Source organism: Streptomyces sp. NPDC002640, from assembly GCF_053592575.1.
The window spans coordinates 111,070-166,076 of the sequence record NZ_JBSFVZ010000013.1; the positions used below are offsets into that span (position 1 = coordinate 111,070).

The window sequence follows — 55,007 nt, forward strand, 5'->3', positions numbered from 1 at the left end:
GAGGTCGTGCTGCGGCATCGGTCCCAGGCCCGGCCGTTCGTCGCCCACCCTGATCCCGACCCGGTCGCCGCCGAGCCGCACGGACACCTCGACATCGGTGCGCGCGTGCAGGACGGCGTTGGTGACCAGCTCGCCGGCCAGGAGTTCGGCGTCCTCCGCCGGCACCCGGGCGGCCGCGTCGTCCAGGGTGTGCCGCACGAATCTCCGGGCCTCGGCCACGCTCCCAGGGCGCGGGGCGAACCGTCTGACGATCGGCGCGTGCGGGGAGATCTCGGGCATGGGTCCCAGTGTGGCCCGCGTCCGGCGACCGGCACGGCAGACACCGCCGGGGCGCCGCGTCCGGGCGGCCCGGCGGGCGGGTCCGCCGGGCGACCGGGCGTCCGGCGGGCGGTCAGGCGGTCAGGCGGTGACCATCCGGAGGAAGGCGTCGAGGTTGTCCCGCATCCGGGCGATCTTCCCGTCGAGCCCGATGCTCTCGTCGAAGCCGCGTCCCGCGGAGCTCTCCTTCTTCCCCCGCAGGTAGAGCGAGCAGGCCAGGTCGGAGCAGAGGTACTGGCCGACGGTGTTGCCCTGCCGGCCGGCCTCGCCGGTACGGCGGGCGGACATCAGGACCACGCCGCCGCGGACGTGGGTGGTCAGGCAGAGCGAGCAGAGCGACCGCGCGGTGAATCCGCGCGCGGGACCCGCCGTCACCGCCCGGAGGGAGAGGCCGAGCAGCCGGCCGTCCTCGCGCTCGGTGACCAGGTACGCGCGGTCCGGCGCTCCGGGGTCGCGCCAGCCCAGGAAGTCGAGGTCGTCCCAGGGCGTCCCGTCCAGGTCGCGGGGCAGGCCGAGGCGCTTGGCCTCGCCCTTGGAACAGTTCACGAAGCTGGACCGGATGTCGGTGTCGGAGATCTGTCGCACGGCATCGAGGCTAGGTCGCCTAATACCTTTAGGCAAAATGATTATTTCTCTAGGGCGGGACGGGCCAGGTGCCGCAGGAGGGCGTCGCCCGGCAGCGGGTGCAGCACGTCGCCCCGGAGGCCCTCGGTCCTGTCGGCGGTGAGCAGGGAGTCGAGCACGGCCTCCTCCACCGCGTCGAGCACGGCCCGGAACAGCGGGTCCAGCGCCGCGTCCGCGACCGGCCGCTCCGGCGGGCGCGTCGTGAAGGCGAGTCCGTAGTCCCCGCTGCCGTGGCTGTACGAGGCGCCGGTCCGGCCCAGGGCGTACACCGCCCGCCGGGCGACCCGCCCCAGCTGCCGTGCGTCCAGGGGCGCGTCGGTGGCGGCCACCACCATGCAGGAGCCGGTGTCGGCCGCCGGGGGCCGGGCGGGGACGCCGACGTCGGCCGGGGTCACCTCGCGCCCGCGCACCCGCAGCGTCCCGCCGAAGTTGGCCTGCACCAGGACGCCCACCGTGGCGTCCCGGCCGTCCAGCGGCACCAGGCGTGAGGAGGTGCCGATGCCCGCCTTGAAGCCGAGCGCCGTGGTTCCGGTTCCGGCGCCGACGCATCCCTCGGCCACCGGCCCGGCCTCCGCGGCGTCCAGGGCGGCCCGTACGTGCTCCTCGCGGACGGGGCGGGACCGGATGTCCGACAACAGCCCGTCGTTGCACTCCCCCACCACCGGGTTGAGGCTCAGCACCCCTTCCCGGCCGGGCCGTTCCAGCACCCAGCCGACCAGCGCGTCGGCGACCCGGAAGGCGGAGAGCGTCGAGGTCAGCAGGATGGGCGTCTCGATCACGCCCAGCTCGGCGATCTGCGTGGCGCCGATCAGCTTTCCGTAGCCGTTGCCGCTGAACACCCCGGCGGGCAGCGGGCGTTCGGGTCCCACACCGTCCGGCACGATCGCCGTCACGCCGCTGTGGATCCGCGGCGGCCGGCGCACGGTGGTGTGCCCGACCCGCACGCCCGGGACGTCGGTGATCGCGTTGTGCGTCCCGGCGGGCAAGGACCCGACGCCGAGGCCGAGTTCACGGGCCCGGCGGGAGGCGGACGGCAGGGGGTCGGGGTGCGGGGCGTCGGTCATGCCCGAACGCTATCCCAGGTACGTACCGGTCGGTATGCTGCCGGTCGCCCGTCCGGGCGTCAGCCCTTCCCCCGAACTCCCCCGCCCCCCGAACTCCCCAGAACTCCCGAGAGGAGCCCCCATGGCCATCGATCCCACCGGAGCGGACCTCAAGCGCCTGCTGGCCGAGGATCCCGGCGGCCCCGTCGTCATGCTCAACCTGCTCCGGTTCGCCCCCGGCGGCCGGGAGGCGTACGAGGAGTACTCCCGGGCGGTCGGGAAGACCTTCCTGCCCCGTTACGGGGGCGAGGTGGTCTACTCCGGCACCGGCGACGGTCCGCTGGTGGCGGAGGACGGCCAGGCCTGGGACGCCGTCCTCCTGGTCCGCTACCCCAGCCGCGAGGCGTTCTGCCGCATGGTGGCCGATCCGGAGTACCAGGCCGTCACCGCCCTGCGGCGCGAGGCACTGGCCGAGGCCGTGCTGCAGCCGACGTCCCCCGGACCCGTCACCCGCTGAGGCCCTGTTCGGCCGGGACGGCCGGCCCGGAGGTCAGCTCCGTGAAGGAGTACGGGGGCCAGGGGCCGAGGAAGCGGACGCGGACGGCCGGGTGGCTGTCCTGGACGTCGGCCAGCACGGTGCCGACCGTCTCGATCTCCGCCGCCGGGACCAGCAGCGCGGCGGTCAGCACCTCCGCCTCGCGGGGGTCGCGGACGGTGCGGGTGCGGTCGCGGATGTCCTCGACCACCGCGGCCAGCCGACGGCGCACGTCGGCGTGGATGCCGTCCGCCAGCCGCTCGGAGGCCTCCTTGCGCAGGTGCTCGAGCTTCTTGGCGAGCAGCCGTTGCATGCCCGGCGAGCGGCTCGCCATCTCGGCCTCCAGGGCGCGGGCCCGCTCGTCGTCGCCGACGGCCTCCTCCCGGTCCACGGTCAGTTCCACCCGGAGTTCCGCGCGCCCCTCCAACTCCCGCAGACGGGCGCCGAGTTCCTCCGCGCGCTCGGCGAGCCAGGCGGTCAGCCGGTCCTCGGCCCCGGTGCCCTCGCCGGGCGCGACCAGCACGTTGAAGGTCATCGGCAGGACGGCGCCGGTGCGCTCCCAGACCGCGACCACCGCCCGGTCCTGCTCGACGACCCAGCGCCGGACCTGCTCGTCGCCGCCTTCGAAGGGCTCGGGCGGGCCGTCGTGCACCAGGGCGGCGAGGCCCGTGCCGGGGGCCCGCAGCAGCCTGAGGGGCCGCCCGTCGAGGCCGGTGACGCCTTCGGCGGGGTCGCCGGGGGCGTCGGGCAGCAGGGCGTACACGTAGAGGGCGGTGTCGCTCATCGGCCCGCCTCCTCCGCCCAGCGCTGCGGGTTGACCAGCTTGTCGACCACGTCGTCCACCACCTCGTCGAGGCCGCGGTGCAGGTCGGCCACGGACGTGGTGATGCCGTGGTCCGCCTTGATCTCCTCCAGCGCCTCGTCCAGTTCCAGCAGCGCGTCGCCGAGGCGTTCCAGCTCCTCCTCGGTGAGGTCGCCGCCCTCCATCCGGCGCAACGCCTGCCGCTCCAGGGCCTCCTGGATGACCTCGACCAGGGTGAGCACCAGCGCCAGGACGCCGTGCTTGAGACTCTTCTCGTCGACCGTGAGAGCCATGGTTCGTCCTCTCCTTGCCTTCCCGCGCTGCCCGCGGGCCGCGCCGTCACGCCAGGGTGCTCGGCGTGTCCGACGGGTCGGGTGTGTTCGGTGCGGCCGTCGCGGCCAGGGCGGAGGCCCAGCGTTCCAGGTCGTCCGCGGCGAGGACGATCCGCCCGTGGGAGGCGGTCTCGACCACGATCACCAGCCCGTCGCCGGCGGGGCTGCGGTCGGCCTCGACGCGGACGGCCAGCAGGTCCTCGCAGGGCACCACCAGGGCCGGGCGCGCGTCCACCGGGGACTTCCAGCTCAGTCCGGTCGGTCCCAGCCTGCCCTTGCCGCCCCGCCACAGGGGGCCGCTGCGCCGCGGTTCCTGGTACCAGAGGTGGCCCTCCAGTCCGCCGGGCGGGGCTCCCGCGGGCGCGGGCGGCAGGACGCCGAGGGCGGGGTTCAGCGACGTCAGCGCCTCGTGCAGGCCGTGCGGGTCGGACGCCGAGAGCAGCGCGGTGGCGCCGTCCAGGGTGGCCACCCGCAGCCGGGTGCGCTGCTCGCCGCCGACGGTGGTCTCCGTCTCCAGCTGCACGGTGCGCAGGTCGCGGATGCCGGCCTCGAACAGCACCTCGCGGGGGTCGCGGCGCAGCACGACCAGTCGCTGGTCGGTGAGGTGGACGCCGCCGGGGCGCCAGCCGGTGTACACGCCCTCCTCCAGCAGGTGGCCGCCGTGCATCCGGGTCACCAGGCTCTCGCCGGCCCGCAGTTCGAGGTCGCGCCGTCCGGCGGAACGTTCCGCCCAGGCGCGGGTCGACTCGTCCCACTGACGGAGCATGCCGTACTCCAGCATGGTCTCCATGCCGGCGATGGCGGCGCGCAGGCTGACGCCGATGAGGGGGATGTCCGCCACCGCGACGATCAGGTCGAGGTGCAGCACCGCACCCTTGTTCAGCAGCACCTCGACCAGGTCGTCCAGCGTGACCCGCGGGTCGCGGGTCGGCTTCATCGGAGGCCGCGGCTGCGTCACTCGGTCTCCTCCTCCTTCTTGCGCGCGGCACGGGTCCGGGTGGTCCTCCGGGTGGTTCCGGACCGGGGTGTCTTCTCCGCCTCCCCGCCGTCGTCGTCGGCGTTGGAGTCGGCGGCGGCCTTCTTGCGCGCCGTGCTGCGGGTGCGGGTGGCCCTCCTGGTGGACCTGGACTTTGACGTTGACGTTGACGCGGACGTGGACGCGGCGGACGTGGACGTAGGTGCCTGTTCCAGCTGGCGGGCGTCACCGCCGTCGCCGTCACCGCCGTCCGCGCCGCTGTCACCGCCGTCGCCGCCGGTCGCGTCCGTGTCGCCGGCCGAGAGCGCCTGGGCACTGCGCCAGCCGCACCACGGGCACCAGTCCTCCAGCAGCTGTTTGGTGGGGACCTTCTTGGAGCACTGCGGGCAGGTCTCCTTCTCCTCCCGGCTCTCGCGCCAGGCGGCGGTGTCGGTGTCCGTGCCGGCGGGGAACTCCAGGCCGTAGCGGGACGCCGTCTCGAACGACGCCAGCGCGGCCCGGAGCCGGATGCCGAGGAGTTCGACGCCGGCCACCGAGACCATGATGTCGGCGTTGAGGACCAGGCCCTTGTCGAGGAGGGTCTCCACAACATGGGCCAGGCTGCCCTCGCCGTCCCGGCGCGGTTCGAGCGCGCGGGCGTTCGCGGCGCTGCGCGGGGGTGACCCGAAGGAGCCAGGCCAGCGCTCCGCGGCACCCGGTGACCCGCCGGCCTGACGGGCGGGAAGTCTGGGCTGTTCCTCGTTCATTCCCTACGGCTTACCGGTCCGCCCGGCCACACACCTGGGCTCTGCCCGTCCCGGCGGGGAGACACGCGTCACGCTGCCGCCGGTGGGGCGTCCACCGTGCGACGGGGGTGGGGCGTCCACCGTGCGACACCCTCCCGATAGGGTCCTCCCCCATGAGCACCACGAGCCCAATACCGCCTCGGCCGCCCCGAGTTGGTCATGGATCCGCCTCCCGGGTCCGCCGCGTCGACCGCCCGGACGACACCGGGTCCGCTGTTCCGGCGCGGGCGCACACCCTTCGTGTTCCGCTTCCGCGCGGGAGGCGCGGGTGAACATTTCCGGCAGCCGGGTCACCCCGCGCCGCCTCGGTGTCGTCGCCGCCGTCTACGGCGTGTTCGCCGCCGGCTGGTACCTGGGCCAGCCCGTCACCCCGGCCTGCCAGGTCGGCCAGGCGGCGTACGGGCCCGACTTCTCCGCCTTCCCTCCCGCTCCGGCGCCGGACCCCTTCACCGGGGTGTCCGGGGCGTACAGCGCCGTGGTGGTGACCGACAGCGCCTCCTACTGCGACAACGACATGGACGCACGGCCCCGCCTGGAGGCGTGGTTCGAGGGCGACTGGCAGTAGGGAGGAACGTCTCGTGTCATGGAACACCCCACGGGTGCCCGCCCGGGGCGCGGTACGGCGCCTCGGTGCGGCCACGGCGCTCTATGGCGTCTTCCTGGCCGGGTGGTGGCTGGGGAAGCCGGTGCTCTCCGAGGACTGTTTCGAGGACCGGCCCGCGGCCGGTGCCGGCAGCCGTCCCGCCTCGATGGAACCTGCCTCCCCCGGCCGGTACTTCGCCGGCTTCGACATGGACCTCGGTCTCCTCGACGGGCTCGACGGCATGGACGGCTACGTCGACGGCGAGTACGGGCCGAGCGAGTGGGCGTACCAGTTGCGGGCCGACGGCGGCGCGCCCGACGACGCCGCCGTGTGCCCCCACCGGAAGCGCGCCCGCCTGGTCGCGTGGGTCAACGGCGACTGGGGCTGACCCGCGGTTCCTCAGAGGCGCACCGTGACGCGGTGGTCGGACACGCGGCCGTGCACAGGGCACGGCGTGCTGGACGCCAGCGGGCAGAGCATGGAGTGCGCGGTCACCGTGGCCCGGTACACGCGGTACCGGCCGGGGGGCCGGAAGGCCTCCGGTCCCCCGGTGAACGGCGCCGCGCCCAGGTAGACCTCCAGCCCCCGGTCCCGTTCGGCTCCGGTCGGTTCGCACGCCGTGGCGGACATGTACACCGCCTCGTCGGAGCCCGGCTCCTGCCGGGAGTCGAACACCACGATGCCGACCTGGGGCCGCACCGCGATGTTGCGGACCTGCGTCGCCTCGGGCGAGGAGATCCAGTAGAGGGTCGAGTAGCCGTCGGCCACGTAGAACACGGGCGACGCCCACGGCACGCCGTCCGCGTCCGCGGTCGCCAGGGTCATGAACCGGTTGCCGTCGAGGACGGCCCTGCCCCTGCGCTCGAGCTCCGCGGTGTCCATGGGGCGCACCGTACCGCCCGGCCACCGCCTGTGCCCGCGGATCCGTCGGCTCGTCGCGGGCCCGGCGGTTCAGCGCGGGAGGGAGTCGAGCCAGTCGGTCAGCAGGCGGTTGACCTCCTCGGGGCGTTCCTGCTGGATCCAGTGGCCGCAGCCGTCCACGAGATGGGCGGCGGTCAGACCGGGGAGGGTGGTGGGGAAGGCGTCGACGGCGTCGGACATCCAGGTGGTCGAGGCGTCCAGGGCGCCGCCGACGAACAGGGACGGCTGCGTGATCGGGGCGCCACGGTGGGGGGCGAGGTCCTCCCAGTCCCGGTCCACGGACCGGTAGCGGTTGAGGGCGCCGGTCAGGCCGGTGCGCTCGAACTCCCCGGCGTAGACGTCGAGATCGTCCTCGGTGAGCCAGGCCGGGAGGCGGTCCGCGGGGAAGCGGTCACGCAGCCGGCCCCCGTGCGCGACGAAGTGCGGGTCGGGCTCGCCCCGGGCGGGCATGGTGTCGGCGGACAGGGCGGCGTAGAAGCCGGCGAGCCAGCCGCGCACGTCGGGCTCGATCTCCGCCTCGGCGCGGCCGGGCTCCTGGAAGTAGGAGACGTAGAACTCCTGCCCGGGGCCGCCGATCCCGCCGAAGACGTCGCTGGGGCGGGGGCCGCCGGGCGGCGCGTACGGGACGCTCAGGAGGGCGACGGCCCGGAAAACGTCGGGGTGGAGCAGGGCGGAGGTGGCGGCGATGGTGGAGCCCCAGTCGTGGCCGACGACCACCGCGTTCTCCTCGCCGAGGGCGCGCACGAGGGCGACGTTGTCCTCCACCAGCTCCAGCATCCGGTAGGCGTCGGTCGCGGCGGGCCTGGAGGAACGGCCGTAGCCGCGCACGTCGATCGCCACCGCCCGGTACCCGGCGGCGGCGAGGGCCGGCAGCTGGCGGCGCCAGGAGTACCAGGACTCGGGGAAGCCGTGCACCAGCAGGACCAGCGGGCCGGTGCCCTGCTCGACCAGGTGGAGGCGCCCGGCGGGTGACGCGACGGTGCGGTGGCGGAGTGCGGCGGACGGCTCGCTCTGCATGGGGCTCTCCTCGGTGCGCGGGCGTACGGGTGTACACGGCTACGCGTCGATCATGCGGCGCGGCGACCGTCCGCCGCGATGTCCGTTGCCATCCTGGCAAACTTGCAGGACACCGCGGTGGAGCGGCACGTCCGGAAGGAGGCGGGGCGGGTGACGGGCGACAACCTGGCCGGTACGTCGGCGGCGATGGGGCCCAGGCTGCGGGCCGCGCGCGAGCGCCGCGGCGCCACGCTCACCGGCGTCGCCCGCGCGACCGGCATCTCGCCGAGCACGCTGTCGCGCATCGAGACCGGCCGTCGCGGGCCGACCCTGGAGGTGGTGCTGCGGTTGGCGCGGCAGTACGGCGTCTCCCTGGACGAACTGGCCGGGACCACCCCCACCGCGAGGCCCCGCACCTCCACGCTCCGCCGTGCCGGCGACGACAAGGCGGTGCTGCCGCTGACCCGGTACGTCGGTGGCCTGCACGCCCACAAACACGTCCTGCCCGCCGTCCAGGAGCCGCCCGCGCGGCCCCGGCAGGTCTCCCACGAGGGCTGGGAATGGCTGTGCGTCCTGTACGGGCGGCTGTGGCTCGCCCTCGGCGACCAGGACCTCGTGCTGAGCGCCGGCGACTTCGCCGAGTTCGACACCCGCGAACCCCACGGCGTCGCGAACGCCGGCCCCGCCGGCCCGGTCGAGTACCTCATCATGTTCGGCCCCCAGGGCGAACGCCTCCGCCCCCGCACCCCACCCGCGGGCGGGCCCAGGCCTCGGTAGCGGCGTTTCCAGCGCTTCTCTGCACCGGGGCCGGTGGTGCGCGCGGCAGGCGGGACAGAAATCGCCGTGGCCGTGGTGACCTGGGTCGACTGAGAAACGTCGAAGAAGCCGCCGAGCTCCGCAGGGGAGGCGGGGACGGGTGGGTACCCGGCGCGTATGAGTGATGAGCGCAGGACCGTGCGGGGTGCCGCCGGGGAACGGTGGCCGTATGCGGCGGCGAGTACCGCGGTGGCCGTGAGTGCCTGGGTGGGGGCACGGGCGGCGGGGCCGTCCGACGACTGGTACGCCGGGCTGGACAAGCCGTCCTGGCAGCCCCCGGCGAAGGCGTTCCCGGCGGTGTGGACGCCGTTGTACGCCACGATCGCGTGGAGCGCGGGCCGCTCCCTGGACCGGGCGCGCGGCCGGGAACGGCGGGCCCTGGCCGCCTGGTTCGGCGCCGACCTGGCGCTCAACGCCTCCTGGACCTGGCTGTTCTTCGCCCGGCGCAGCCCGGCCGCCGGCTTCGCGGGGGCGCTGCTGCTGGACGCGGTGAACCTGGGGCTGATCCGTCGCGTGGCGCGGGTCGACCGCCCCGCCGCCGCGGCCCTGCTGCCGTACGCGGGGTGGTGCCTGTTCGCCACTGCCCTCAGCGGGTCCGTCGCGCGCCGGAACCGCTGACCGGGGCTCGCCGGCGGCTGGCGGAGGGGTCCGGGGCGGCTGCCGGGGTTACCGGAGGCCGCCCCGCTGCCCGGCCAGCAGCGCCGCCGCCATCAGTTCCCCGTCCAGCACCGACGCGTCGGCCATCCGCGACGCGGTCCCGTGCGCCTCCAGCAGCGCCTTGGTCATCCGGAGCCCGCCCCGCGGCCGCCGCAGCGCGGGCCTGATCCACGCGTCGGCCTCCGCGTCGAGGTCACCGGCCGGCGCCACCCGCTGGAGGATGGACCACCGCAGCGCCTCCTCGGCCCCCACCGGCCGCCCGGTGAGCACCATCTCCCGCACCCGCGCCGTGCCGACCTCGTCGAGCAGCCGCGGCAGCAGCCCGCCCCAGGCCACCGGCAGCCCCAGCGCGACCTCGGGCAGCCGGAACGTGGCGTCCTCCGCCCCGATCCGCAGGTCGCAGGCGAGGGCCAGGGCGAACCCGGCCCCGACCGCGCGCCCGCGGACCTTGGCGACGGTCACCGCCGGGTTGCGGGACAGCGCGGCGCAGACGCGGCGCGCCTTGTCCCCGGAGGTCCGGATTCCGGCCCCGTCCGGATCGCGTTCGAGCTGCTCGGCGAACTCGACCCGGTCGCCGCCGAGGCAGAAGTCGTCACCGGCCGCCGAGAGCACCACCGCCCGCACGGACGGCTCCTGCCCCTCCAGTACCCGCAGCAGGTCGTCCAGCATCGCCTCGCACACGGCGTTGCCCCGCTCCGGCAGGTTGAGCTCCACCCGCAGCACGTCCCCGTCGCGCCGTACGCGCAGGGTCTTGAACGTCGGGGTCATGCGGTCTCCAGCGTGAGCGAGGTGATGCGGCGGAACACCATCCGGGGCGCGTACTCGGGCCCGTCGGCGGCGAGCCGCAGGGTGGGGAAACGTTTCAGCAGCCGGGTGAGCAGCGTGCGCGCCTCCAGCCGGGCGAGCCCCGCGCCCAGGCAGTAGTGCACTCCGCCGCCGAAGGTGAGGTGCGCGCCCTTGCGGAGGACGTCGAAGGTGCCGGGGTCGGGGTTGCGCCGCGGGTCGTGGTTGGCGGCCCCGTACAGCACGTGGACGACGGTGTCCCTGGCCATCGGCACGCCTCCGAGGACGGTGTCCTGCGCGGCGATCCTGCTGTTGAGCCAGATGGGCGGGTCGTACCGCAGCGCCTCGTCCACGGCGTCGTCGACGTGCTCGGGGTGGTCCCGCAGCCACTCCCAGCGGGCGGGGTCGGCGAGGAGCAGGGCGACCGTGGTGGAGAGCAGGGTCGCGGTGGTCTCCAGGGAGGCGATGGTGACGAACATCGTCAGGTGGTAGAGCACCCGGTCGGCGGCCTCCCGGTCACCGGCGTGGTGGTCGTCCCAGTACCGGATCCAGTCGGAGAGGACGTCGTCGCCGAGGTGGGCGCGGCGGTGCTTCAGCAGCGCGGTGAAGTAGGCCCGCATCTCCAGGGTGGCCGCCTCGGAGACCGCCAGCTGGCTCCTGGTCGGCAGCAGTTCCTGGGCGAAGACCTGGCGGTGCGTGAAGCCCAGGATCCGGTCGTGGTCCTCCTCGGGGAGGTTCAGCCATCCGCCGACGGTCCGGATCGGCAGGCGGTCGGCGACCGTCGTGACGAAGTCGGCCTCCCCCCGGGCGCGGAGAGCCGTGTCCAGGGCGTCGAGGAGGTCGTCGACGTGCTCCTCGATCCGGGGGCGCACGGCCTCCAGGGTGCCGCGGTCGAACAGGTTGCCGAGGGCGCGCCGCTGGGTGGTGTGGAGGGGCGCGTTGAGGCGGGAGAGGGTGCGGCTCATCTCCAGGGTGGCCGGCGCGTGCCAGCGCCCGGGGTCCGGCTGTCGTTCCTGCCAGGCGATGTCGGGGGTGAGCCAGTCACGGGAGCGCAGCACCTCGTTGCAGAGGTCGTACCGGGTGAGGAAGTGGCCGCCCCAGGGGGCGGGCACCACATCGCCCAGGTCCTGGAAGGCCCGGTAGACGGGCAGCGGGTCCCGCTGCCCGTCGGCCGAACGCAGGCGCCGTACCAGGGAGATGACGGTCCGCCGGTCGACGGGCCCCCCGTCGGCAGTCCGACGGTCGGCAGTCCGACGGTCGGCAGTCCGCCGGTCGGCAGTCCGCCGGTCGGCGGTCCGGCCGTCCGCCGGCCGCGGGCCCGTTGCCCGGTTCCCCGGTGGCGGGACGGTCACGGCACGCGCCTCGTGGGCAGGGCAGCCGGCCGGGCCTCCGGCGGCGGGGTCGGCGACAGCGCTCATCCTGGTTCCTCCCCTTGCGGTTCACGGACTACGGACGGACTGCGGCGGGGCGCGGCCACGGCGTGCCTCAGAGGCGGAAGACGTCGAGGAACGTGCCCCAGAACCCCTTCTTCCGGGCGGGCGCCGCCGGCTGCGCGGGGGCGGTCCGGGGGGCGGACGGGGACGGCTGGGCGACGGGCGGCGGCAGCGGGTGGCGTCCGGTCATGGCGGCGACCCGGGTGGCCGCGGAGGGGCTGAAGCGCACCGGCAGCGAGGCGAGGGCGCGGTGGAACGCGCCCTGGCGCCACCGCAGGTCCTCGGCGGGGGCGTCCAGGGTCAGTTCGTCCAGCTCGTTGAAGAGCTTCTCCACCGCGGTGAGGGCGATGACCTGCGCCGGGGAGCTCGCCGGGCACTTGTGCGGCCCGGCCCCCCAGGACAGGTGGGCGCCCTGGCTGCGGGAACGCCGGGCCTGGTTGAGGGCGGGGTCGGCGTTCGCCCCGGCGAAGCTGATCACCACCGGGGTGCCCTCGGGCAGCCGGGTGCCGGCCAGCTCGACGTCCTGCTTCGGGTAGTGCGTGGCGTAGTTGGCGATGGGCGGGTTGTCCCACAGGACGTGCTCGACGGCCTCCTCGATGAGCAGGCCGGAGCCCTCGGGAGAGAGCATCAGCAGCACGGTGTTGCCGATGAGGTTGCGCTCGGGTTCCACCCCGGCGCCCATCAGCATCACCAACTGGTCCTTCAGCTCGGTGTCGTTGAGACCGGCGGGGTGCTGGACGAGCCGGCTGGTGACGTCGTCGCCCGGCTCGCGGCGCTTGAGGGCCACCAGTTCCATCAGGCAGGCGGTGAGTTCCTGGTCGGCGCGGATGGCGTCCCGGCCCTCGAAGATGGCCGCCATGGAGCGGGTGAGCCGGTCCCCGATGTCGGCCGAGCAGCCGAAGAGCTTGTTGAAGACCAGCAGTGGCAGCAGCTTGGCGTACTCCTCGATCAGGTCCGCGCGGCCGCGCTCGCTGAACCGGTCGATCAAGAAGTCCGCCATCTGCCGCACGTCGCGCGCGAGTTGGCGACCGTCGACGGCGTCGAGGCTGTCGGTGACCGCCTTGCGCAGCCGCAGGTGCTCGGCGCCGTCGGTGAACAGGCAGTTGGGCCGGAACATCATCATCGGCAGCACGGGGCTGTCCGGGGCGATCCGGCCCTCCCGCAGCGCGTTCCAGCGGCGGGAGTCGCGGGCGAAGAGCGTGTTGTTCTGCAGCACCCGCAGCGCCGCCTCGTGTCCCACGACCAGCGTGGCGTCCACCCCGGGCGCGAGTTCCACCGGGCCGGCCGGTCCCTGGGCGCGCAGCGCGTCGTAGACGGCGTGCGGGTCGGCCGCGAAGTCCGCGCCGTGCATGGGGCAACGGGCGGGTGTGCCGCCGTCGGCGGCGGGCGTGAGGTCCATGGTGCGTTCCTTCGGCGTCCCGGCGTCCTTGCGGCCCGGGCCAGGGGGGACAGGAGAAGAGGCGGGCCGGCGTGCCCGCTCAGCCCGTGCGGGTGAGCAGGTGCCGGACGAGTTCCTTGAGCGCCTCGGCGGACGAGACGACGTCGCGGGCGTCGCAGTGGACGACGGGCGTGTCCGGGAGCAGGTCCAGCGCCTCCCTGATCTCGCTCTCCTCGAACCGGACCGCCGGGTCGAAGCTGTTGACCGCGACGGCGTACTCGAGGCCGAAGCTCTCGACCAGGTCGATGACCGGGAAGGTGGACTCCAGGCGTGCCGGGTCGACCAGCAGCAGCGCCCCGAGCGCGCCCACCGTCATGTCCTCCCAGAGCTGGACGAACCGCTGCTGGCCGGGGGTGCCGAACAGGTAGAGGACCAGTTCCTCGCTGAGCGTGATGCGGCCGAAGTCCAGGGCGACCGTGGTGGTCTCCTTGGCGCCCGCCCCGCTGAGGTCGTCGACCGGGGCCGAGGCCACGGTCATCCTCTCCTCGGTGCGCAGGGGTTCGATCTCGGAGAGGCTGCCGATGAAGGTCGTCTTGCCGACACCGAAGTGCCCCACGACGACGATCTTGACGGCTCGCCTGACGCCCGCCGGCAGGTACGTGGCCGCCGGCCGGTCAGCCGAATAGCTTGTGGAGTCCATGCAACACCTCTTCGAGGGTCCCTCGGTCAACGGCTTGGGCCGGCGGCGGTGCGGCACGGCGCAGCAGATGCCCTTGTTCGGCGAGATCGGTCAGCAGCAGCCGGGCGACGGCGGTCGGCAGCCCGAGGTGGGCGGCCACCTCCGCGACCGAGAGGTAGCCGCCGCCGCAGATGTTCCAGATGGCCCGGACCTCGGGGCTCGCCCGGCGGGGGAGCTCACGGTCGGGCGCCAGGGTGACCAGGGTGTGCAGCGACAGGTCCGTCGGTGAGGGCAGCCGCCGCCCGCCGGTGATGACGTAGGACCGGACGAAGTCCCCGGTCACCAGATCGTCCTCGGGGGGCCTCGTCATGCGTCGGCACCGGCGTCGCCGCGCGCCGGGGAGGTCATCGCCTTGCCCAGGGCGCTCACCTGCTGCTGCATCCGGAACGACATGGTCTCCATGTCGACGTCGAGGGCGGCGGAGGCGGCCAGGTAGGCGCCGCTGCCGGCGGCGATCAGGAAGATCCAGCCCCCGTCGTACTCGATCAGCGTCTGCTTCCAGGTGCCGTTGCCGCCGCCGACGAACGGGGCGACCGCGCGGCTGAGGGACTGCATGCTGCTCATGGCCGCCGCGTTCTTCTCGGCGTCGTCCCGCTCGATGCCGTTGGACCGCTCCATCAGCAGGCCGTCGGCCGAGACGAGGATGGCGTGCCGGGCGCCGCGTACCGTCAGAACGTCGTCCAGCACCCACGAAAGCTGGTCATTCACTGCTCTTCGGATCCTTCCGAGGTGGTCGTGTCCCGTCCGCGGGCGGTCCCCCGCGCGAAAGCTCCGATCCGTGAGGCGGTCGTCTCGCTGCTGCTCGCGGACGGGCTGTCGTGCTGATCCGGCTCCGGCTCCGGCTCGGGCCGGGTCGTGCGGGCCGGGGTCTGGGCGGCGGCGACGCGCCGGCGCTTCGGCAGTCCTCCGGCGGTGGTGCCCACGGCACGGGTGGGAGCGGTGGGCACGGTGGCCGGGGCGGCGGGCGCGAGGCTGCGGGTCCGCTCCGCGGTGTTCGCGGCGGCGGCGGTGTCGTGGGTGCCGCCGGCCGCGGCGGGGGCGGGGGTCTCGGCCGTCAGCAGGTCCTCCGGCAGCAGGATGACGGCGCGCACACCGCCGTACGGGGAGGGGGTGTCGACGGAGACGCGGAACCCGTAGCGGGCGGCGAGCACACCGGACACGGCGAAGCCGAACTTCGGCGGGTTGCCCAGCGCGACCAGGTCCACCGGGCCGCGCGGGGCCAGCAGTTCGGCCGCGCGGTCCTTCTCCTCCTGGCTCATGCCCACGCCGTAGTCGTCGATGATCACGCAGACGCCGTTGGGGACGGACTGGATGCTGACGACGACCGGCATCTCGGGGGCGCTGTAGTTGGTGGCGTTGGCCAGCAGCTCGGCCAGCACCACGGCGAGCGGCTCGACGGCCTTGCTCACGACGGTCACGTTGACCTGGGCGTTGATCTCCACCCGGTCGAAGTGGCGGATGCGGCCCTGGGCGCTGCGCGCCACGTCGAAGACGGTGGCGGGGTGCTCACGGCGTCCCAGCCAGCCGCCGCAGAGCACCGCGATGCCCTGGGCACGGCGGTTGAACTGGCTGTTGGAGTGGTCGATCTCCATCAGGTCGGCGACCACGCCGGGGTCGTCGCCGTAGTTCTTCTGCGTGCGGTCGATGATCAGCTGCTGCTCGTCCGCCAGGACCTGCAGGGTGCGCATCGCGGCCTTGAGGACGGACTTGGTCTCCTCCTCGGCCTCCTGGCGCACCTGGGAGAGCGCGTCGTGGTGCCGGTGCTCGAGCGCCGTCAGCTCGTTCCGCAGCTGCGCCCGCTCGGTCTTCTCCGCTCCGAGCTCACGCTGGAGCGCGTCCTTCTGGACGCGGAGCGCCATGTTGGTCCGCCGCGCGCGGGTCGTCGCGGCCACGGCGGCTACGAGCACCACCAGCAAGATCCACAGGAGCGGATCCTGGAGCAAAGACGTCATGGGACTCTCTTCACGTCGCATTCATGACCGAAGCCCCACAGTCGTGCCGACGCTTCCGCTTGACGCACCGTCAGCCTATGGGGGGAGCTTCACCCTAGCAGTAGCTGGAGGTACCAACTATCTCTGCAAGCTCCTCACCGCAGGGCATAAACGGACGTAGCGGCAGGGCCCCTTCGGTCACAAAGCGGTTGCGGAGTGCGGCCGTTGGGACCTCCGGCCGCCGAACGGCCCTTGACGGCGCAGCCGTCGCCCGGTTCCGCTTCCCCGCTCGCCCGTCGAGATCACGATTTTTCCCGGCCCCGCGGACGCTCCCGGTCCGAGGGGGGCCAGACGTACGGGAGGTCGTCCGGAACGCCGGCGAACCGCGTGGCGTACTCGTCCGGGTCCTTGCGCAGCAGCGCCGAGCGGTGGCTGCGGTGGAAGGCCCGGTCCCCCAGCCAGAGCGGCAGTTCCCCGGCCTCGGCCAGCTCCTTCTGCGGGCGCACGTCCGCGGCGTCGGGCCGCAGCGCGGCGTACTCGGTGGTCAGCGAGTCCGCGCAGGTGTCCGGCCGGCCCTGCTCCCGCCACACCCGGCAGATCTCCAGCCCGTAGCGCACCAGGGCCTCCTCGTACCCGGCCCACATCCGCACGGCGGGATGGTGCTGCCAGCCGTAACCGGGAACGGTCAGGGCGCGGAAGACCTGCAGGGCCTCGACGCGCTGCTTGCCGAGCCGCCGCCGGTCCAGCGCCAGCGCGGACCGGCGGAAGTCCGCGTACGGGAGGAAGGTCTGCACGTCGTGCCGTCTACCCGGCCGGGCCCCGGCCAGCCGGAGGACGCCCGCGGTTCACCCGCCCGGCGCAACGCCCGTCCCATGATCTACAGTTCGGGCGCGCGCTCACCCGCGCACCGCGGACGCGGGGTCCGCCACGTCGGAAAGGGGAGGAACATGACCGCTCGGGAGCTGTTCGGGGGCGGGGTCGCCGTCATCACCGGCGCCGGTTCGGGCATCGGGGCGGGGCTGGCCCGCTACGCCGCCACCGAGCTGGGCATGAGCGTGGTCCTGGCCGACGTCGACGCGGCCGCGGTGGCGGCGCTGCGCGAGGAACTGGAGGCGGCCGGCGCCCGCGCCCTCGACGTGGAGTGCGACGTCCGCGACGCCGAGGCCGTGGCCCGGCTCGCCGACCGCACCCTGGCCGAGATGGGCCCGGTGCGGCTGCTGGTGAACAACGCGGGCGTGGAGCAGTTCGGCTACCTGTGGGACACCCCGGTCGAGAACTGGCGGCGCGTCATGTCCGTCAACGTCGACGGCGCCTTCCACGGCGTCCGCGCCTTCCTGCCGAAGATGATGGCCGAGCCCGGGCAGTCGTGGGTCTGGAACCTCTCCTCGGTCGGCGGCGTGGGCGCGGCCCCGCTGCAGGCGCCGTACATCGTCAGCAAGCACGCCGTGCTGGCGCTGACCGAGTGCCTGAGCCTGGAGGTCCAGGCGGCGGGCCACGGGGACCACGTCCACGTGCAGGCGGTGCTGCCGGGGGCCGTCCTCTCCAACATCTTCGAGGCGGCGGGCGGCGCCGAGGAGAGCGGCGACGTCGCCGCGGCCGAGGGGCACCGCGCCCAGATGCTGCGGCTCAACGCGACCGCCATGGACCCGATGGAGGCCGCCCGGGTCTTCTTCGAGCAGTCCGCCAAGGGCGAGTTCTACCTGCTGAACGACGAGTTCGGCGCCCACCTGATGGCCGCGCGGGCCGACGTCCTCGCCCACCGGAAGGCGCCGGCGCTGCCCCGGTACTGAGGCGGGCGTCAGGGGGCGGTGCCCGCCGTGCCGTGCCGCCCCGGGAGGCCCATGACGCCGCGTGCGACGCGAAGTGTCCGGTCCTTGGGGGTGTGAGTGCGGCGATCGGGGCCATCAGGGGATGAAGGGGGTGTCCTCGAGGGCCCGCGGCCCGAGGGAGGCCCCCGAGCATCCACCCACCATGAACGGAGTGCCGCTCGTGAGCAGGACGCAGCAGAAGGAACGGTTCACCTCCGGGCTGAAGGGCCTGGGCGGTCAGGCCGGCGAGAGCGGGAAGAAGCTGGGCCGCACGGCTCAGGCCTCCACCGCCCGGGCCACCGCCGCCCTGTCGGGCACCACGGCCAAGGCGCGCGAGAAGGCGGCCGAGGTCGCCCCGCAGATCACCGCCCGGGCGGGCCAGCTGAAGACCCGCGCGGTCGACGTCACCGGCAAGGTGGGCGAGACCGTGCCCGCCCCCGTGAAGGCGGGGGCCACCCAGGCGGTCACCGCGGTGCGCACCACTCTGGCCGTGGGCCGCTACCGCACCGCCCTGATGACGGGTGCGGGTGTCGCCCTGGTCTGGATGGTCGTGCGCCGCAAGCGCGGCTGACCGCCGTGGGTCCCGCGGTCGGGGGCCGGGCCGCCGTCGGGCGGACCGGCCCCCGCTGTGCGGTTTGGGACACCGCCCCCTGCTCCGCGTGCCGCTCAGGGACGAACGTGAAGATTCAGCGCCCAAGCAGAGCGAAAGCGGCGGGTATCTTGTAAAAGCCACTGGTCACCTGTGGTGAACAAGGCCACGGGCGCCAGGGTTGCACCAAGGCCCTGACATGCGAGACCGTTGTCATTGAGCAAGTATTTCCGCCCTTGAGAAAGATTGAGGGCCTTCTCCCCCGGAGGGTGCCCTTCCCATGCACGCGTCCCCGGACAGGTCCCGCGCTCGCACCTCGAGTGCGGTGAGTGCCGCCGCCGCTCCCTACCCGGTGGTGGTGATGGACGCGGCCGGGCACGTCGCCGAACTCAACGACGCCGCCCGGACCCTGCTGCCCCGTGCCCGCGTCGGTGAGGCGCTGTCGTCGCCGGACTGGCTCGCCGCCGCGACGGCCGGCACCGGCTCGGTCGGCGGCGCGGTGGGCGAAGGATTCTTCTCGGCGCATCCGTCGGCGCTCGCCGACGGGGACACGGCGTGGTGGCTGGTGGAGGAGACCGCCTACCGGTCGGCGGTGCACGAGCTGAGGACCGAACGCGAACGCACCCGGTTCCTCACGGAGGCGTCGAGCGCCCTGCTCGCGTCGCTGAACCTGCAGCGGTGCATGGAGGTCACCGCGCGTCTGGCCGTCGAGCACCTGGCCGACGCGGCCCTGGTCATCGCGCCGACCGCGGCGAGGAAGCTGCCGATGGTCGTCTGCGACCCGCGAGGAGGCCTGACCCACTCCACCGTCTCCAGCGCCGTGCACCGCGTGCCCGGTCTGCCGGAAGCGCTGCGGGGCTTCCCGCCGGTGCCCTCCCGCTGGATCGACCCCGCCGCCGCTCCCGACTGGCTGGTCCCCGACGGGTTCGGCGAGGTCGGCTCGCTGGCCATCACCCCGCTTCCCGGCCACGGCGTGCCGGCCGGCGCCCTGATCCTGCTGCGCCGGGCCCCGCAGTCCGCGTTCAGCGCGTCGGAGGAGGCGTTCGCCGGTCTGTTCGCCGCGCGGGCCGGCGCGGCGATGTCCGCCGCGCGGCTGTACGCCGAGCAGAACGCGATCACCGACATCCTCATGCGCGACCTGCTGCCGCCCACGTTGCGGCAGGTCGACGGGGTGGAGTTCGCCGGCGGTTACCGGGCCAGCGTCGACACCGACCGCGTCGGCGGGGACTTCTACGACGTCCACCCGGCCGGCCCGGACAGCGGAGAGTCCCTGGCCGTACTCGGCGACGTGGCCGGCAAGGGCCTGGAGGCCGCGGTCCTCACCGGCAAGATCCGCAACTCCCTGCACGCCCTGCTCCCCCTGGGCGGCGACCACGGCCAGATGCTGCGAGGGCTCAACAGCGCCCTGCGCAACGCCGAGTCCACCCGCTTCGTGACCCTCGTCCTGGCGTCCGCCCGGCGCGAGGAACGCGACGTCCTCCTGCGCCTGACCTCCGCCGGCCACCCGCCGCCGCTGATCCTGCGCCGCGACGGAGGCGTGGAGGAGGCCGACACCGGCGGCTCCCTGATCGGTGTCCTGCCCGAGATCACCACCCGCACCGCCGAGGTGCGGCTCGCACCGGGCGAGACCTGCCTGCTCTACACGGACGGCGTCACGGAGGCCAGGGGCGGCCCGCTGGGCGACACCATGTTCGGCGAGGAGCGACTGCGGCGCTCCCTGCGCGGATGCGCCGGGATGCCCGCGGAGGCAGTCGTAGAACGCGTGCGCATGCTCGCCGACGAGTGGATCGGCGACGGACGCCACGACGACATCGCCGTCCTGGCCATCACCGCCCCGCGCGGCGCGCACCTCAGTGCCGTCGACGGAACGACCCCAGGCAGGTACACAGCATGACGGACATCCTCACGACCGATCTCGGCGACGAGCCCGGCCGGCACGGCATCGGCGCCCGCCTCGCCCCCGCCCCGAGCGACGAGCGGGCCGGGGAGTGGGCGGACAAGCTCTTCACGGCCGTGCGGGCGGCGGACGAGTACTCCGCCCTCGACGTCGTCACCAACGCCCTGGACGCCGGCCTGGATCCCGAGACCATCCTCCTGGAGGTCGTCGGCGCCGTCCAGCACAAGGTGGGCATCGAGTGGGCCGCCGCCCGCATGAGCGTCGCCGACGAACACGCCGCCACCGCCATCAACGACCGCGTCATCGCCGCACTGCCCGTCCGGCGCCCCGACACCTTCCTCGGCAGGGTGACCGTCGCCTGCGTCGACAAGGAATGGCACGCGCTGCCCGCGCGCCTGCTCGCCGAGACGCTCCGGCTGCGCGGCTGGCAGGTCGCCTACCTCGGCGCCCAGGTGCCCACCGCCCACCTGATCAGCCAGATCCACCGCACCGGCGCCGACGCCGTCTGCCTGTCCGCGGCGCTCTCTACCCGCCTGCCTCCGGCCCACGCCGCCATCACCGCCGTGCAGGCCGTCGGCACACCGGTCATGGTCGGCGGGCTCGCCTTCGGCGCCGACGGACGCTACGCCCGCCTGCTGGGCGCGGACGCCTGGGCGCCCGAGGCCCGCGCCGCCGCCGACCGGCTCTCCGCCGGCCCCCTGCCCCTCCCCCGGCCGCCGCACCAGGTGGCCGACGACCTGCCGCACCTGACCGACCAGGAGTACACCCTCGTCCGCCAGTCCTCCCGCACCCTGGTCCGCGACACCTTCCAGCGGCTGCAGGAGCGCTTCCCCGCCATGGCCCGCTACGACGACGACCAGCGGGAGCGCACCGCGGAGGACATCGCCCACATCGTCGACTTCCTCACCGCCGCCCTGTACGTGGACGACGACGACCTCTTCACCGGCTTCCTCACCTGGACCGCGGAGGTCCTCACCGCCCGCGGCGTCCCGGACCGCTCCCTCCTGCCGGCCCTGGACCTGCTGGAGGAAGACCTACGCGACTTTCCCCGCGCCCGCCGCGTCCTCGACGCCGGCCGGACCGCGCTCACCACCCGCCCCTGAAGCCCCCACGCCGGAAGAGTCCCCGTGACCGCCTCCCCCGACGAATCCCTCGCCGTCCTCCAGTTCCTCGGCCCGGGCACCGTGCGCCTCGTCCTGCGCGGCGACCTCGACTACGACACCGGCGACGAGATGGTCCAAACCGTCCGGCAGCTCCTGCGGGAACACACCGGCGTGCGGGAACTGCGCGTGGACTGCCGCGAGCTGGGGACGGTCGACTCCACGGGCCTGTCCGTCCTGCTGATGACCCACCGCCTGGCGGGCCGGCACGGCATCAGCTTCCACCTCGACCACCTGGGCCCGAAACTCAGGCGCATGCTCGAGATCACCGGCACGTACGAGCACCTGAGCACGCCCCTGCCCGGCGCGCCGGCCGCCGGGACCACCCCTGACGTCGCCTCGGAGCCGTAGCCCCCTCACGCCCCGGTGCTCGGCCTGCCGGTCGGCACGGGGGCGACCGGGCGGACGGCGGTGAAGTCGTGGCAGGGGCCCCGGGTGGCGGACATCAAGAGCAGCCACTCGTCGCAGCCCTGCCACGGGTGGAGGTGGCCGCCCCCTCCGCGCACCACCCGGGGACCGTCACCGGTGCGGGGGCGCGCGTCCGCCGGCGCGTCGGTCAGGTGCGGGATCCAGACGTCGGCGCAGATCTCGTTGGCCGATCCCATCGCCGCCAGCCCGAAGGCGTTGGCGTACTCCCATTCCGCCTCGCTGGGCAGCCGGAAGGGCAGCGCCGCGAGCAGGTCGTCCAGGTCGTCCTCCAGCCGGGCGGTGCTGGTGGCCGACTCGGCGAAGCCGTCCTCGTACGCGGGCAGCCAGTGCCGGACCTGGGCGACCGTGAGCGGATGCCGGGCGATCAGGAACGGTTCCACCCGCACGTCGGGCTCCTCCGGCATGCCTTGACCGCCCGAGGCGAACCTGCGGCCCCGCAACGAACAGGCCGTTCCCTCGGATCACTCCCGCCGACCGGGATCATCGTCGACGATGTCCCCGTGACTCACCGCATCAGCGCTCTGATCTCGGCCCTCGGCCTCCTCGCCGGGCTAATCCTGCTCGTTCCCGCCGTGCGGGAGTACCGCTCCGGGGCATCGGTCCTCTGGCCCGTGGCCGGGGCCGTGATCCTCCTCGCTGCTTCGTACACGCTCGTGCGGGACCTGCGGCGGCTCCGTACCGGGCCGGCCGACTGACCGGCCCTGGTCCGCCTCCGCGTCGCGGCGGACGGCCTAGTGGGTCAGGGCCTTGACCCGGCGCAGGACCAGCGTGGTCTCCACGGAGACGACCGACTCCAGCGCTCCCAGCCGTTCGGTCACGTAGCCGTACAGGTGGTCGGTGGTCCGGCACAGCAGGGAGACGACCAGGTTGGCCCGCCCGGTGACGGCCGAGGCGAAGCTGACCTCGGGGTGGGTGGCCACGGCCCGGCCGACCTCGGCCAGCCCCTGGGGGGCGACGGTCAGCCAGCACATCGCGGGCACCGCCTGCCCGAGGGGTTCGTGGGCGTACTCCACGGTCAGGTAGAGCACTCCGCTCCGCCGGAGCCGGGCCAGCCGGCGGCGGACGACGTCCTCGGAGCGCCCGGTGGCGGACGCGAGTTCGGCCAGGGGTGCCCGCCCGTCGCGGCGCAGGGCGGCCAGCAGCGCCTCGTCCGTCGGGTCGAGCACGACCGGTTCCTCGGGCGGGTCGGCGGCCGGGGGTCGCAGGGCGGCCTCCTCCTCGGCGGCCAGCGCGCTGATCTTGCGGAGCCAGCCGAGGGAACCGCCGTAGAACGGGCGGAGCGGGCAGTGGCTGCTCATGGACGACACCCGGGGGGTACGCGGAAGCCGCTCCAGCAGGAGTTCGTCCCGCTGCCGCCGGTCGGCCGGGGTGATCCCGCACACGACCTCGCTGCCGCCGGACATGAGGTCGACGTACCGGGTGTCGGGCCGGCGGGCCAGCGCGTCGGCCAGTGACACGGCCGCCCCCGGGGAGCACCCCAGACGGACGATCCAGCCCTCCTGGCCGAGCCGGCCGCGGTCCGTCGATCCGGTGACCCGCAGGCGCGCGTTGGCGCGCAGCCGCCGGTAGCGCCGGGCCACGGTCTGGTCGGAGACGCCGAGCACCTGGGCGATGCGGCTGAAGGGAGCCCGTCCGTCGAGTTCCAGTGCCTGCAGGAGTTTGAGGTCGAGGGCGTCGAGGGGCGGGGAACTCATGGGGACCACCTGGACGGGGAGGGGCGGGCACGGCCCGTGGGCCGCCCGGTCATCGTAGGGCCGCGGCCCGGGGACGGCCGCCGGGCCGCGTGCCGCCGGGTACGACGGGAGGCCCTGCGTGCGGCGCGTTCAGTGCGCGGACGCCGGGGCGGTCGAGGGCTCCGAACCGGTCTCCGCCGTGGACCCCGGCGCCCCGGCGGCCACCGCGGGCCCCCCGGCGGCGGGTGCGCGGCGCGGCCGGAGCAGCACCGCGGCGGCGAGGGCGGCGACCACCAGCAGGGTGGAGGAGACGGTGAGGCAGAGCCGCAGGCCGTCCAGGAAGGCGGCGGACAGGGCGTCCATGGCGCGCCCGGTGTCGGGGCCGAGGTCCAGGCCGGCCACCGCGCCGACGCCGTCCTCGCGGGCGGCCTCCACCGCCCGGCGCGCGGCCGGCGCGGCCACCCCCGCCTCGTCCATCCGGCCCGGGAGGGAGTCCACCGCCCGGGAGGCGAGCAGGGTGCCCAGCAGGGCCGGGCCGAGGGCGCTGCCGACCTGGCGGAAGGCGTTGTTGCCGGTGCCAGCCATTCCGGCCTGGTGGGGTGGCACCGAGGAGACGGCGACGGCGGTGATGCAGGGCATCACCAGGCCCAGGCCGAGGCCCAGGAGGGCGAGCCGCCAGGCCAGGGCCAGGTAGGAGGTGTCCGCCTCCAGGCCGAGCATGGTGGCCAGCGCGGCGGCGGCGACGAGCAGACCGGTGGTGATCAGGACACGCGGCCGGACGTGCCGCATGATCCTGCCCGCCGCCAGGCCGAGCGTCATGGAGACCAGGTTCACCAGGATCACGCGCAGCGCCGCCTCGGTGGTGCCCAGCCGCTGCACGATGCCGAGGTAGAGGCTCAGCACGAAGAAGAAGCCGATCAGCCCGAGGAAGCTGACCGCGGCCACCAGCGCGGAGGCGGTGAAGCCGGGGCTGCGGAAGAGGGTGAGGTCGAGCATCGGGGACGCGCTGCGGCGCTCGACGACCACGAAGGCGGCGAGCGCCACCGCGGCGAGGGCCAGCGCGAGGAAGGAGGCGGGGTGCGAGAACCCGGCCTCGCCGCCCTCGATCACGCCGTACACCAGGGCCGTGATCGCGACGGCGGCGGTGACCTGGCCGGGCACGTCCGGTCGGCGGGCGTGCGGCGAGCGGCTGTCGGGCAGCAGTCGGGCCGCCGTCGCCAGGGCGATCAGGGCGCAGACCAGCGGCAGCACGTAGATCCAGCGCCAGCCGAGGTGGGTGACGACCGGTCCGGCGACCAGGGGGCCCACCACCATGGCGCCCATCATGCAGGTCGTCCATATGCCGATGTACTTGCCGCGCTGCTGGTGGTCCGGCACGGCGTGGCTGATCAGTCCCAGGGTGACCGGGAGCAGCGCGGCCGCGCCCGCTCCGGCGAGGGCCTGGCCGGTCCACAACATCTGCACCGACCCGGCGCACAGGGCGGCCACCGCGCCGGCCGCGCACAGGCCGAGGCCGGCGAGGTACACCCTGCGGCGCCCGTGGATGTCGCCGAGCACGCCGGCGGTGAGGATCAGCGCGGCCATCGGCAGCACGAACGCGTCCTGGATCCACGCGAGTTGGCCGGTGGAGGCGTGGAGCGCGCGCTGGATGGCGGGGAGGCTGACGGCGACGGTCACCACCGGCAGGTAGGCGACGAAGACCCCGACGCATGCGAGGGCGACGACCGCCGGTCGCCCCTTGTTCGACTTGCCCATGGTGTTGCGGTTCTCCCCCGTCGAGGCGTGCGTGTTTCCGACGGGTCACTGTGCGCCTGACCAGCCTTTCCGGGCCAGCCAGCTCCCCCGCCGCCCGGAAATCCGACACGGGAGGCCGTCCGTCCACCGGTTTCCGATGCGCCCCGCGGCGACGTACGGGGGTCCGGCCTCGCGGGGTGCCGGCGTCAGGCCGGCCGGATCCGGTCCCGCACCTCCGGCCGCGCCCCGAATCCGGCCGCCCGGTACGTGGCGACGCCGCCGGTGTTGGAGGCGGGCGTGCACACCCGCACGCTCGACGCGCCCAGCTCCCGCAGCGCGGCCGCGCCGGCCAGGGTGATCGCGCGGCCGTGGCCGCGACCGCGGTGGTCCTCGTGGACGCCCATCGGCTCGACCAGCCCCGGTCTCCCCGGGCCGGCCGACCACACCGTCACCACCGCCGCCAGGCCGCCCCCGTCGTCGTGGACGCCCAGGCAGCGCGCCTCGGTGAAGAACGGCGACGCCGACATGGCGTGCCGGTACGCGGGCGTGGGCCGTGTGGTGCGGAACGCCGACCGCAGGACGTCGGCGAAGTCCCGCGCCCGCTCGGGGCCGATCGGCACGATCCGCGCGCCGGGGTCCTCCACCGGCTCGGTGAGGTCGCGGAAGAGCGGTGTCCACGGCTCGCCGGCGCCCCAGCCCTCCTGGCTCAGCAGGTCGTGGAGCAGCAGACCCCGCGGCGCCTCGAGGGACACCGCCCCGTCCGGCAGCACGCCGCGCCGGGGCAGCGAGAGGTCCTCGACGAGCCGCCGCGCCAGTTCCTCGTCCCGGAAGGCGTCGGGAGCGGCCGTCATCCGCACCAGCGTCGGCGAGTCGAGCATCCCGACGGCGAGGATCCGCCCGTCCCGGCTCCAGGTCCGGACCGCCGCGGCCGTCTCGGCCGCCCCGAGCCGGTGGTTCCAGCCGATGTCCCCGGGGTGCAACTGCATCGGCGCCTCGTCGTGCTGCCACTCCCGCAGCGCGGTCATGGCCTCGCGGACCCCGTCGACGGTCGGCGTTGCCAGAACAATCGTCATGGCCGGGATCCGACACTCCGGCCGGGAAGGCCCGCAACCGATTTACCGGGCAGGTCCGTCGGGCTCCTCGGGCGGTCGGGCCGGGACCCGCACCTGCTAGGTTGCCCGGCCATGCGATCACGTGAGTACGACCAGCGGTTCCGCGACCAGTCGCAGCGCATACGCGTCCTGGGCATTGCCCTGCTGACCGTCGCGGGCGTCCTGTGGGCCTGGTGCGCGGTCCTGCTCCTCCTCCCCTACGAGGTGGACGAGGAGCCCGACGACCGGTACCCGCGGGAGTGCGAGTCCCGCCTGCTCACCGACGCGGGAACCGCCAACGAGGGCCTGCGCGGCTACACCTTCTGCGCCCACGAACGGGACTGGCCGGAGGCGCTGGCGGTCCTCGGCCTCTCCGTCCCCGTGTCGTGTGCCGGTGTCGCGTTCCTGACGTACGGCTCGCTGAGCCGGCGGATGAGCGCCCACGCCGAGGCGATGCGCGAACTAGACGCCCTCGCCGACGCCCGCGCCGCCCGCGAGGCGGACCGGTCCTAGACCGTCCGCGCCGGGGTGCCGGCGAGGACCCGGGCGGCCGGCCGGTCTCCCCCGCCGTCGACCGCCCGGCGGGGGCGTGGTCCCGCACCGGGCCGACGCAGGCCGAGGGCCACCCCGACGGTGACGAGCAGGGCGCCGATCACGTCGGCGGGGCCCGCCCGGTCGAGGCCGAGGGCGACGGTGGTGAGCAGGGCGCCCACCGGTACGAGGCCGGCGAAGAGGCCCGCACGGTCCGCGCCGAGGCGGCGCAGCGCGTCGTACCAGAGGAAGAAGGCGGCGGCGGTGACGACCGCTCCGAGGTAGCCGAAGGCGGCCGCCTCGCCGAGCGTGGGCAGTCGCAGGGCGGTCGTGCCGTCCAGGAGGAGTCCGGCCGCCAGAAGCATCGGCACGGAGAGGGCGGCGGGGTAGGCGGCGACCCTCAGGGGGCCGAGCCGGGGCAGGAGGGGTACGGCCAGCAGGGAGAAGGCCACCTCGCCGGCGAGCGCGCCGAGGGACAGGAGCAGCCCTCGCGGGCTGCCCGAGCCGAGGCCGGCGGCGACGGCCGTGCCCAGCGCCACGACGAGGGCCGCGCCGACCGTGCGGGGCGCCGGACGGCGGCGTTCCTGCAGGGGCCCCATGAGGGCGAGCACCAGCGGGACCGCTCCGACCACCGCGGCGATCATGGCGGGCCCGGCGTGCCGGGTGGCCTCGACCAGGAGGACGTTGAAACCCGCGAGGCCGGTGGCCGCCAGCGCGAGCAGCAGCAGGACCTCACGTCCGGTCAGGCGCACCCGGGGCAGGCGCCGTCGGCGCACGACGGCCAGCAGGATCACCGCCGCGAGCGCGTAGCGCGCGGCCTGGCCGGCGAAGACCGGGTAGTCGGCGACGGTGGCGGAGACCGCGGTGGAGGTGCCGACGAGCAGCATCGCCGAGGCGGCGCCGGCCGGGGCGGTGGAGGCTCTCATGCGGCGTGCTCCCGTGGTGTCGCGGGGGTGGCCGGGGCGGCGAGCACCTTGCGGGTGACGCGTTCGGCGACGGCCGCGACCAGGGTGCGGGGGCGGCGGGGCGTCAGGTGCGCGGCCAGGGCGTTGCCGAGTCCGGGGGCGACGTAGCCGCGGTCGCGCTCCAGCGCGCGCAGCGCGGCGCGCACCACGGGTTCCGGGGTGGTCATGGCTCCGGTGACGGCGGCCCGGCGGGTGCCGATGGTGTCGAAGAAGGCGGTCTCCACCGGGCCGGGGCAGAGGGTGAGCACGCGGATGCCCCGCCGGCGGTACTCCTGGCGCAGGGCGAGGCCGAAGTTGAGCACGAACGCCTTGGCGGCGCCGTAGACGGCGAAGTACGGGGCGGGCTGGAAGCCGGCGTTGGACGCGACGTTGAGGACCGCGCCGTGGCCGCGCTCCAGCATGCCGGGCAGCAGTTCGTGGGTGAGGTCGACGAGGGCCACGACGTTGACCATCAGCTGGTCGTGGTCGCGGGCCCCGGAGATCTCCTCGAAGCGGCCGCACGTTCCGAAGCCGGCGTTGTTGACCAGCAGGTCGACGGTGAGGCCGCGCTCGGTCAACCGCGCGGCGACGTTGCGGGCGGCGTCCGGCTCGGCGAGGTCCTGGACCAGCGTGTGGGCGCGGACGCCGTGCTCGGTGGTCAGCCGCTCGGCGAGGGCGTCGAGCCGGTCGCCGGAGCGCGCCACCAGGACCACGTCGTGTCCCTGGGCGGCGAGCTGCGCGGCGAACTCCGCGCCGAGGCCGGACGACGCTCCGGTGATGAGGGCGGTGCGGGGCACGGTTCTCTCCTTCAGCAGCAAGGGCAACTGGGTCAAGTGTGTGGCAACAGATCTCCTAACCGCAACACCATTGATGCAATTAAGCCTGAGATCGCGTCACGGATGTACGATGTCGCACGGACGAAGGGCTGGTGGGAGGCGTGATGGGCGAGACGGCGGGACGAGCGCTGCGGGCGGACGCGGAGCGCAGCGTGCGCGCGATCCTGGAGGCGGCCGAGCGGGTGCTGGCCGAGGAGCCCGGCGCTTCCATGGAGCAGATCGCGGAGGCCGCGGGAGTGGCCCGCACGACGATCCACCGGCGGTTCGCCAGCCGGCAGGCGCTCGTCGAGGCGTTGGCGTCGTCCGCCGCCCTCCGGCTCGCGCGGGCGGTGGACGACGGCCGGCCGGACACCGCGCCGCCGCTGGTGGCGATGCACCGGATCACCGCCAACGTGCTGGAGGTCAAGAGCGCCTGGGCGTTCGCCCTGGAGCTGCCGGCCGACCCGGACGGTGAGGCCGCCGCCCTCCACCAGGACATCGCCCGCCGCTGCGTCGCCGTGCTGAAGCGGGCCCAGGACGACGGGTTCATCGCCGCCGACGCGGACCTCGAATGGGTGCGCCGGGTCTACTACGCGCTCCTCAGGGAGTCCCTGCACGGGGACGCGTACGGCGGCGGCCCGGACGGTGGCGCGGGCGGCGGAGACGCGGGCGCCGCCGATCCGGACACCCTCGCCGCCCGCATCGTCGACACCCTGCTGCACGGCGCCGGTCCGCGCGCCTGAGCCGTCCTCCCGGTTCCGCGGCGGGTCCCTCGGTGCGGCGGATGCGACGAGCCCCGGCCGCCGTCCGCGGCCGGGGCTCCTCCGCCGACGGGGTCAGTGGTCGTCGAACTGGACGGAGATCCGGTCCGTGCTGGACGGCCACGCCGGTACCCGCAGCACGTCGACGCGGCCGCCCTCGCCCCGCGGGCGGGAGACCAGTGACAGGGGCCGGTCCCGACGGGTCGTCACCGGCAGGTACACGTCCATCCCGCTCAGGAACGGCGTCTGGAAGAACGGCGACAGGGGTGCGGAGAGGTCGGTGACCCGGTCGGCGTTCTTGTCGAAGACGAACAGGCCGATCGTCCGCCGGACGCGGGGGGTGTTGGCGGCGTTGAGCAGCTGGACGCCGTTCACCGTGAGCGAGTCGCCCGCCTCCCCCTGGTCGCCCCACCATTCCTTCTGCCGGGTGACGGTGAGCGCGGCGTGCCCGTCGCCGGTCTCCACCTGGCCGGAGACGCCCTCACCCGGCCGGCTGGTCAGCAGCCGCACCAGGTGGTCGGAGCGTTCGAACGGCGGGAAGTAGAGGTGGTGGGTGGAGTCCTCGTCCCAGATCAGGGCGAACTCGTAGTGGGCGGACCCCTTGGCGCGCACGGGACCCCACGCGCCGTCGGCGCCGATCGTCGCGACCGCCTCCGGCCGGCCGCCGAGGCGGGCCCCGGTACGGGGGTCGACCCGGTGGACCTCCAGCCGCACGCCCTCCGCCGGGACGTTGGACGGGAAGAGCTGGGCCCGTCCGGCCAGGGTGATGTGGCGTTCGGGCAGGATCCGGGTGGTGCGCGGTTCCTCGCCGTGGAAGAAGCGGTAGAACGCGGCGAAGGTCTCCTCGGAGGTGACCGTCTCGGTGTGGCCCTGGCCGGGGAGGTGCACGTTGTGCCCACCGACGACGGCGCGGGCCGGGTCGCCCTCGCCCCACACGGCGAGGGTGGGCACGCCGCCCGGCAGGTCGGGCGAGGTCCGCCCGTCGAGGTTGACGTAGTGGGCGACCCTGGCGGCGCGGTCCGGGGAACTGCGCAGGTACGTCTGCATCAGCAGGGTGCCCAGCGAATGGGCGAGGAGGTCCACCCGGTCGGCGCCGCTGTGCCGGAGCAGGCGGTCGATCCGCCGGTCGAGCGCCGTGTACACCGCCTCGGGGGTGGTGGTGGCGAAGGTGGAGTCGTACTCGTGGGCCTCGATCAGCTCGGCCGGGAAGCCGTTGCTCGTCAGCCGCCGGGCCTGGGTCTCGAACTGGCCGCCCGAGCCGCTGGATCCGTGCACGAAGATCACCGGCCGTGGCACTGCTGCGGCGCCGCCGCCCTCCGCGAGGGCGGGCGCGGGCAGGGCGCACAGCACGGCCAGCGCGGACAGCAGGGTGACGACGCGTCGCCACACGGTGGATCGCGGCCTGGCGCCGGGGACCGCGTGCCCGCTCCGGCCGGCCCCTCTCCGGCCGGTCTCTCGTCCCCCGGTGTCCTGTGACGCGGCGTCCTGCGACGCGGTGCCTGGTGACGCGGTGCCTGGTGACACGGTGGTCCACCTCTCACGCATGGCTCGGGAATCGGTTCCCGTCACCGTCCCGGCGGCCGGGGACAGCGGCAAGGCCGCGCGTGCGAGGTCTGTGCCGCCGCCCATCACCGCGGCCGCGGGCACGGCGGGCGCACAGCCCGCGGTGCCCGCGACCGCGGGGCCGCGCGGGGTCAGCGCCTGCGGAAGCGTTCGACCGCGCGCTGGATCTCCTCGCCGGTGGCGGTCGACGCCTGGGCCCAGGACTCGAACTCGAGCGTGGCCCCGAAGTCGCCGGTGCGGGCGATGCCCACGGCCCGCTTGATGTCCCGGACCAGCGCCGGGTCCACCGCGGCCCACCGCTCGGTGAGCGCACGGGCCTCGGCGACCGGGTCCTCGGCGACGGTGAGCGCCACCCCTTCCCGCACCGCCGCCTCGGCGTCCAGCGTCCCGCCGTCGAGCAGCAGGGCGAGCGCCTTCTGCGGGCCGAGCGCGTCGACCAGGAACCAGGTGCAGCCGCCGCCCGGGTGCAGGCCGATCCGGGTGAAGGTGGCCGCGAACGAGGCGCGCGGGCCGGCCACCCGGACGTCGCAGGCCATGGCGAGGTTGAACCCGGCGCCGACGGCGGGTCCCTGCACCGCGGCGACGGTCGGGATGGCGAGCGAGCGCAGACTCAGGAAGCTCGCGTAGACCTGGTGCAGGTGCTCGCGGATCTCGGACACCGGACGTCCGGTGTCCCCGAACAGCGCGGGCAGGTCGGCGCCGGCGCAGAAGGCGGAACCGGCGCCGGTGACCAGCAGGGTCCGGGCGCCGCGGTCGTCGGCCACCGTGGCGACGGCCTCGCCCAGTTCGCGGCACATGGTCTCGTCGAGACAGTTCCGGCGGTCCGGGTCGTTCAGCGTGAGCGTCCAGCGGCCGCCGTCCTCGACCAGGTCGACCTTCGTCATCGCGCCCCATTCCTCGTGCGTGTCCGTACGTGCGTGCTCGTGCCGGCCCCGGCCGTGGTGCCGGGGCCCGGTGGAACCTACCGTCCGCCTCGCGCTCCCGCCGCACCCGGGTGGGCCGGGAGCCTGCTGCCGGGGCCTGTCGGTGCCTGTCGGTGGCTGCCGGGGGGCTGTTGGCGCTTGTCATGATCCGAGTACGCTCCCCGTGCCCCGGAGCCGGGGCTGCCGCCCGACCCGATGGAGGACCCGATGACCGCAGCCGACGCGTCCGTGGACCCGGTGGCGGACGGCGCGCCCGCCCCGGTGCTCGCCTACCGTGACGACGCGCTCGGCACGGACGACGCGGTGGGCCTGCTGGCCCGGCTGCGGGCGGGCGAGGTGAGCGCCCAGGAGGTGGCCCGGGCCGCGGTGGAGCGGATACGCGCGGTGGACGGCCGGCTCCACGCGCTGCAGGTGGACGCCTTCGAGGCGGGCGTCGCCGCCGCGCCCGGCGAGGGGCCGCTCGCGGGGATCCCCACCCTGGTCAAGGACAACACCACCTACGCGGGCCTGCCGACCGGTCACGGCACGGCCGCCTTCGTGCCCCGGCCCGCGCCGCGGCACGCCCCGTTCACCCGGCAGTTCACCGCCACCGGGATGACCGTGCTGGGCAAGACGCGGCTGCCGGAGTTCGGCTTCAACGCGAGCACCGAGTTCGAGGACGCCGAGCCGGTCCGCAACCCGTGGAACACGGCGTTCTCCGCGGGCGGCTCCTCCGGCGGCAGCGCGGCGCTGGTCGCGGCGGGGGCGGTGCCCGTCGCGCACGCCAACGACGGCGGCGGTTCCATCCGCATCCCCGCCGCCTGCTGCGGGCTGATCGGGCTCAAGCCGACCCGGGGCCGCATGGCGCCGAACGAGACGGGCCGCAGCCTGCCCATCGACGTGGTCGTGGACGGGGCGGTGACGCGCACCGTGCGGGACACGGCGGCCTTCCTCGCGGCGGCCGAACGGGCCCGTCCCGCCTCCGCCCTGCCCCCGATCGGCAGGGTCGAGGGTCCCGGCGAACGGCGGCTGCGGATCGGTCTGCTCCTGGACTCCCCCACCGGCACGGTCACCGACGAGGCGACCCGCGCCGCGGTCACCGCCACGGCCACCGTGCTGGAGGGCCTCGGCCACCGCGTGGAGCCGTACCGGATGCCGCTGGACGCGCGGTTCGAGGAGGACTTCGTCACCTACTGGGGCCTGCTGGCCTTCCTGGCCGGCTCCACCGGCCGGCTGCTGATGGACCGGCGCTTCGACCGCCGCCGGATGGACGGCCTGAGCCAGGGCCTGCGCGCCCACTTCCTGCGGCGCTGGCGCACCACGCCGACCGTGCTGCGGCGCCTGCGCCGCGCCTCCCAGGAGGCGTACGAGCACTCCGCCGCCCGCTACGACGTCCTCCTCTCCCCCGTCCTGGCCCACACCACGCCTCGGCTCGGCCACCTGTCCCCCGCGGTGCCGTTCCCGGACCTGATCACCCGGCTGAAGTCCTACGTGGCCTTCACCCCGATCAACAACGTCTGCGGCAGCCCTGCGGTCTCTCTCCCGGCCCCGCACCGCACACCCGAGGGCCTGCCGGTCGGGATCATGCTCTCCGGACGCACGGGTGAGGAGCGCACCCTCCTGGAGGTCGCCTACGAACTCGAGGCCGCCCGCGGCTGAGGCACGTCCCCGGCGCCGCGGACGGCCGCACGGGCGGACGGCCGCACGGGCGGACGGGAGACACGGCGGGCTGGCGGACACGGGGGCTGGGGGACACGGCGGGCTGGGGCACGGGTGACACGGTGACACGGGTGGCCCAGCTGGACGGGCCCGGGGCGCGGAGGGCTGCTTAGGCTGATGCCGCCCGGCCGGCCGCCCCGTCCCCGCCCCGAACCGGGGCCGTCCAAGGAGCCGCACCACCATGAACACGCACCGTTCCCCGGCCCGCGCGTCCGGCGCCGTGGCCGTCGCCGTCGTCGCCGCCCTGTCGCTGGCCGCCTGCGGCACCGACAGCGCGTCGTCCTCGGGCCCGACGCCGACCGGCAGCCCGACCGCGTCCCCCTCGCCCACCGGGAACGACCAGGCGCACGACGCGCAGGACGTGTCGTTCGCGCAGGGCATGGTCCAGTACCACCGCCAGGCGATCGAGATGGCCGACCTCGCCGAGTCGCGGGCCGAGTCCCAGCAGGTCAAGACGCTCGCCCAGCAGATCAAGCAGGAGAAGGAGCCGCAGGTCACGCAGCTGACGCAGTGGCTCACCTCCTGGGGCGAGCCCGTGCCGGAGGCCAGCCCCACCGGCACCGCCAGCCCGACCGGCACCGCCAGCCCCACGGGCACCGGCAGCCCGACCGGCACCGGGAGCCCCACGGACACCGCCAGCCCGACCGGGACCGGGAGCCCGACGGACACCGCCAGTCCCACCGACACCGGGAGCCCCACCGGGACGGAGAGCCCGACGGACACGGCCAGCCCCACCGGCACCGCCAGCCCGACCGGCGGCGACCTGCCCGGCCTGGCCACCGAGCAGGAACTGGACGAGCTCCGCCAGGCCTCCGGCGCCGACTTCGACGCCCGGTTCGTCACGCTGATGACCGAGCAGCACGAGGGCACGCTGGAGCTGGCCCGGACGGAGACCGAGCAGGGCCGGTCCCAGCCGGCCAAGGACATGGCGCAGTCGATCGTCGACAGCCAGACCGGCCGGCTCCAGGAGATGCGGCAGCTCGCGGAGCAGAACCAGTACTGACCCACCCGACCCCCGCCCCCGCCCCCGCCCCCGCCCCCGGCAGTCCTGTGTTGCAGGTCACATCTCCCGATGTCACATCTCCTCGCGCCCGTTCCGTCGAGGTGGTGAACCGTCCACACGGCAGAGGAGATCTGACATGGAACCGCGCATCAACGCCTTCGCCAGCCCGCTGGGAACCAGCTTCGTCAAGCGCCTCACCGCGGCGGGCAGGCTGGTGGCCGACTCGTCGGTCCCCCACCTCACGCAGGAGCTGGTGAAGATCCGCGCCAGCCAGATCAACGGCTGCGGCTTCTGCACCGACATGCACACCAAGGACGCCCTCGCCGCCGGCGAGACGCAGCTCCGCCTGAACCTGGTGGCGGCCTGGCGCGAGGCCACGGTCTTCACCGAGGCCGAGCGGGCGGCGCTGGAGCTGACCGAGGAGGGCACCCGCATCGCCGACGCGGCCGGCGGCGTCCCCGACGAGGTGTGGGCCAACGCGGCCAAGCACTACGACGAGGAGCAGCTCGTCGCGCTGGTGGCGCTGGTCGCCGTGATCAACACCTACAACCGGCTGAACGTGATGCTGAGGATGCCGGCCGGCGACTACCAGCCCGGCCAGTTCGGCTGAGCGCGTCGCCCGGCGGCAGCGGCCCGTCACGGCGCCGGCCGCCCCGGACACCCCGGGGCGGCCGGCGCCGTGTCGCACCGGGGTGGACCGGCGGCAGGTTTGGTGAAGGCCGCCTCGGGCAACCGTGGCTTCCGGACCCGGAGCCGCTGTCCTTCCGGGCCCCCCGCGACGCCTTGCGCCGTGCGGTCGTCCCAGCATCACGGAGGTCCGGCGGTGAGCGCCATTCCGACGCCCGAGCCCCCTGCCAGAGCCGCAACGGCGGCCGACGACGCGGAGGTGGTCCGCCTGCGACGGCGGCTGGAGCGCCTGCTCGGAGTGGCCGCCACGGAGGGCAACGAACTGATCGCCCTGCGGAACGGGGACGAGATCTTCCCCGCCATGCTCGAGGCCATCCGCGCGGCCGAGCACACCATCGACATGATGACCTTCGTCTACTGGCGGGGGCAGATCGCGCGCGACTTCGCCGCCGCACTGAGCGAGCGGGCCCGCGCGGGTCTGCGGGTCCGGCTGCTCCTCGACGGCTTCGGGGCGCACCGCATAGAGCAGGACCTGCTGGACTCCATGGACGACGCGGGGGTCCAGGTCGCCTGGTTCCGCAAGCCGCTGTGGCTGTCCCCGTTCAAGCAGAACCACCGCTGCCACCGGAAGGTGCTGCTGGTCGACGAGACCGTCGCGTTCACCGGCGGCGTCGGCATAGCGGAGGAGTGGGCGGGCGACGCCGGCGGCCCCGACGAGTGGCGGGACACCCACGTCCGGCTGCGGGGCCCCGCGGTGGACGGCCTGGCGGCCGCGTTCGCGCAGAACTGGGCCGAGTCGCACAACGAGCTCTTCGACGACCGGGACCGCTTCCCCGCCCAGGCGCAGCACGGCTCCGCGGTGGTGCAGGTGGTGCGGGGCTCGGCGTCCATCGGGTGGCAGGACATGCAGACCCTGCTGCGGGTGATGCTGACCTCCGCCGAGCGGCGGTTCCGGCTGGCCACCGCCTATTTCGCCCCGGACGGCTACTTCGTCGACCTGCTCTGCGCGGCCGCGCGGCGAGGCGTGGAGGTGGAGGTCCTGCTGCCCGGCCCGTACACCGACCAGCGGGCCTGCCAGCTCGCCGGCCAGGGCTACTACACGCGCCTGCTGGACTGCGGCGTCTCCGTGTACCAGTACCAGCCCACGATGCTGCACACGAAGATCGTGACCGTGGACGGGGTGGCCTCCCTGGTCGGCTCGACCAACTTCAACCGGCGCTCGCTGGAGCACGACGAGGAGGTCATGCTGGCGGTGCTCGACAAGGAGTTCACCGCGACGCTGGACCGGGACTTCGACGCGGACCTGGAGCGCAGCGTGGCCATCGACCGCAAGCGGTGGCGCCGCCGGGCGGCGGTGCAGCGGCTGAAGGAGGCGTCGGTCACCCCCATCCGCCGCTTCCTCTGAGCACGGTCGCGCACGTCACCCCGCGGGCGGCGCCGGGCGCCGTCACCCACCGTCACTCCCCGGGCGGCGCCGGGCGGACGTCGAAGCCGCCGCGGCCGTCGAAGCGCACCTCCACCACCGCGTCGAAGCCGTCGGAGGTGCTGGGGCGGCGCAGCCTGCGGAAGGTGGCGCGGACGCCCACGTCCGGCACCCTGGCGGCACCTTCCCGCCGGGCGTTGCGGCGCAGGGAGCCGGTGAGGTCGGGCGGGAACCAGTAGGCGGTCACGGCGGCGCCGTGGGCGTGGGCGGCCTCGATCAGCGGGTCCCGCTCCTCGGGGGTGGGGTTGGTGTTGTCGACCGCCACGGCCGCTCCCGCCGTCAGGGCCTCCTCCACCTGGCGCATCTGCCGCGCCTGCTTCGCGCGGGCGCGGCGCGGGAACAGGTCCTTGCTGACCAGCGTGTACCGGGGCGCCAGGCAGCGCCGGTAGAACGTCGACTTCCCGGCCGCCTGGAGCCCCACCAGAACGGCCATCCCGGCCGCTCCGCCGTTCGCCGTCACGCGCGCCTCCTCCAGGCCCGGGGGTGTCCCGCCCGCCGCCGGCCAAACCTCCGCCGACCGGGCACCCGGCATGCAACCGCGTTCTCGGGGGACCCGAGTCTCCCAGCGCGCGGAGAAGACGGCGAGGCCATGAACACTGTCGAACAGTCGATCGATGTCGAGGTCCCGGTCCACGTGGCGTACAACCAGTGGACCCAGTTCAAGACGTTCCCCCGTTTCATGGACGGGGTGAAGCACGTCGAGCAGACGCAGGCGGCGCTGACCCACTGGGTGACCCGGTTCGGCGGGCGGACGGTGGAGTTCGACGCGGAGATCCTGGAGCAGGTCCCCGACCGGCGGCTGCGCTGGGAGGCGCTGGACGCGCCCCGGCACCTGGGGACCGTGACGTTCGAGCCGCTGGACGAGAACCGCTGCCGGCTGACCCTGCGGCTGGAGCCGGTGGGATCCCCCCGGCTGCTGGAGCGGGTGGGGGCCGCGCTCGGGCTGGTGCGGCGCTGGGTGGACGGGTCGCTGCGCTGCTTCAAGGAGTTCGTGGAGGGCCAGGGACGCGAGACCGGCACCTGGCGCGGCGAGATCAGCCGCAGCCATGTGCGCCCCGGATCGCACCACCACAGCCGCGAGGTCCCGACCTGGCCCACCGGCTGACCGAGCGCCGCATCCCGGCGGCGGCGCGTCGGCCCCGCCGTGCACGACAGTTGAGGAGAGATCACGTTGCAGAAGCCGTCGAACGAGGAATCCAGCGACGACCGCCTCGAGGTGACGCCGCCCAAGACCTGGGCCGCGGGCGTCCCGGCGGTGTACCACGCGATGGAGTACTCCCTCTCCCAGACGTCGCCCCGCCGCACGGGGCTGACCCTGCTCAACCTGAACCAGGAACCGGGCTTCGACTGCCCGGGCTGCGCGTGGCCGGACCCGGCACCGGGCAAGCGGCCGATGAACGAGTACTGCGAGAACGGGGCGAAGCACACCAACGACGAGGCGACCTCGCGCCGGGTCACCCCCGAGTTCTTCCGCCGGTACTCCGTCGACGAGCTGGCCGCCCGGTCGGACCGGTGGCTCAACCAGCAGGGCCGGCTGACCCAGCCCATGGTGAAGCGGCCGGGCGGGAGCCACTACGAGCCGATCAGCTGGAGCTCCGCCCTGGAACAGATCGCGGACGAGCTGCGGGGCATGGACTCGCCCGACGAGGCGGTCTTCTACACCTCCGGCCGGGCGAGCAACGAGGCCGCGTTCGTCCTGCAGCTCTTCGCCCGGGCCCTCGGCACCAACAACCTGCCCGACTGCTCCAACATGTGCCACGAGTCGAGCGGGTCGGCCCTCAACGAGACGCTGGGCATCGGCAAGGGCGACGTCAGCCTGCCCGACATCCACCACGCCGACCTGATCCTCACGGTCGGCCAGAACCCCGGCACCAACCATCCGCGGATGCTGTCCGCTCTGGAGGAGACCAAGCGCCGGGGCGGCCGCATCGTGGCCGTGAACCCGCTGCCGGAGGCCGGGCTGGCCCGGTTCAAGAACCCGCAGAAGCCGCGGGGCGTGGTGGGCCGGGGCACTCGGGTCGCCGACCGTTTCCTGCACATCAAGGTCGGCGGCGACCTGGCCCTCTTCCAGGCGCTCAACATGCTGCTGCTGGAGGCGGAGGAGGCCGCCCCGGGCACCGTGCTGGACCACGAGTTCATCGAGGCCCACACCCAGGGCTTCGACGCGTTCGTCGAGCACCTGCGCGCCGACTTCTCCTGGTCGCGCGTCGAGGAGGCCACGGGCCTGACCCGCGCGCAGATCGAGGAGGTGCGCGACATGGTCCTGGAGAGCAGGCGGGTCGTCGTCTGCTGGGCGATGGGGCTCACCCAGCAGAAGCACGGGGTGCCCACCATCCGCGAGGTGGTCAACTTCCTGCTGCTGCGGGGCAACATCGGCCGCCCGGGCGCGGGCGCCTGCCCGGTGCGCGGCCACTCCAACGTGCAGGGCGACCGCACCATGGGCATCTGGGAGCGGATGCCGGAGGCCTTCCTGGACGCGCTGGGGCGGGAGTTCGGCTTCGAGCCGCCGCGCGAGCACGGCCTGGACTCGGTGAACTCCATCCGCGCGATGCGGGACGGCAAGGTCAAGGTCTTCCTCGGCCTGGCGGGCAACTTCGTGCGGGCCACGCCGGACAGCGAGGTCACCGAGGCCGCCGTGCGGCGCTGCCGGCTGACGGCGCACATCTCCACCAAGCTCAACCGCTCGCACACGGTGTGCGGCGAAACCGCCCTGATCCTGCCGACGTTGGGCCGCACGGAGCGCGACGTCCAGGCGGGCGGCGAGCAGTTCGTCACCGTGGAGGACTCGATGAGCCAGGTGCACGCCTCGCGCGGCGTGCTGGAACCGGCGTCCAAGCACCTGCTGAGCGAGGTGGCCATCCTGAGCCGCCTGGCCCGCCACACGCTCGGCGACAAGGTCCCGGGCATCCGCTGGGAACGTTTCGAGGCGGACTACGGCTCCGTCCGGGACCACATCGCGCGGGTGGTCCCCGGCTTCGAGGACTTCAACACCCGCGTCTCCCGCCCCGGCGGCTTCGGTCTGCCCAACCCGGTCAACGAGGGCCGCTTCCCCACCCCGAGCGGCAAGGCGCTCTTCAGCCGCAACGCGTTCGAGCACCTCAGCGCGCCGGAGGGCCACCTGATCCTCCAGACGCTGCGCTCCCACGACCAGTGGAACACCGTGCCGTACACCGACAACGACCGGTACCGGGGGATCCACGGCTCCCGCCGCGTCGTCCTCGTCAACCCCGCCGACCTGCGGGACCTGGGGCTCGAGGAAGGCGCCGCGGTGGACCTGGTGGGCGTCTGGCGCGACGGCGTGGAGCGCCGCGCGGAGGACTTCCGGGTGGTCCCCTACCCGACCTCGCGGGGCTGCGCCGCCTCGTACTACCCGGAGACCAACGTGCTGGTCCCGCTGGACAGCGTCGCCGACATCAGCAACACCCCCACCTCCAAGGGCGTCGTCGTGCGCCTGGAACCGCGGGACCTTCCCGCGACGGAGGCGGTGGCGGCGGGCGCCACGGACCGCGGCACCGCCTGAGAAACCCGCTTGCCGCTCCGGTGCCGGTGGCTGAACCATGGCGTCATGCTTCAGCCACCGACCGCAGCCGCCGCCGGAGCCCCACCCGCGGCCGGGGTGCGCACCCCCTGGTGGGCCGTGCCCGCGGGGGTGCGGCGCCGGGTCGAGGACCGGCTGGGGGCGCCGGTGGTGGAGGCCGCGACGCAGACCGGCGGCTTCTCCCCCGGGGTGGCCGCCCGGGTCCGTCTCGCGGACGGCCGCCGGGTCTTCGTCAAGGCCGTGGGTCCCGAGCCGAACCCCGACACCCCCGGACTCCACCGGGCCGAGGCCCGGATCACCGCGGCCCTGCCCGTCGCCGCGCCCGTGCCACGGCTCCTGTTCTCGCTGGACCGGGACGGCTGGGTGGTGCTGGTCCTGGAGGACGTGGACGGCCGGACCCCGGCCCAGCCCTGGCGGACGGACGAACTCCGGCGGGTCCTCACCGCGGTGGGCGACCTCTCCCGGCGTCTCGACCCCTCCCCCGTCACCGTCCCGACCCTCGCCGAGGCCTGCGACAGCCGCTTCCGGGGCTGGCGGCGGCTCTCCACGGACGCGCACGACCTGTCCTGGCTCGGACCGTGGGCCCGGCGGCACCTGTCGCGACTGGCCGAGAGGGAGGCCGGGTGGCAGGCCGCCGCGTCGGGCACCGCCCTGGTCCACGGCGACCTGCGCGCCGACAACGTGCTGCTCACCGAGGACCGCGTGGTGGTCGTCGACTGGCCCTGGGCGGCCGTCGGCGCGCCCTGGTTCGACATCGTGGCGCTGGCGCCCAGCGTCCTGATGCACCGGACGGCCGAGGAGGCCGCCCTGCCCCTCCTCGAAGCGCACCTCACCGCCCGGGGAGCCGACCCCGAGGACGTCACCACCGTGCTGGCCGCCGTGACCGGCTACTTCCTCCACTCCTCCGGCCTGCCTTCTCCCCCGGGCCTGCCGACCCTGCGGGGCTTCCAGCGCGCGCAGGGCGAGGCGGCGCTCCGCTGGCTCCGCCGGCGTCTCGAACCGGCGTGATCGGCACGGGAGTTCAGCCGTCGGTGCGGAGTGGGGGCAGGATCAGCTGGCGGAGGAGGGGGGTCGTGGCGGCGGCCGGGCCGCGGGACTCGGTCTGCAGGACCAGTTCGTTGGTGGGGAGGATGAACGCCCGCACGCGCAGGGGCTCGTCGCGGGTGAGCCGGGCCTCGCGGATGGTGCCGCGGACCAGGGCGTCGAGCGCCTGACTGGCGGTCTCGACGTCGCCGAACCAGGACGCGGCGGTCAGCCGGGCGCGCAGGCGCAGCCGGGCGCCGGGGCCGGCGCAGGAGTTGGCGCGGAACTCCTCGGCCCACCTCCACGGCACGTGGTCGGGCTCGCTCAGCGGCAGGGCGGTGGGACGCAGGACGGGGGCCGCCCGCCCGTCCGCCGGAGCGGCGGGAGCGGGGAGCTCGTCCGGGCCGTCCATGGTGACCTCCTTCCGGTGGCCCGCGTACCGGGCCTGTCACCATGCTCCGGCCACGGCCGGGCCGCCCGCCTGAGTACACCTACTCAAACGGGACGTCCCGAGAGCACCCACGCGTAACGCGCCCCCCGGCCGCCCCTGCGCTACCCCGCCCGGCAGTGGAGGCCGCCCCCGCGCTCCACCGCCGCCCGGGCCAGGGGGGGCCACCCCGCTCAACACCCACCGCGCGGTCCCCTCGTCCACGGGGGTCCCGTCCTCCGCCGAACTCCGGGACCAGGCCGAGGCGGCGTCGCGCAGCCGGGGCGGCTCCGCGGCGGCGTGTCGTCCGGCGCGGTGAGGAAGTCGACGGCGGTGCTCATCGGTCGGGGGTCCCCAGGTCGTCGCGTCGAAGGGCGGGGCGTCGCCGCGGGGCGCGGGATGGGCGAGGATCAGAGCCATGGCAGAGAGCTTCCCGACCGTCACCGTCTCCTGGGGCCGCATCGACACCTGGCTGGCGGCCCGCGCCCCGAGAAGCCTCGGCATGCTCGCGCCGCCCGCCGCCGAGGCGGAGATCGAGGAGGCCGCGCGCCTCCTCGGCGTCCCGCTGCCGCCGGAGTTGGCCGAGTCGCTGCGGCGGCACGACGGCGTCACTCGGTGGGCGACCGTGCTGCCGGAGCAGGCGCCGCTGTCGGCCGCCGGCATCGTGGAGCGCCGCCGCGTCCTCGCCCAGGTCGCGGCCGAGAACGACGGGCTGACGACCATGCCGTGGGACGACGAGCCGTGGTGGCACCCGCGGTGGATCCCCTGGGCGGAGGACGCCGGCGGCGGGGTCGAGGTCGTCGACACCCGGCCCGGTCCGCACCGGGGCCGGCTCGGGTGGGCGGGCCACGGCGGCGGAGGCGACTTCACCGACGCCTGGCCCTGCCTCGCCGCGCTGCTGCACGCGGTGGCCGAGGCACTCCACCACGGCGGGGACGTCCGCGGCCTCCACCCGTACCTCACCGCGGAGGGCACCCTCTGGTGGGACGCCCCCGACGCCTCCGACGCCCCGGACGGCGGGCAGCCGCTCGTCCCGGCGCCCGTCGGGCTGCCCTGAGGGACGGCGTGGCCGCGAGCCGTCAGGAGGTGACCGCGCGCAGGCGGACCCGGGTCACCAGGTCCTCGCCGCCCGCCCCGGAACCGGACTTGTCCAGCACGAAGGCGGTGCCGCCGGTGACGCGGACGTGGTTGGGGAGGTCGCCGGTCGGCACGGTGGCGACCACCTCGCGGGTGCCCGGGTCGACGACCGACACGTTGTCCGCGAGCCGGTTCACCACCACGACCTTGCCGGAACGCGGCGCCACGTCGACGGACTTGGCGCCCGCGCCGGTCGGCACGGTGGCGGTGACCGTGCCGGAGCGCAGGGACACAACGGTGAGCGTGCCGGTGGTCTGGTCGGCGGTGTAGGCGGTGCGCCCGTCCGGGGAGAGCGCGATGCCGAGCGGGCCGGAGCCGGCGGGCAGCAGACGCGGGGTCCGGGCGCCGGGACGGACCTCGATGATCCGGCTGTTGACGTAGTCGGCCGCGTAGACGGCGCCGTTGCGCTCGTCGACCGCCAGCCCGGTGGGACCGCTGCCCTCGACGGTGACCCGGCGGACCTCCTCGAACGTCACGCTGTCGTAGGCGATGAGCTCGCCGGAGCCGTAGGCGCTGACCCACACCAGGTCGCGCTCCTCGTCCACCACGACCTCGCGGGAGTGCTTGGCGCCGCCGATGGTGACGAGGTGCCGGCCGTCGCGCTGGCTGTAGACGGCCACGGAGTCGTTGCGGGTGTTGGTGACCCACAGGGTGTTGTGCTCGTCGTCGACGTCGATGCCGTAGACGGCCTCCGGGGTGCCGTTCTCCGCCACCGGGACGGGGTAGGTGGCCTCGACCTCGAGGGTGTCCGGGTCGACCTTCACCAGCCGGGACCCGGTGACCGGGGCGGGCGGCATGCCCACGGCGGCGGTGGCCCACAGCGCGTCGTTCCGCTCGGAGTAGGCGGACTGGTAGAGGCCCGCGACCAGCGGGGCGGCCTGGACTCCGGAGGAGGCCGGGGCGCCGGAGGAGGCCGGGGCGCCGGAGGAGGCCGGGGCCGCGGCCGCACCGCCGGCGGGGAGCACGCCGGTCACGGCGAGAGCCACCGCGACGGCGGTCAGGGTGCGCGCGGGGAGGGTCCGGGAGGAAGACCGGGAGGACATGGGCGGCGGATCTCCGTGGGGGCTCGGGGAAGGCCGACGCGGGATGTCCCGGCCCGTCGGCCTGATCGTCCGGCGCAGCCTAACCCGGCGTCGTGACGCCCCGGCGACCGGGTCCGCGGGCCGGAAACCGGGCTCCCGTGGCCCCCTGACGTGCCGCGGAAGCGCCGCTCACCGGCCGGGGTGGTTCCTGGCCGACCGGTCGGTGGCGGTGCCCTGTTCCGTCCCTGTGCGGTACGCCGCCGGGCGGCGGACAATGGAAGGGACGAGGCCGGCGCCCGGGCTCGGCGATCACCGTGACACCGCACCACGAGCCTTCTCCCGCATCCCGACGATCGCGAGATCTCGCGGGCGGAGCGGCGCAGGAGGCCGGATCCGGGCGACCCGAACGACTTCCGAGGTCCGCCATGAGTGCCACGGAGCGATATGCGGTCCTGCGGCCGAGCGATCTCGTGTCGCTGACGGTCCGCTCGACGGGACTGCGCGAACGAACCGGTGCCGCCGGGGTGACCGAATGGGTCGCCGAGGGCGAGGGCCGTCTGATCCTGGAACTGGAGCCGCAGCACGTCGCGGAGAGCGTGGTGGGCGTGCCGTCGGCGCAGGGGCGGCCGGCGGGGCCGAGCAGTCTGCACTTCGCCGTGCCGCCCGGTCACGTCGTTCCGCTGACCGTCGAGGGCGTGCTGGCCGCGGCGAACGAGCTGCGGCTGGTGGGCGCGCCACGCGAGGAGGGGAAGGCCAGCACCCTCGAACTGCCGTGGCGGCTGCTGCTGGCCGTCGAGCACCGGGCGCGCTGCCGGCATCCCCGCCGCCCCGCGACCAGCGCCGACGGGGTGACCGCGCTCTGGCACACCCGGATCCTGGCTCCGTCCTCGGCCGGGTACTCGGCGGTCTTCCCCTTCGCCGCCCTGCCGCCGACGACGCCGTTCGCCGACACCACCCCGCTCGGCGAGGGCGTCACGAAGATCGCCGCCCGCGGGCGTGACCACCCCGGCACGCCGGTGTCCGTGGACGCGCTCGTCCTCTCCGCGTGCGGCGCCTGGTTCTCCGGCTCGGTGAAGTACCCGGACCTGGAGTGGACCCACCGCACGGTGATGGGACGCGACGTCCACGTGCGGCTGCTGCAGCGCGGCGTCCTGTTCCCCTTCGGCAACGAGGCCTCCACCGTCGAGGTGACCGAGCGGAAGGTCGACCCGGCCACCGGTGTGGCGGGACTGCACCGCACCCTCACCCTGGTGGTGACCCAGCCCGTCCTCGACTACGGCGTGGGGGCGGCGCACGAACGCGAGTTCCCGTTCCACCGGGTGGCGGTCGACCCCGTGCTGGTGACCCCGCTCGACCGGCCCGCGCCCGGCTCCCGGGCACACTGGCCGACGCGGGACGGCCGCGCGGTGATGTTCACGGTCCACGCGTCGTCCGCCGGGGACGTCGTTCCGCTGCGCCTGCCCCTGCTCTTCGCCGAGAAGGGCACCGACGTGGGGCAGCTGAACGCCCTGTACGCGGACGGGCCGCCGCGGGAGCGCGAGATCCCCGGCCCCCCGACGGCCGTCGTCGACCGGGCGGTGCCGCTGGTGGTGCGCCGGCGCGCGGACGGTGTCGTGGAGGCGGTCGAGCGGACCGAACAGCACGTCCGGTCGCTCACCCTGGCGGCCACCAGGGTCGGCGGGGGTACCGCGTTCCACCCCCGGATCGCCGGGCTGGAGGTCACCCTCCCCGCTGTTCAGCAACTGCTGGGCCGGCACCGGACCATCCGGGCCGAGCTGGCGCCGGAGGTGGCGCAGGCCGCGACGACGGGGCGAACGCCGGACTTCCTGCTGCGGCTTCCCGAGAAGGTCCCGGTCGACTTCGCCGCGGCCCGGGCCGCCGTCGCGGCCGCGCCCTCGATGGCCGTGGACCGGATCCACCGGGAGCTGGGTCCCACGGTGGCCGACCTGCCGACCGACCCGGCGCACCTGTTCGACCGCGGCGCCAAGCTCCTCGGCGTCGTCCCCCTGGTGGACGTCATCGGCCGGGTCACCGGGCGTCCGACGATCACCTGGTCGCGCACGCCGACACCGCGGGCCACCCTGCACTGGTGCGAGCGCCTCACCCGGGAGCAGGGCCCCTTCAAGCCCCTGGCCGGCTGCAGGGTGACGCTCGACGTGCGCACGGACCTGGTCGACGGCCGCCCGCGGAGCACGATCGACGGCACGGTGACCGACTTCGTGATCGGCATCCCCTCCCCGGAGGAGGACAGGTACCTGGTGAAGCTCGGGTTCAAGGCCCTGCGGTTCCACGCCGAACCGGGCGGGCTCCCCCGGACCACGCTGGTGATCGACTCGGCACGGCTCGGCGGACAGCTGAAGTTCGTGCAACAGCTCAGCGGCTACCTGCCGGGCATCGGCGACAAGGCGCCCACCGTCGAGGTCGGCGGCCGTGAGGTGCGGATCCGGTACGCGCTCGCCGTCTCGCCACCGCCCCAACTGGGGGTGTTCGTCCTGCAGAACCTGCTGCTGCAGGCCGGTCTGACCCTGTCGCTCGGCGATGACCCGGTGACCGTCGACTTCGCCTTCGGTACCCGGGACCGTCCCTTCCTGGTGACGGTGATGGGTTTCGGCGGCGGCGGTTACCTGGAGCTGGGCATCCGGGCCGGCGGCGACGACGACGGGCTGGAACGCTTCGTCGGCGGCATCGAGTTCGGCGCGGCCGTGGCGATGGACTTCGGTGTCGCCCGCGGCGAGGTGCACGTCTTCGGCGGCGTGGTGTTCACCAAGCGGGGCAGCACGGTCGAGATCGCGGGCTACCTGCGCATCGGCGGGTCGGTCCGGGTCCTCGGACTGGTCTCGGTCTCCGTCGAGCTCACGATCAGCCTGACCTTCGTCGAACCGAACGTCCTGCGCGGCAGGGCCCGGCTCGTCGTCGCGGTGGACCTCACCTTCTGGTCCACCTCGGTCGAGATCACCTGCGAGAAGACGTTCACCGGATCGGACCAGGCGGTACGGAGCCGTGAGCGGGCCGCGCTGACGGCCGCGCGGCCGTCGTCGGTGGAGCACGCGTGGGGTCCGGTCGGGTCGTCCTTCCCCTGGCACACCTACTGCAAGGCCTTCACGCGGGAGTGATCATGGCCCTGGACCTCACCCGCCGGTTCGTCTGGACCGTCCTCCCGGGCGGCCGTGCGGAGACCACCGGAGCACGGCGGGCCCTGTTCGCCGCACTGCTCACCCCCCGGCTCCTCGCTCCGCCCGGGACCACCCCGACCGTCGGAGATTTCGGCCTGCAGTCGTGGCCGTCGCGCCTGGAGGACCTGGACTTCGCCGCGTTCCGGGGCGACCGGCCGCTGACGCTGACCCGGCTCCGGCCCGCCGCGGAGGACGGGCGACCGCTGTGCGCACCGGACCGGCAACTGGCGGCCTGGCGGTCGGTGTTCCCGGCGTCGATGCCGGTCCGCCCCTACCGGCCGACCGGCTACGGGGACCGGGAGGTCCGGGACTTCCCGGCGGACGAGGCGGGCGCGGAGGTCGAGCAGGCGTACGCCCGGACCACCCGTGCCCTCGCCCGGACCGACGCCCGCGACCGCCGGCAGCGCGCCCGCCGCGAGGCGGCGCTGCGGGAGATCACGCGGAGCTGGCAGGCCGGGGCGACGCTCTCCGACCGCGACGCGGAGGACGCCGACAGGTCGCCCCTGGTGCGGGCCTACCGGTTCTACCGGCGTGAGGAGGGCGGAGGCGCGACTGCCGCCGACGAGGAGGGGGACGAGGAGGCCCCGGTCCTCGACTTCCACGACGTCGTCGCCCGGCTCGCCGGTCACCCCCTGCTGCTGCGGGCGCTGGGCCTGGTGGTCGACTTCGCGGTGCCGGTGGCCGAGCTGGCCTCCCCGGGCGGCCCCGCGCATCTCCGCCTGCGACCCCGGTGGCCCGTTCCGGACCCCGGCGCCCCGGCCGGCTGGACCGACGCCGGTCAGGAGGATCTGTGCCCGACGACCGCCTACTCGCTGGCGGGCTCCCGCTTCCTGCCCCTGATGCCGCCGGCGGCGGGGGCCGCCCGCCCCCAGGGGATGCTGCCCCTGGCCGGGGTCACCCTGGCCGGCGCCCCCACCGACGCGGCGTACGCGGTGATGCCGTTCGACGTCGACGGCGCGGCGCTGCGGATGGTCGGCGTCGCCCAGTCCGACCGCGGTCAGGCCCCGCCGGAGGCGGCGGACGGTGCCGGTCTGCCCGCGCTGCGTTCCACCGGCTTCGCCCTGATCGAACGCGACCGCCGGGAGCAGCACTTCGCCCGGCTGCGGCGGGCCGGCGACCGGGACACGCCGCAGAAGCTCCTGGGCTCGCCGCTGACCGCGGAGAACCTCCTCGCGGGGTACCGGCTCGACGTCCTCGCCGCCGGCCGCTGGCACTCGCTGTCCCGGCGCCGGGTCCGCTACACCGTCGGCGGGGTCGCGCTGCCCGCGGAGCCCGGGCCGCCGGGGCTGCCGGACGAGGGCTTCGTCCCCGTCGGTTCGGCGACGACGGGCTCAGGTGCGAACGCACCGCTCCACGTGCATCAGACGGTGGCCCGGTGGGACGGCTGGAGCCAGGTGGTGCCCCGCCCCGACCGGGTGGTGGATCCCGTCGCGGCCGGGCCGTCGCCGTTCGCCGCGGTCGCCGAGACGGAGGACGGGTCGCTGCCCCGGCTGAAGTTCGGCGCGACCTACCGGTTCCGGGCGCGGCTGGCGGATCTGGCCGGCGGCGGACTGCGGAGCGACCAGCCGGGCGCGGAGGACGCCACGGCGAAGGTCGTCCACCGGCGCTTCGAGCCGCATCCGGCCCCGGAGCTGGTGCCGACGGCGGCCTATGCCGACGGCGCGGGGCCGCACCGCATGGTGGTGCGGACCGAGCGCGGCGGCGACGCGGCCGCCTATGCGGCGGCGCACGGCTATCCGGCCCCCGAACTCCGTTACCTGTTCCCCCCGAAGAGTTCGCTCGAGCTGGCCCTGCAGTACGAGGGCGCCTTCGGTACCGCGTTCGGACCGGACGCCGGCCTGGACGAGGTCCGGCGGCAGTTCGCGATCGCGACCCGCGCGGACCGGGACGTCGCGGACATCGCGGGGGCGCGGCTGGAGAGCGCGCCGGACGGCTCGGGCACCTATGTGGTCGTCCCCGCCGACCCCCCGTTCCCCAGGCCGGCCTGGCTCGCGGACCGCGGGACGGTCTGGGTCAACCTGCGGAACCGCCCACGGCCGACCGATCCGGACACCGGCTACCCGGGGAAGGCCGAGGGGTTCGACACCAAGGAGTCGCAGAGCCTGTGGCGGGGGACCTGGCCGGACATGGAGCCCATCGCGCTGCGGGTGGAGCCGGCCGCCGGCGGGTGCTCCGTCCGACGCAGTCCCGGTCCGGGCCCGCGCACGTTCACCGTCTCGCTGGGCCCTGCGGAACAGGTCACCGTCGACATCCCGTCGTGCCCGTCCATGCTGGCCGTCCCGGACCTGGGCGTCCCGCACTGGGCCGGTGCCACGCAGGATCCGGGCAACCCGGTCAACGACGACGCGGAGCACGGCCGCAACCCGCTGGTGAGCCCGCCCCGCACCGTCACGCTCATCCACGCCGTGCAACGCCCGCTGACCCACCCCGGCGGCCGGTTCCGCGTGGTCCGGCGCATGGGCGACACGGACGCGGAGCTGGGGACGTCGGCGTTCCACGTGGACGTGCGCAGCACCGGCAGGATCGACGTGCGGGCGGAGTGGACCGACGTGGAGGACGTCGGCCCCGGCCGGCCGGCGCCGAAGCGGGTCGTGGCGGACGTCGGCTCCTTCGACGTCGCGCACGCACCGCCGCTGCTGCCGCCGCCGGACGGCGCGTTCCCGCGGATGCGCCACGAGTTCGGCGACACGCAGCGGCGGAAGGTCCGCTACACCGTGACCGCCGTCTCCCGCTTCGGCGAGTACTTCGGCCGGGTCGTCGCACGGGATCCGCAGGCGTGCACGGTCACCGGGACGCTGGAGACCGCCGACGTGGCGAGCACCGCCCGGCCCCCGGCGCCCAAGGTCCGGCTCGTGGTGCCGAGCGTCCGGTGGACCCGGTCCGTGGAGGACGGCGGAGCGGTGATCCGGTCCTCGCGCGGCGGTGGTGGCCTGCGCGTCATGCTGGAGCGTCCGTGGTTCGTCACGGGCGCCGACGAGGCGCTCGCGGTCCTCGTCCTGCCGCGGGCGTCGGCCTCGCCCACCGAGCCGCAGCGGCGCCACCTCAGCCTGGCCGGCCGTGACCCGCTGCAGGCGACCGCGACGCCGCCCACCGTCCTCGACGACACCCACGTCCACGCGGACCTCTCCGCGGCGGTACGGCTCCCGGAGCTCGGAGGCCTCCCGGTCACGGCGATGGCCGTTCCGCTGGACGCCGTCACCGCCTACGACGAGGACGACGACTGCTGGTTCGCCGACCTGGACCTCTCCCCCCTCGCGGCGGCCTCGTACCGGCCGTTCGTCCGGCTCGCACTGGCCCGCTACCAGGAGAACACCGCCGACCCCGACCAGCGGCTCTCGGCCCCGGTGGCGGTGGAGCCGATCCGGCTCCTCCCGCCCCGCGACCTCGTCGTCTCCCGCACCCCCGGCCGGGCGGGCGTCGTCCTCACCGGGCCGGGGCCGTCCGGGCCTCCCTTCACCACGGTCCGTGCCGAACTGCAGGTCTTCGCCGGGGACCCGCGCGCGGCCCGGGACGGCCTGATCGGTCCGTCCGCCTGGACCACCGTGCACCGGGCGACCGGCCGGCTCGGGGACGACCTGGTGCTCGATCTGCCGCACGACGACGGACGGCCCCTGCGCGTCGCCGTCACCGAGACGGAGTCCGTTCCGGGGGCCGCGGGCGCGCCGGCGGGCCCCGTCCACGCCGACATCGTCGAACTCGCCTGACCGCCCCCCTAGTCCTGAGGAAAGACCGATGGTGTTCCAATTCCTGCCGGCGACCGGGCCGCTCGAACTGCCCGGGGGCGCGACCGGCCCGCCCCTGCCGTTCGCCGTGCCCGTCGAGGCGACCGGCATGTTCCTCCGCGTGATCGCCCTGTGGCGCGACAACCGTCCGCTCGGCGGGCGCTCCCCGACGTTCGAGCTCCGGTCCGGGCGTGACGGCCGGCTCACCGCCGTGGACGCCGGGACGGAGAGGACGGAGATCCGTGAGGCGGACGGCGGTGTCGCGGCCCTGGCCGAGGTCGGACGGCTGCCCGCCGACAGCTACCTCCTCACCCTGTCGGGGATCCAGGAGAATCCCGGCCCCTGGCAGCTGCGCATCACCAACAACGACGCGGCCACCCTGCGCTTCGCCTGCGTCGCGTCGCACCGCGAGGCGGAGACCCGGCAGCCCTGGATGGCGCTGGGCGACGCCGCGCCGACCGGTGACGGCCTCCTCGCGCTGCACGGCGAGAGCCCGGGAGCCGCGGTCACGGTCCGCAACTGGGGCACCGCGCCGCTGACCGTCCACGATCCGCCGGGCGCCCGGCTGGGGTCGCAGCGGTCCCCTGTGGTCCTGCGGCAGCGGCCCGCGTCGATCGCCCCGCACGACACGGAGGATCTGGTTCTGGCGTGCGGCGAGGTCTCCTTCGCGGACCGCTTCAGCCACACCTTCGACACCAACGACCTGGACGCGGCGCACACCACCCTGTTGTTCGAGGTGCTGCCGCGTTCGGCGGGGTACGGCTCGCCGGACGCCCCGCCGGCCTACTGCCGGGCCTGCGGGCGGTGTCCGGACTACGGGCCGCCCCCACGGGAGGTCGGGGGTCCGTGCGAGACCTGCGGGCATCGCGGGGCCCAGCACTTCGACCTCCCGCCCGACCACCGGAACGTCTAGTCGACGCCAGGGACGTGCGATGAGCGTGATCCAGATCTTCCCCCCGGACCGGCCGCTGACGCTGGCCCCGGGCCGGACCGGCCCGCTGGTCGAGTTCGAGGTACCGGTCGAGCCCGTACCGATGTTCCTGCGGTTCGTCGCCCTGTGGACGGACAACACCCCGCTGGAGGGCGCCCCTCCTGCCTTCGGCGTCAAGCTGGGCGAGGGCCTCATCACCCCGGTCGCCGCGGACGGCGCGGAGGTCGGCATCCCGGGCCCGAAGGAGGGAGGGACGGCGAGCTGCCGGCGGCTGCCCGGGGACATCTACCTGCTGACGGTCGTCAACCACACGGAGTCCAGCACGACGTGGAAGCTCCGCATCAGGAACCAGGCCGACCGGACCCTGCGGTTCGTCTGGGTCAGCTCGAACGTCAACGACGACACGTTCCAGCCCTGGATGGCGCTGGACGGCGACCTGTCGATCACCGGCGGCGGCCCGGTCGGCTTCGTCGCCGTCCGGAACTGGGGCACCGGCACGCTGTCCGTCGAGGACGGTCCGGGGACGCCGGTCGGCGGGCAGGACTCCCCCGTCGTCCTCGTCCACCGGCCGGCGGAGATCCCTCCGCACGGCGTCGACCACCTCGCGTTCAGCTGTGGGGAAGTCCTCGGCCGCCAGACCCTCCAGCACTCGTTCAGGACCAACGACGACAGGGCCGACCACACGACCCTGCGCATCGTGGCCGACCCGCTCTGAGGAGGAATCGAGCATGGTGTTCGAAGCGTTCCGGACCGGCCCTCTGGCGGAGGGCCAGGTGAGCCCTCCCGCGGAGTTCGTCGTGCTGCTGGGTTCCGCGCAGACCTTCCTGCGGGTGATCGCCCACCTGGAACCCGGTGTGGTGCACGGCGGGACGCCGCCGACGTTCCTGCTGACGGCGGGCCTCGGAGATGCCACGGCGGTGGACGAGGGCGCCGGCCCGGTCGGCGTCCCGGGAAGCGGCGGAGCGACGGTGGCGACCGCGACCTGCCGGCGCACCACGGAGGACGTCGACTCCTTCCTGGTGACCGTCGACCACGGCACGCCCTCCGGGCCGTGGCGGGTGCAGGTGAGGAACAACGAGCCCGAGGCGCTGGACTTCGTCGGCCTCGTCTCGCAGGAGGAGGGCGAAACCCTGCAGCCCTGGGCCGAGTTCTCCGCACCGCGGATCGCGGGGCAGGAGCGGCGGACCACGCACGGCGTCGGCGTCCGCAACATCGGCACCGCGGCGCTGTCCCTCGGGGATCCGGTCGGCTCGCCCCTGGGCGGCAGCGGATCTCCCTGCGTCCTCGCGGCCCGGCCCCATCAGATCGCCCCGCACGGCGCGGACACGGTCTCCGTCGACTGCGCGCCCCTCGTGGGAGGCCGTGGCGAGCGGACGCAGAGGTTCGTGCACACCTTCCGGACGAACGACGTGAACCTCGCGCACTCCCGTGTCGGCTTCGAGGTCGTGTGGCCGACCTTCCCGACCATGTGCCTCCCGGTCGAGGGGTGTTCGGCGCACTGCAAGGAGTTCGTCCCGCGCCTGCCGCCCGACGAGTTCGCCTGCGAGACGTGCTTCCACGACGCCGGCCTGCACGGGCTCCCCGGCGACCCCGACCCCTTCCCACGATGAGTACCGCGACACACCGACGACCCGCGGAGGGGAACGCCATGAGTGAAGTCTTCAACCCCCAGGAACTGCACGTCGTGACCACCGTCCCCGTCGGGCACGGGCCCAGCGGCGTGGCGGTCGACGTCCACGGCCGGGTCCACGTGACCAACAGCGGCAGCAACACTCTGTCGGTGGTCGACGCCTCCACGGGACGCACGGCCGTCACCGTCGGAGTCGGCCTCTTCCCGGACGGTGTGGCGACCGACCCCCAGTTCGGCGCGTTCGTCGCCAACACCGGCGACGGCACCGTGTCGGTGGTCGACCGGCTCGGCACCGTCGTCGGCACCGTGGCCGTGGGAGCGCCCTCCGGGCCGTCGCCCGACACGGGGAGGGTGGCCGTCGACCACGTCCTGAGCCGCGCCTACGTGACGGACCGCGGCGGCGACAGCATCGCCATGGTGCGCACCAGCAGCGACCCGCCCGTCGTCGTACGCGACTTCTTCGCCGTCCCGCGGCCTCTCGGCGTGGCGGTCGACCCTGTCCGGCACCACCTGTACGTCACCCAGCCCGACCTCGACACCGTGTCGGTGATCGACCCGGCGACGCACGGCACGGTCGCGGTCGTCCCCGTGCGCCGGCGGCCCTCGGGCCTCGCCGTCGACCCCGAACGGCGGCGCGTCCACGTCGCCGGCTCCGGGTCCCGGGCGGTGTCGGTGATCGACATCGCGACCGGGCAGGTGACCGACGTCCCGGTCGACGCGCACCCGGTGGGTGTCGCCGTCGACCCGCGGGGCAACGCCTACGTCAGCCACAGCGACGGCACGCTGAAGGTGATCGACGCCGCCTCCGGCGGGGTGACCGTCAGCGTCCCGGTGGGGGCCGATCCGCAGGGCGTGGCCTTCGAACCGCACAGCCACCGCGTCTTCGTCGCCAACCGCGGCGACGGCACGCTCTCCGTGCTCGACCTCCCGTCGCTCACCGTGTAGCGGGCGCGGCGGCACGCGCCGCGTCCGGGAGGACGCGGCGCGTGCCGCCGTGAGGATCACCGCCGGCTGTCACCACTCGCTGTCCACCGCTGTCACCACTGGTAGAGGTACTGGGCCCAGGTGCCGTGGTATCCGGTCCCGCAGTACTCCCAGGTGTCGGTGTCGAGCAGCAGGACGTGGCCGCCCCAGTAGACGGCTTCGTCGAGCTGGAAGACGGCCCACCAGCCCGTGTGGTGCGTCGGGGTGTGGCTGGTGCGGACCGCGCGGGACTGGAACCAGTGCCACATGTCCCGCGCCCGGATCGGCCGTCGGGCGGCAGTGCCGCACCGCGCGTTGATGTGCGGGTTGGCCACGGCGAGCTCCGAGTAACCGGCCCGGATGAAGGCGTCGGAGAGGAAGTGGGCGCAGTTGTTGGCGTACGAGTCGCCGCCCAGGCACGACTCCGTCCAGTGACTCCCCACGGTGGAGAGCGCCGGGAGGGTCCGGACGGCGGCCCTGTCCCCGCCGACGGCGCGGGGCGCGCCTGCCTGCTCGTCGGACGGCGGAGGGGCGATGTGTTCCATCTGCTCGACGGGCACCGGCCCTCGCGCGGGGGCGGGGTCCCCGGCGGTGCGGGGAGACGCCGGCGGCGCGACGTTCTCCATGGCGACGGTGAAGGCGTCCTCCGGGTCACCGGCGCGCATCCGGCTCAGCCGGAAGGCCGTGACCCCGGCCCGCACCCACACCCTGACCCGGTCCTCGCCGAGCTGCTCCTTCTCCATGATGTCCGACTTGGCGAACGAGTAGACGCGTTCGTCGGACACCACCACCAGCATGTTTCCCGGGATGTTGCCGTCCTCCCGTCCGTACCCCTCGAAGGGGACGGTGGAGTTGCGCCTCGAGGCCCGCTCCATGAGCGAACCGAGGTCGTTCTGTTGCGTGTTCATCATGTTTTCAGCCATGGCAATTACCTTGTCGACCGTGGAGCGTTGATGTCCGTGCCGGCCTCGTCCCCCTCTTTCCAGCGTGCGCCTGTACGGTGCGGAACGCCAGCCGGTGCGGCGTGCTCCGGGGGGCCGGAACACGCCCCGTCGCGCGG

Annotated in this window: 55 protein-coding genes and 1 pseudogene (1 of these 56 running past the window's edge); 27 read left to right on the forward strand and 29 right to left on the reverse strand. The window is 74.6% G+C overall.

The genetic code is table 11. The annotated features are described in order from the left end of the window. The 3 genes and pseudogenes from ACWD3O_RS19105 to ACWD3O_RS19115 form a co-directional block, all read right to left on the reverse strand. Window positions 1–279: pseudogene (locus ACWD3O_RS19105) on the reverse strand (ATP-binding protein); its annotated part reaches 84 nt to the left of the window's first position; the annotation flags it as partial. A gap of 120 nt (window positions 280–399) precedes the next feature. Continuing rightward, window positions 400–903 carry an FBP domain-containing protein gene (locus ACWD3O_RS19110; RefSeq protein ID WP_451416651.1) on the reverse strand — a complete coding sequence of 168 codons (504 nt, stop codon included), beginning with the start codon at window positions 901–903 and terminating at the stop codon, window positions 400–402. 41 nt (window positions 904–944) lie between these two features. Continuing rightward, window positions 945–2,006, reverse strand: coding sequence for a P1 family peptidase (locus ACWD3O_RS19115; protein ID WP_451416652.1), 1,062 nt, complete (start codon window positions 2,004–2,006; stop codon window positions 945–947). A 121-nt stretch (window positions 2,007–2,127) separates the two neighbouring features. Here ACWD3O_RS19115 and ACWD3O_RS19120 point away from each other — a divergent pair, with 121 nt between their 5' ends. Next, window positions 2,128–2,502, forward strand: coding sequence for a DUF1330 domain-containing protein (locus ACWD3O_RS19120; protein WP_451408707.1), 375 nt, complete (start codon window positions 2,128–2,130; stop codon window positions 2,500–2,502). Here ACWD3O_RS19120 and ACWD3O_RS19125 read toward each other — a convergent pair. Genes ACWD3O_RS19125 through ACWD3O_RS19140 form a run of 4 tightly spaced genes read right to left on the reverse strand, consistent with a single transcriptional unit; the run spans window position 2,492 to window position 5,376 of the window. Next, window positions 2,492–3,304, reverse strand: coding sequence for a GvpL/GvpF family gas vesicle protein (locus ACWD3O_RS19125; protein WP_451408708.1), 813 nt, complete (start codon window positions 3,302–3,304; stop codon window positions 2,492–2,494). The genes ACWD3O_RS19120 and ACWD3O_RS19125 overlap by 11 nt on opposite strands. Then, window positions 3,301–3,615: a gas vesicle protein K gene (locus ACWD3O_RS19130; RefSeq protein WP_451408709.1), complete on the reverse strand. Its 315-nt coding sequence runs from the start codon at window positions 3,613–3,615 to the stop codon at window positions 3,301–3,303. Before ACWD3O_RS19130 ends, ACWD3O_RS19125 begins: the two co-directional genes overlap by 4 nt. A gap of 46 nt (window positions 3,616–3,661) precedes the next feature. Beyond that, window positions 3,662–4,612: a gas vesicle protein gene (locus tag ACWD3O_RS19135; protein ID WP_451408710.1), complete on the reverse strand. Its 951-nt coding sequence runs from the start codon at window positions 4,610–4,612 to the stop codon at window positions 3,662–3,664. After that, window positions 4,609–5,376: a gas vesicle protein gene (locus ACWD3O_RS19140; RefSeq protein WP_451416653.1), complete on the reverse strand. Its 768-nt coding sequence runs from the start codon at window positions 5,374–5,376 to the stop codon at window positions 4,609–4,611. The genes ACWD3O_RS19135 and ACWD3O_RS19140 overlap by 4 nt, the downstream gene beginning before the upstream one ends. A 307-nt stretch (window positions 5,377–5,683) precedes the next feature. Between ACWD3O_RS19140 and ACWD3O_RS19145 the strand changes: the two genes are divergently transcribed. Beyond that, window positions 5,684–5,980, forward strand: a complete 297-nt coding sequence (locus ACWD3O_RS19145) for a hypothetical protein (protein ID WP_451416654.1) — start codon at window positions 5,684–5,686, stop codon at window positions 5,978–5,980. Window positions 5,981–5,993: 13 nt separating this feature from the next. Continuing rightward, on the forward strand, window positions 5,994–6,386 hold the full coding sequence (locus ACWD3O_RS19150; protein WP_451408713.1) for a hypothetical protein: 393 nt from the start codon (window positions 5,994–5,996) through the stop codon (window positions 6,384–6,386). A gap of 11 nt (window positions 6,387–6,397) precedes the next feature. Here ACWD3O_RS19150 and ACWD3O_RS19155 read toward each other — a convergent pair whose 3' ends face one another. Next, a complete protein-coding gene (locus tag ACWD3O_RS19155; RefSeq protein ID WP_451416655.1) occupies window positions 6,398–6,880 on the reverse strand; it encodes a pyridoxamine 5'-phosphate oxidase family protein in 483 nt (160 codons plus the stop codon). A gap of 69 nt (window positions 6,881–6,949) precedes the next feature. After that, window positions 6,950–7,936 (reverse strand): alpha/beta fold hydrolase, encoded by a 987-nt coding sequence (locus ACWD3O_RS19160; RefSeq protein ID WP_451416656.1) that lies wholly within the window; start codon window positions 7,934–7,936, stop codon window positions 6,950–6,952. 150 nt (window positions 7,937–8,086) lie between these two features. On the opposite strand from ACWD3O_RS19160, the gene ACWD3O_RS19165 reads away from it, so the two are divergent. Both ACWD3O_RS19165 and ACWD3O_RS19170 read left to right on the forward strand, forming a co-directional pair. Continuing rightward, complete coding sequence (locus ACWD3O_RS19165; protein ID WP_451416743.1) at window positions 8,087–8,692, forward strand: helix-turn-helix domain-containing protein; 606 nt, start codon at window positions 8,087–8,089, stop codon at window positions 8,690–8,692. Between the two features lie 234 nt (window positions 8,693–8,926). Next, on the forward strand, window positions 8,927–9,349 hold the full coding sequence (locus ACWD3O_RS19170) for a TspO/MBR family protein (protein ID WP_451416657.1): 423 nt from the start codon (window positions 8,927–8,929) through the stop codon (window positions 9,347–9,349). Between the two features lie 48 nt (window positions 9,350–9,397). On the opposite strand, the gene ACWD3O_RS19175 is transcribed toward ACWD3O_RS19170, so the two are convergent. The 8 genes from ACWD3O_RS19175 to ACWD3O_RS19210 form a co-directional block, all read right to left on the reverse strand. Beyond that, entirely contained in the window at window positions 9,398–10,156 is a 759-nt protein-coding gene (locus ACWD3O_RS19175; protein ID WP_451416658.1) for an enoyl-CoA hydratase/isomerase family protein, read from the reverse strand. After that, window positions 10,153–11,352 (reverse strand): cytochrome P450, encoded by a 1,200-nt coding sequence (locus ACWD3O_RS19180; RefSeq protein WP_451416744.1) that lies wholly within the window; start codon window positions 11,350–11,352, stop codon window positions 10,153–10,155. The genes ACWD3O_RS19175 and ACWD3O_RS19180 overlap by 4 nt, the downstream gene beginning before the upstream one ends. A 304-nt stretch (window positions 11,353–11,656) precedes the next feature. Then, the gene (locus tag ACWD3O_RS19185; RefSeq protein ID WP_451416659.1) at window positions 11,657–13,003 is read right to left on the reverse strand and encodes a cytochrome P450; all 1,347 of its coding nucleotides are present in this window, start codon (window positions 13,001–13,003) and stop codon (window positions 11,657–11,659) included. 79 nt (window positions 13,004–13,082) lie between these two features. Then, window positions 13,083–13,682: a GTP-binding protein gene (locus ACWD3O_RS19190; protein WP_451408720.1), complete on the reverse strand. Its 600-nt coding sequence runs from the start codon at window positions 13,680–13,682 to the stop codon at window positions 13,083–13,085. Then, window positions 13,657–14,031 carry a DUF742 domain-containing protein gene (locus ACWD3O_RS19195; RefSeq protein ID WP_451408721.1) on the reverse strand — a complete coding sequence of 125 codons (375 nt, stop codon included), beginning with the start codon at window positions 14,029–14,031 and terminating at the stop codon, window positions 13,657–13,659. Before ACWD3O_RS19195 ends, ACWD3O_RS19190 begins: the two co-directional genes overlap by 26 nt. After that, a complete protein-coding gene (locus ACWD3O_RS19200; RefSeq protein WP_356132005.1) occupies window positions 14,028–14,429 on the reverse strand; it encodes a roadblock/LC7 domain-containing protein in 402 nt (133 codons plus the stop codon). The genes ACWD3O_RS19195 and ACWD3O_RS19200 overlap by 4 nt, the downstream gene beginning before the upstream one ends. Further along, window positions 14,426–15,673: an ATP-binding protein gene (locus ACWD3O_RS19205; RefSeq protein WP_451416660.1), complete on the reverse strand. Its 1,248-nt coding sequence runs from the start codon at window positions 15,671–15,673 to the stop codon at window positions 14,426–14,428. Before ACWD3O_RS19205 ends, ACWD3O_RS19200 begins: the two co-directional genes overlap by 4 nt. A gap of 281 nt (window positions 15,674–15,954) precedes the next feature. Further along, complete coding sequence (locus ACWD3O_RS19210; protein ID WP_451408723.1) at window positions 15,955–16,446, reverse strand: MSMEG_6728 family protein; 492 nt, start codon at window positions 16,444–16,446, stop codon at window positions 15,955–15,957. A gap of 153 nt (window positions 16,447–16,599) precedes the next feature. On the opposite strand from ACWD3O_RS19210, the gene ACWD3O_RS19215 reads away from it, so the two are divergent. The 5 genes from ACWD3O_RS19215 to ACWD3O_RS19235 all read left to right on the forward strand — a co-directional run bounded on the left by ACWD3O_RS19215 (window position 16,600) and on the right by ACWD3O_RS19235 (window position 21,457). Beyond that, complete coding sequence (locus ACWD3O_RS19215) at window positions 16,600–17,442, forward strand: SDR family NAD(P)-dependent oxidoreductase (protein WP_451416661.1); 843 nt, start codon at window positions 16,600–16,602, stop codon at window positions 17,440–17,442. A 199-nt stretch (window positions 17,443–17,641) separates the two neighbouring features. Then, entirely contained in the window at window positions 17,642–18,031 is a 390-nt protein-coding gene (locus tag ACWD3O_RS19220; protein ID WP_451416662.1) for a hypothetical protein, read from the forward strand. 298 nt (window positions 18,032–18,329) lie between these two features. Next, window positions 18,330–19,943: a PP2C family protein-serine/threonine phosphatase gene (locus ACWD3O_RS19225; RefSeq protein ID WP_451416663.1), complete on the forward strand. Its 1,614-nt coding sequence runs from the start codon at window positions 18,330–18,332 to the stop codon at window positions 19,941–19,943. Then, window positions 19,940–21,049 (forward strand): cobalamin B12-binding domain-containing protein, encoded by a 1,110-nt coding sequence (locus tag ACWD3O_RS19230; RefSeq protein WP_451416664.1) that lies wholly within the window; start codon window positions 19,940–19,942, stop codon window positions 21,047–21,049. Before ACWD3O_RS19225 ends, ACWD3O_RS19230 begins: the two co-directional genes overlap by 4 nt. A 24-nt stretch (window positions 21,050–21,073) precedes the next feature. Then, a complete protein-coding gene (locus tag ACWD3O_RS19235; protein WP_451416665.1) occupies window positions 21,074–21,457 on the forward strand; it encodes an STAS domain-containing protein in 384 nt (127 codons plus the stop codon). Window positions 21,458–21,462: 5 nt separating this feature from the next. Here ACWD3O_RS19235 and ACWD3O_RS19240 read toward each other — a convergent pair whose 3' ends face one another. Beyond that, window positions 21,463–21,939: a hypothetical protein gene (locus ACWD3O_RS19240; protein ID WP_451416666.1), complete on the reverse strand. Its 477-nt coding sequence runs from the start codon at window positions 21,937–21,939 to the stop codon at window positions 21,463–21,465. A 96-nt stretch (window positions 21,940–22,035) separates the two neighbouring features. On the opposite strand from ACWD3O_RS19240, the gene ACWD3O_RS19245 reads away from it, so the two are divergent. Beyond that, a complete protein-coding gene (locus ACWD3O_RS19245) occupies window positions 22,036–22,230 on the forward strand; it encodes a hypothetical protein (protein WP_451416667.1) in 195 nt (64 codons plus the stop codon). A 36-nt stretch (window positions 22,231–22,266) separates the two neighbouring features. Here the strand turns inward: ACWD3O_RS19245 and ACWD3O_RS19250 are convergent, their stop codons facing one another. The 3 genes from ACWD3O_RS19250 to ACWD3O_RS19260 form a co-directional block, all read right to left on the reverse strand. Then, window positions 22,267–23,229 carry an Lrp/AsnC family transcriptional regulator gene (locus tag ACWD3O_RS19250; protein WP_451416668.1) on the reverse strand — a complete coding sequence of 321 codons (963 nt, stop codon included), beginning with the start codon at window positions 23,227–23,229 and terminating at the stop codon, window positions 22,267–22,269. A 129-nt stretch (window positions 23,230–23,358) separates the two neighbouring features. Further along, entirely contained in the window at window positions 23,359–24,963 is a 1,605-nt protein-coding gene (locus ACWD3O_RS19255) for an MFS transporter (RefSeq protein ID WP_451416669.1), read from the reverse strand. 185 nt (window positions 24,964–25,148) lie between these two features. Beyond that, on the reverse strand, window positions 25,149–26,015 hold the full coding sequence (locus ACWD3O_RS19260) for a GNAT family N-acetyltransferase (protein WP_451416670.1): 867 nt from the start codon (window positions 26,013–26,015) through the stop codon (window positions 25,149–25,151). Window positions 26,016–26,126: 111 nt separating this feature from the next. Between ACWD3O_RS19260 and ACWD3O_RS19265 the strand changes: the two genes are divergently transcribed. Then, window positions 26,127–26,546: a hypothetical protein gene (locus ACWD3O_RS19265; RefSeq protein WP_451408734.1), complete on the forward strand. Its 420-nt coding sequence runs from the start codon at window positions 26,127–26,129 to the stop codon at window positions 26,544–26,546. On the opposite strand, the gene ACWD3O_RS19270 is transcribed toward ACWD3O_RS19265, so the two are convergent. Next, complete coding sequence (locus ACWD3O_RS19270) at window positions 26,543–27,490, reverse strand: DMT family transporter (RefSeq protein WP_451416671.1); 948 nt, start codon at window positions 27,488–27,490, stop codon at window positions 26,543–26,545. The two genes, ACWD3O_RS19265 and ACWD3O_RS19270, sit on opposite strands and share 4 nt — an antisense overlap. Then, window positions 27,487–28,305: an SDR family NAD(P)-dependent oxidoreductase gene (locus ACWD3O_RS19275; protein ID WP_451416672.1), complete on the reverse strand. Its 819-nt coding sequence runs from the start codon at window positions 28,303–28,305 to the stop codon at window positions 27,487–27,489. Before ACWD3O_RS19275 ends, ACWD3O_RS19270 begins: the two co-directional genes overlap by 4 nt. A gap of 140 nt (window positions 28,306–28,445) precedes the next feature. Here ACWD3O_RS19275 and ACWD3O_RS19280 point away from each other — a divergent pair, with 140 nt between their 5' ends. After that, entirely contained in the window at window positions 28,446–29,066 is a 621-nt protein-coding gene (locus tag ACWD3O_RS19280; protein ID WP_451416745.1) for a TetR/AcrR family transcriptional regulator, read from the forward strand. A 93-nt stretch (window positions 29,067–29,159) separates the two neighbouring features. Here the strand turns inward: ACWD3O_RS19280 and ACWD3O_RS19285 are convergent, their stop codons facing one another. After that, window positions 29,160–30,473: an alpha/beta fold hydrolase gene (locus ACWD3O_RS19285; protein WP_451416673.1), complete on the reverse strand. Its 1,314-nt coding sequence runs from the start codon at window positions 30,471–30,473 to the stop codon at window positions 29,160–29,162. 305 nt (window positions 30,474–30,778) lie between these two features. Continuing rightward, a complete protein-coding gene (locus ACWD3O_RS19290; protein ID WP_451416674.1) occupies window positions 30,779–31,531 on the reverse strand; it encodes an enoyl-CoA hydratase in 753 nt (250 codons plus the stop codon). A 246-nt stretch (window positions 31,532–31,777) separates the two neighbouring features. Here ACWD3O_RS19290 and ACWD3O_RS19295 point away from each other — a divergent pair, with 246 nt between their 5' ends. From ACWD3O_RS19295 to ACWD3O_RS19310, 4 genes are all read left to right on the forward strand, one after another. Continuing rightward, window positions 31,778–33,208, forward strand: a complete 1,431-nt coding sequence (locus ACWD3O_RS19295) for an amidase (RefSeq protein ID WP_451416675.1) — start codon at window positions 31,778–31,780, stop codon at window positions 33,206–33,208. Between the two features lie 241 nt (window positions 33,209–33,449). Beyond that, window positions 33,450–34,271, forward strand: coding sequence for a DUF305 domain-containing protein (locus ACWD3O_RS19300; RefSeq protein WP_451416676.1), 822 nt, complete (start codon window positions 33,450–33,452; stop codon window positions 34,269–34,271). 136 nt (window positions 34,272–34,407) lie between these two features. After that, window positions 34,408–34,881 carry a carboxymuconolactone decarboxylase family protein gene (locus ACWD3O_RS19305; protein WP_451416677.1) on the forward strand — a complete coding sequence of 158 codons (474 nt, stop codon included), beginning with the start codon at window positions 34,408–34,410 and terminating at the stop codon, window positions 34,879–34,881. Between the two features lie 222 nt (window positions 34,882–35,103). Next, the gene (locus tag ACWD3O_RS19310; protein WP_451409034.1) at window positions 35,104–36,303 is read left to right on the forward strand and encodes a phospholipase D-like domain-containing protein; all 1,200 of its coding nucleotides are present in this window, start codon (window positions 35,104–35,106) and stop codon (window positions 36,301–36,303) included. A gap of 52 nt (window positions 36,304–36,355) precedes the next feature. Here the strand turns inward: ACWD3O_RS19310 and ACWD3O_RS19315 are convergent, their stop codons facing one another. Beyond that, window positions 36,356–36,841, reverse strand: coding sequence for an AAA family ATPase (locus ACWD3O_RS19315; protein WP_451416678.1), 486 nt, complete (start codon window positions 36,839–36,841; stop codon window positions 36,356–36,358). A gap of 129 nt (window positions 36,842–36,970) precedes the next feature. Here ACWD3O_RS19315 and ACWD3O_RS19320 point away from each other — a divergent pair, with 129 nt between their 5' ends. The 3 genes from ACWD3O_RS19320 to ACWD3O_RS19330 all read left to right on the forward strand — a co-directional run bounded on the left by ACWD3O_RS19320 (window position 36,971) and on the right by ACWD3O_RS19330 (window position 40,927). Next, on the forward strand, window positions 36,971–37,486 hold the full coding sequence (locus ACWD3O_RS19320; protein WP_451416679.1) for an SRPBCC family protein: 516 nt from the start codon (window positions 36,971–36,973) through the stop codon (window positions 37,484–37,486). 66 nt (window positions 37,487–37,552) lie between these two features. Next, window positions 37,553–39,901, forward strand: coding sequence for an FdhF/YdeP family oxidoreductase (locus ACWD3O_RS19325; protein WP_451416680.1), 2,349 nt, complete (start codon window positions 37,553–37,555; stop codon window positions 39,899–39,901). Window positions 39,902–39,946: 45 nt separating this feature from the next. Further along, window positions 39,947–40,927, forward strand: a complete 981-nt coding sequence (locus ACWD3O_RS19330; protein WP_451416681.1) for a phosphotransferase family protein — start codon at window positions 39,947–39,949, stop codon at window positions 40,925–40,927. 13 nt (window positions 40,928–40,940) lie between these two features. Here the strand turns inward: ACWD3O_RS19330 and ACWD3O_RS19335 are convergent, their stop codons facing one another. Next, on the reverse strand, window positions 40,941–41,354 hold the full coding sequence (locus tag ACWD3O_RS19335) for a hypothetical protein (RefSeq protein ID WP_451416682.1): 414 nt from the start codon (window positions 41,352–41,354) through the stop codon (window positions 40,941–40,943). A 433-nt stretch (window positions 41,355–41,787) separates the two neighbouring features. Between ACWD3O_RS19335 and ACWD3O_RS19340 the strand changes: the two genes are divergently transcribed. Continuing rightward, the gene (locus ACWD3O_RS19340; RefSeq protein ID WP_451416683.1) at window positions 41,788–42,426 is read left to right on the forward strand and encodes an SMI1/KNR4 family protein; all 639 of its coding nucleotides are present in this window, start codon (window positions 41,788–41,790) and stop codon (window positions 42,424–42,426) included. Between the two features lie 22 nt (window positions 42,427–42,448). Here ACWD3O_RS19340 and ACWD3O_RS19345 read toward each other — a convergent pair whose 3' ends face one another. Beyond that, window positions 42,449–43,549 carry a Vgb family protein gene (locus tag ACWD3O_RS19345; protein ID WP_451416684.1) on the reverse strand — a complete coding sequence of 367 codons (1,101 nt, stop codon included), beginning with the start codon at window positions 43,547–43,549 and terminating at the stop codon, window positions 42,449–42,451. Window positions 43,550–43,953: 404 nt separating this feature from the next. Between ACWD3O_RS19345 and ACWD3O_RS19350 the strand changes: the two genes are divergently transcribed. Genes ACWD3O_RS19350 through ACWD3O_RS19375 form a run of 6 tightly spaced genes read left to right on the forward strand, consistent with a single transcriptional unit; the run spans window position 43,954 to window position 53,929 of the window. Next, window positions 43,954–46,641, forward strand: a complete 2,688-nt coding sequence (locus ACWD3O_RS19350; RefSeq protein ID WP_451416685.1) for a hypothetical protein — start codon at window positions 43,954–43,956, stop codon at window positions 46,639–46,641. 2 nt (window positions 46,642–46,643) lie between these two features. Then, window positions 46,644–50,405 (forward strand): hypothetical protein, encoded by a 3,762-nt coding sequence (locus tag ACWD3O_RS19355; protein WP_451416686.1) that lies wholly within the window; start codon window positions 46,644–46,646, stop codon window positions 50,403–50,405. Between the two features lie 28 nt (window positions 50,406–50,433). Continuing rightward, on the forward strand, window positions 50,434–51,336 hold the full coding sequence (locus tag ACWD3O_RS19360) for a hypothetical protein (protein ID WP_451416687.1): 903 nt from the start codon (window positions 50,434–50,436) through the stop codon (window positions 51,334–51,336). A 19-nt stretch (window positions 51,337–51,355) separates the two neighbouring features. Next, complete coding sequence (locus tag ACWD3O_RS19365; protein ID WP_451416688.1) at window positions 51,356–52,069, forward strand: hypothetical protein; 714 nt, start codon at window positions 51,356–51,358, stop codon at window positions 52,067–52,069. A 13-nt stretch (window positions 52,070–52,082) separates the two neighbouring features. Continuing rightward, a complete protein-coding gene (locus tag ACWD3O_RS19370; protein WP_451416689.1) occupies window positions 52,083–52,964 on the forward strand; it encodes a hypothetical protein in 882 nt (293 codons plus the stop codon). Between the two features lie 38 nt (window positions 52,965–53,002). Continuing rightward, complete coding sequence (locus ACWD3O_RS19375) at window positions 53,003–53,929, forward strand: YncE family protein (RefSeq protein ID WP_451416690.1); 927 nt, start codon at window positions 53,003–53,005, stop codon at window positions 53,927–53,929. Between the two features lie 92 nt (window positions 53,930–54,021). Here ACWD3O_RS19375 and ACWD3O_RS19380 read toward each other — a convergent pair whose 3' ends face one another. Then, window positions 54,022–54,870, reverse strand: coding sequence for a hypothetical protein (locus tag ACWD3O_RS19380; RefSeq protein WP_451416691.1), 849 nt, complete (start codon window positions 54,868–54,870; stop codon window positions 54,022–54,024). Between the last annotated feature and the right edge of the window lie 137 nt (window positions 54,871–55,007).

Excerpts from the sequence above, each read along its gene's own strand:
- ACWD3O_RS19115 (WP_451416652.1), bottom strand. The coding sequence starts at position 2,006 with ATGACCGACGCCCCGCACCCCGACCCCCTGCCGTCCGCCTCCCGCCGG.
- ACWD3O_RS19120 (WP_451408707.1), top strand. The coding sequence starts at position 2,128 with ATGGCCATCGATCCCACCGGAGCGGACCTCAAGCGCCTGCTGGCCGAG.
- ACWD3O_RS19125 (WP_451408708.1), bottom strand. The coding sequence starts at position 3,304 with ATGAGCGACACCGCCCTCTACGTGTACGCCCTGCTGCCCGACGCCCCC.
- ACWD3O_RS19130 (WP_451408709.1), bottom strand. The coding sequence starts at position 3,615 with ATGGCTCTCACGGTCGACGAGAAGAGTCTCAAGCACGGCGTCCTGGCG.
- ACWD3O_RS19140 (WP_451416653.1), bottom strand. The coding sequence starts at position 5,376 with ATGAACGAGGAACAGCCCAGACTTCCCGCCCGTCAGGCCGGCGGGTCA.
- ACWD3O_RS19155 (WP_451416655.1), bottom strand. The coding sequence starts at position 6,880 with ATGGACACCGCGGAGCTCGAGCGCAGGGGCAGGGCCGTCCTCGACGGC.
- ACWD3O_RS19160 (WP_451416656.1), bottom strand. The coding sequence starts at position 7,936 with ATGCAGAGCGAGCCGTCCGCCGCACTCCGCCACCGCACCGTCGCGTCA.
- ACWD3O_RS19175 (WP_451416658.1), bottom strand. The coding sequence starts at position 10,156 with ATGACCCCGACGTTCAAGACCCTGCGCGTACGGCGCGACGGGGACGTG.
- ACWD3O_RS19185 (WP_451416659.1), bottom strand. The coding sequence starts at position 13,003 with ATGGACCTCACGCCCGCCGCCGACGGCGGCACACCCGCCCGTTGCCCC.
- ACWD3O_RS19190 (WP_451408720.1), bottom strand. The coding sequence starts at position 13,682 with ATGGACTCCACAAGCTATTCGGCTGACCGGCCGGCGGCCACGTACCTG.
- ACWD3O_RS19195 (WP_451408721.1), bottom strand. The coding sequence starts at position 14,031 with ATGACGAGGCCCCCCGAGGACGATCTGGTGACCGGGGACTTCGTCCGG.
- ACWD3O_RS19205 (WP_451416660.1), bottom strand. The coding sequence starts at position 15,673 with ATGACGTCTTTGCTCCAGGATCCGCTCCTGTGGATCTTGCTGGTGGTG.
- ACWD3O_RS19215 (WP_451416661.1), top strand. The coding sequence starts at position 16,600 with ATGACCGCTCGGGAGCTGTTCGGGGGCGGGGTCGCCGTCATCACCGGC.
- ACWD3O_RS19225 (WP_451416663.1), top strand. The coding sequence starts at position 18,330 with ATGCACGCGTCCCCGGACAGGTCCCGCGCTCGCACCTCGAGTGCGGTG.
- ACWD3O_RS19230 (WP_451416664.1), top strand. The coding sequence starts at position 19,940 with ATGACGGACATCCTCACGACCGATCTCGGCGACGAGCCCGGCCGGCAC.
- ACWD3O_RS19240 (WP_451416666.1), bottom strand. The coding sequence starts at position 21,939 with ATGCCGGAGGAGCCCGACGTGCGGGTGGAACCGTTCCTGATCGCCCGG.
- ACWD3O_RS19250 (WP_451416668.1), bottom strand. The coding sequence starts at position 23,229 with ATGAGTTCCCCGCCCCTCGACGCCCTCGACCTCAAACTCCTGCAGGCA.
- ACWD3O_RS19255 (WP_451416669.1), bottom strand. The coding sequence starts at position 24,963 with ATGGGCAAGTCGAACAAGGGGCGACCGGCGGTCGTCGCCCTCGCATGC.
- ACWD3O_RS19260 (WP_451416670.1), bottom strand. The coding sequence starts at position 26,015 with ATGACGATTGTTCTGGCAACGCCGACCGTCGACGGGGTCCGCGAGGCC.
- ACWD3O_RS19265 (WP_451408734.1), top strand. The coding sequence starts at position 26,127 with ATGCGATCACGTGAGTACGACCAGCGGTTCCGCGACCAGTCGCAGCGC.
- ACWD3O_RS19270 (WP_451416671.1), bottom strand. The coding sequence starts at position 27,490 with ATGAGAGCCTCCACCGCCCCGGCCGGCGCCGCCTCGGCGATGCTGCTC.
- ACWD3O_RS19290 (WP_451416674.1), bottom strand. The coding sequence starts at position 31,531 with ATGACGAAGGTCGACCTGGTCGAGGACGGCGGCCGCTGGACGCTCACG.
- ACWD3O_RS19295 (WP_451416675.1), top strand. The coding sequence starts at position 31,778 with ATGACCGCAGCCGACGCGTCCGTGGACCCGGTGGCGGACGGCGCGCCC.
- ACWD3O_RS19300 (WP_451416676.1), top strand. The coding sequence starts at position 33,450 with ATGAACACGCACCGTTCCCCGGCCCGCGCGTCCGGCGCCGTGGCCGTC.
- ACWD3O_RS19305 (WP_451416677.1), top strand. The coding sequence starts at position 34,408 with ATGGAACCGCGCATCAACGCCTTCGCCAGCCCGCTGGGAACCAGCTTC.
- ACWD3O_RS19320 (WP_451416679.1), top strand. The coding sequence starts at position 36,971 with ATGAACACTGTCGAACAGTCGATCGATGTCGAGGTCCCGGTCCACGTG.
- ACWD3O_RS19330 (WP_451416681.1), top strand. The coding sequence starts at position 39,947 with ATGCTTCAGCCACCGACCGCAGCCGCCGCCGGAGCCCCACCCGCGGCC.
- ACWD3O_RS19335 (WP_451416682.1), bottom strand. The coding sequence starts at position 41,354 with ATGGACGGCCCGGACGAGCTCCCCGCTCCCGCCGCTCCGGCGGACGGG.
- ACWD3O_RS19340 (WP_451416683.1), top strand. The coding sequence starts at position 41,788 with ATGGCAGAGAGCTTCCCGACCGTCACCGTCTCCTGGGGCCGCATCGAC.
- ACWD3O_RS19345 (WP_451416684.1), bottom strand. The coding sequence starts at position 43,549 with ATGTCCTCCCGGTCTTCCTCCCGGACCCTCCCCGCGCGCACCCTGACC.
- ACWD3O_RS19350 (WP_451416685.1), top strand. The coding sequence starts at position 43,954 with ATGAGTGCCACGGAGCGATATGCGGTCCTGCGGCCGAGCGATCTCGTG.
- ACWD3O_RS19355 (WP_451416686.1), top strand. The coding sequence starts at position 46,644 with ATGGCCCTGGACCTCACCCGCCGGTTCGTCTGGACCGTCCTCCCGGGC.
- ACWD3O_RS19360 (WP_451416687.1), top strand. The coding sequence starts at position 50,434 with ATGGTGTTCCAATTCCTGCCGGCGACCGGGCCGCTCGAACTGCCCGGG.
- ACWD3O_RS19365 (WP_451416688.1), top strand. The coding sequence starts at position 51,356 with ATGAGCGTGATCCAGATCTTCCCCCCGGACCGGCCGCTGACGCTGGCC.
- ACWD3O_RS19370 (WP_451416689.1), top strand. The coding sequence starts at position 52,083 with ATGGTGTTCGAAGCGTTCCGGACCGGCCCTCTGGCGGAGGGCCAGGTG.
- ACWD3O_RS19375 (WP_451416690.1), top strand. The coding sequence starts at position 53,003 with ATGAGTGAAGTCTTCAACCCCCAGGAACTGCACGTCGTGACCACCGTC.
- ACWD3O_RS19380 (WP_451416691.1), bottom strand. The coding sequence starts at position 54,870 with ATGGCTGAAAACATGATGAACACGCAACAGAACGACCTCGGTTCGCTC.